General features: G+C 63.9%; 41 protein-coding genes and 2 rRNA genes. 22 read left to right on the top strand and 21 right to left on the bottom strand.

Annotation, left to right across the window (positions count from 1 at the left end; all coding sequences use genetic code 11):
* The 3 genes from DR039_RS03665 to DR039_RS03655 form a co-directional block, all read right to left on the bottom strand.
* On the bottom strand, nt 1-1055 hold a 1055-nt coding region (locus DR039_RS03665), incomplete at its 3' end, for a P-loop NTPase (protein WP_111836066.1).
* A 69-nt stretch (nt 1056-1124) separates the two neighbouring features.
* Nucleotides 1125-1733, bottom strand: coding sequence for a DUF1003 domain-containing protein (locus DR039_RS03660; RefSeq protein ID WP_111836065.1), 609 nt, complete (start codon nt 1731-1733; stop codon nt 1125-1127).
* Nucleotides 1726-3015 carry a magnesium transporter MgtE N-terminal domain-containing protein gene (locus DR039_RS03655; protein WP_111836064.1) on the bottom strand — a complete coding sequence of 430 codons (1290 nt, stop codon included), beginning with the start codon at nt 3013-3015 and terminating at the stop codon, nt 1726-1728. The genes DR039_RS03660 and DR039_RS03655 overlap by 8 nt, the downstream gene beginning before the upstream one ends.
* 66 nt (nt 3016-3081) lie before the next feature.
* Here DR039_RS03655 and DR039_RS03650 point away from each other — a divergent pair, with 66 nt between their 5' ends.
* Both DR039_RS03650 and DR039_RS03645 read left to right on the top strand, forming a co-directional pair.
* Complete coding sequence (locus DR039_RS03650) at nt 3082-3843, top strand: general stress protein (protein WP_229116775.1); 762 nt, start codon at nt 3082-3084, stop codon at nt 3841-3843.
* 35 nt (nt 3844-3878) lie between these two features.
* Complete coding sequence (locus tag DR039_RS03645; protein WP_111836063.1) at nt 3879-4742, top strand: sugar phosphate isomerase/epimerase family protein; 864 nt, start codon at nt 3879-3881, stop codon at nt 4740-4742.
* 23 nt (nt 4743-4765) lie between these two features.
* On the opposite strand, the gene DR039_RS03640 is transcribed toward DR039_RS03645, so the two are convergent.
* The 3 genes from DR039_RS03640 to DR039_RS03630 form a co-directional block, all read right to left on the bottom strand.
* Nucleotides 4766-5677, bottom strand: coding sequence for a cation diffusion facilitator family transporter (locus DR039_RS03640; protein WP_111836062.1), 912 nt, complete (start codon nt 5675-5677; stop codon nt 4766-4768).
* Entirely contained in the window at nt 5674-6042 is a 369-nt protein-coding gene (locus DR039_RS03635; RefSeq protein ID WP_111836061.1) for an ArsR/SmtB family transcription factor, read from the bottom strand. Before DR039_RS03635 ends, DR039_RS03640 begins: the two co-directional genes overlap by 4 nt.
* Nucleotides 6043-6122: 80 nt before the next feature.
* Entirely contained in the window at nt 6123-7796 is a 1674-nt protein-coding gene (locus DR039_RS03630; RefSeq protein ID WP_111836060.1) for an aminopeptidase P family protein, read from the bottom strand.
* 208 nt (nt 7797-8004) lie between these two features.
* On the opposite strand from DR039_RS03630, the gene DR039_RS03625 reads away from it, so the two are divergent.
* Together DR039_RS03625 and DR039_RS03620 are read left to right on the top strand one after the other, a co-directional pair.
* Entirely contained in the window at nt 8005-8913 is a 909-nt protein-coding gene (locus DR039_RS03625; RefSeq protein ID WP_111836059.1) for a PHP domain-containing protein, read from the top strand.
* A gap of 150 nt (nt 8914-9063) precedes the next feature.
* Nucleotides 9064-10842, top strand: coding sequence for an inorganic phosphate transporter (locus tag DR039_RS03620; protein WP_229116774.1), 1779 nt, complete (start codon nt 9064-9066; stop codon nt 10840-10842).
* A 139-nt stretch (nt 10843-10981) separates the two neighbouring features.
* Here DR039_RS03620 and DR039_RS03615 read toward each other — a convergent pair whose 3' ends face one another.
* Both DR039_RS03615 and DR039_RS03610 read right to left on the bottom strand, forming a co-directional pair.
* The gene (locus tag DR039_RS03615) at nt 10982-12040 is read right to left on the bottom strand and encodes a hypothetical protein (protein WP_111836058.1); all 1059 of its coding nucleotides are present in this window, start codon (nt 12038-12040) and stop codon (nt 10982-10984) included.
* Between the two features lie 214 nt (nt 12041-12254).
* Nucleotides 12255-13997 carry a DEAD/DEAH box helicase gene (locus DR039_RS03610; RefSeq protein ID WP_111836070.1) on the bottom strand — a complete coding sequence of 581 codons (1743 nt, stop codon included), beginning with the start codon at nt 13995-13997 and terminating at the stop codon, nt 12255-12257.
* Nucleotides 13998-14384: 387 nt separating this feature from the next.
* Between DR039_RS03610 and DR039_RS03605 the strand changes: the two genes are divergently transcribed.
* The 4 genes from DR039_RS03605 to fumC all read left to right on the top strand — a co-directional run bounded on the left by DR039_RS03605 (nt 14385) and on the right by fumC (nt 17459).
* Nucleotides 14385-15062, top strand: coding sequence for a ferritin-like fold-containing protein (locus tag DR039_RS03605; protein ID WP_111836057.1), 678 nt, complete (start codon nt 14385-14387; stop codon nt 15060-15062).
* A gap of 141 nt (nt 15063-15203) precedes the next feature.
* Complete coding sequence (locus DR039_RS03600) at nt 15204-15428, top strand: hypothetical protein (protein WP_111836056.1); 225 nt, start codon at nt 15204-15206, stop codon at nt 15426-15428.
* A gap of 73 nt (nt 15429-15501) precedes the next feature.
* Nucleotides 15502-15897 carry an MmcQ/YjbR family DNA-binding protein gene (locus DR039_RS03595; RefSeq protein WP_111836055.1) on the top strand — a complete coding sequence of 132 codons (396 nt, stop codon included), beginning with the start codon at nt 15502-15504 and terminating at the stop codon, nt 15895-15897.
* 137 nt (nt 15898-16034) lie between these two features.
* Entirely contained in the window at nt 16035-17459 is a 1425-nt protein-coding gene (gene fumC, locus DR039_RS03590) for a class II fumarate hydratase (protein ID WP_111836054.1), read from the top strand.
* An 86-nt stretch (nt 17460-17545) separates the two neighbouring features.
* Here the strand turns inward: fumC and DR039_RS03585 are convergent, their stop codons facing one another.
* From DR039_RS03585 to DR039_RS03575, 3 genes are all read right to left on the bottom strand, one after another.
* The gene (locus tag DR039_RS03585; protein WP_111836053.1) at nt 17546-17938 is read right to left on the bottom strand and encodes a type II toxin-antitoxin system VapC family toxin; all 393 of its coding nucleotides are present in this window, start codon (nt 17936-17938) and stop codon (nt 17546-17548) included.
* Nucleotides 17938-18180 (bottom strand): type II toxin-antitoxin system Phd/YefM family antitoxin, encoded by a 243-nt coding sequence (locus DR039_RS03580; protein ID WP_111836052.1) that lies wholly within the window; start codon nt 18178-18180, stop codon nt 17938-17940. The genes DR039_RS03585 and DR039_RS03580 overlap by 1 nt, the downstream gene beginning before the upstream one ends.
* 129 nt (nt 18181-18309) lie before the next feature.
* Nucleotides 18310-19368: an NAD(P)-dependent alcohol dehydrogenase gene (locus DR039_RS03575; RefSeq protein WP_111836051.1), complete on the bottom strand. Its 1059-nt coding sequence runs from the start codon at nt 19366-19368 to the stop codon at nt 18310-18312.
* Nucleotides 19369-19861: 493 nt separating this feature from the next.
* Here DR039_RS03575 and aspA point away from each other — a divergent pair, with 493 nt between their 5' ends.
* Nucleotides 19862-21322, top strand: a complete 1461-nt coding sequence (gene aspA / locus DR039_RS03570) for an aspartate ammonia-lyase (RefSeq protein ID WP_111836050.1) — start codon at nt 19862-19864, stop codon at nt 21320-21322.
* A gap of 45 nt (nt 21323-21367) precedes the next feature.
* On the opposite strand, the gene DR039_RS03565 is transcribed toward aspA, so the two are convergent.
* On the bottom strand, nt 21368-21892 hold the full coding sequence (locus DR039_RS03565; protein WP_111836049.1) for a PadR family transcriptional regulator: 525 nt from the start codon (nt 21890-21892) through the stop codon (nt 21368-21370).
* A 95-nt stretch (nt 21893-21987) separates the two neighbouring features.
* Between DR039_RS03565 and DR039_RS03560 the strand changes: the two genes are divergently transcribed.
* Genes DR039_RS03560 through DR039_RS03545 form a run of 4 tightly spaced genes read left to right on the top strand, consistent with a single transcriptional unit; the run spans nt 21988 to nt 25188 of the window.
* Complete coding sequence (locus tag DR039_RS03560) at nt 21988-22845, top strand: ABC transporter ATP-binding protein (protein WP_111836048.1); 858 nt, start codon at nt 21988-21990, stop codon at nt 22843-22845.
* Nucleotides 22842-23513 (top strand): ABC transporter permease, encoded by a 672-nt coding sequence (locus tag DR039_RS03555; protein ID WP_111836047.1) that lies wholly within the window; start codon nt 22842-22844, stop codon nt 23511-23513. Before DR039_RS03560 ends, DR039_RS03555 begins: the two co-directional genes overlap by 4 nt.
* Nucleotides 23510-24184, top strand: coding sequence for an ABC transporter permease (locus DR039_RS03550; protein ID WP_111836046.1), 675 nt, complete (start codon nt 23510-23512; stop codon nt 24182-24184). The genes DR039_RS03555 and DR039_RS03550 overlap by 4 nt, the downstream gene beginning before the upstream one ends.
* Nucleotides 24184-25188: an ABC transporter substrate-binding protein gene (locus DR039_RS03545; RefSeq protein WP_111836045.1), complete on the top strand. Its 1005-nt coding sequence runs from the start codon at nt 24184-24186 to the stop codon at nt 25186-25188. The genes DR039_RS03550 and DR039_RS03545 overlap by 1 nt, the downstream gene beginning before the upstream one ends.
* Nucleotides 25189-25208: 20 nt before the next feature.
* On the opposite strand, the gene DR039_RS03540 is transcribed toward DR039_RS03545, so the two are convergent.
* The 6 genes from DR039_RS03540 to DR039_RS03515 all read right to left on the bottom strand — a co-directional run bounded on the left by DR039_RS03540 (nt 25209) and on the right by DR039_RS03515 (nt 30034).
* On the bottom strand, nt 25209-26501 hold the full coding sequence (locus DR039_RS03540) for an MFS transporter (RefSeq protein WP_111836044.1): 1293 nt from the start codon (nt 26499-26501) through the stop codon (nt 25209-25211).
* 91 nt (nt 26502-26592) lie between these two features.
* On the bottom strand, nt 26593-27309 hold the full coding sequence (locus DR039_RS03535) for a dihydrofolate reductase (RefSeq protein ID WP_111836043.1): 717 nt from the start codon (nt 27307-27309) through the stop codon (nt 26593-26595).
* Nucleotides 27306-28166: a thymidylate synthase gene (locus tag DR039_RS03530; protein WP_111836042.1), complete on the bottom strand. Its 861-nt coding sequence runs from the start codon at nt 28164-28166 to the stop codon at nt 27306-27308. The genes DR039_RS03535 and DR039_RS03530 overlap by 4 nt, the downstream gene beginning before the upstream one ends.
* Nucleotides 28167-28271: 105 nt before the next feature.
* Nucleotides 28272-28934, bottom strand: coding sequence for a hypothetical protein (locus tag DR039_RS03525; protein ID WP_111836041.1), 663 nt, complete (start codon nt 28932-28934; stop codon nt 28272-28274).
* Between the two features lie 14 nt (nt 28935-28948).
* Nucleotides 28949-29440 carry an OsmC family protein gene (locus DR039_RS03520; RefSeq protein WP_111836040.1) on the bottom strand — a complete coding sequence of 164 codons (492 nt, stop codon included), beginning with the start codon at nt 29438-29440 and terminating at the stop codon, nt 28949-28951.
* Nucleotides 29441-29536: 96 nt separating this feature from the next.
* On the bottom strand, nt 29537-30034 hold the full coding sequence (locus DR039_RS03515) for a DUF2505 domain-containing protein (RefSeq protein WP_111836069.1): 498 nt from the start codon (nt 30032-30034) through the stop codon (nt 29537-29539).
* 80 nt (nt 30035-30114) lie between these two features.
* On the opposite strand from DR039_RS03515, the gene DR039_RS03510 reads away from it, so the two are divergent.
* Nucleotides 30115-31572: a sensor histidine kinase gene (locus tag DR039_RS03510; RefSeq protein WP_111836039.1), complete on the top strand. Its 1458-nt coding sequence runs from the start codon at nt 30115-30117 to the stop codon at nt 31570-31572.
* A 150-nt stretch (nt 31573-31722) separates the two neighbouring features.
* Here the strand turns inward: DR039_RS03510 and DR039_RS03505 are convergent, their stop codons facing one another.
* Nucleotides 31723-31971, bottom strand: coding sequence for a WhiB family transcriptional regulator (locus DR039_RS03505; protein ID WP_111836038.1), 249 nt, complete (start codon nt 31969-31971; stop codon nt 31723-31725).
* A gap of 282 nt (nt 31972-32253) precedes the next feature.
* Nucleotides 32254-35445, bottom strand: a complete 3192-nt coding sequence (locus DR039_RS03500) for an ATP-binding protein (protein ID WP_170166859.1) — start codon at nt 35443-35445, stop codon at nt 32254-32256.
* Nucleotides 35446-36014: 569 nt separating this feature from the next.
* Between DR039_RS03500 and DR039_RS03495 the strand changes: the two genes are divergently transcribed.
* Entirely contained in the window at nt 36015-36923 is a 909-nt protein-coding gene (locus DR039_RS03495; protein WP_111836068.1) for an SOS response-associated peptidase, read from the top strand.
* Nucleotides 36904-39381, top strand: coding sequence for an NAD-dependent DNA ligase LigA (gene ligA, locus DR039_RS03490; protein ID WP_111836036.1), 2478 nt, complete (start codon nt 36904-36906; stop codon nt 39379-39381). The genes DR039_RS03495 and ligA overlap by 20 nt, the downstream gene beginning before the upstream one ends.
* A gap of 142 nt (nt 39382-39523) precedes the next feature.
* Here ligA and DR039_RS03485 read toward each other — a convergent pair whose 3' ends face one another.
* A complete protein-coding gene (locus DR039_RS03485) occupies nt 39524-41155 on the bottom strand; it encodes a L,D-transpeptidase family protein (RefSeq protein WP_229116773.1) in 1632 nt (543 codons plus the stop codon).
* A gap of 220 nt (nt 41156-41375) precedes the next feature.
* On the opposite strand from DR039_RS03485, the gene gatC reads away from it, so the two are divergent.
* The 6 genes from gatC to DR039_RS03455 all read left to right on the top strand — a co-directional run.
* Entirely contained in the window at nt 41376-41681 is a 306-nt protein-coding gene (gene gatC / locus DR039_RS03480) for an Asp-tRNA(Asn)/Glu-tRNA(Gln) amidotransferase subunit GatC (protein ID WP_111836035.1), read from the top strand.
* Nucleotides 41678-43192 (top strand): Asp-tRNA(Asn)/Glu-tRNA(Gln) amidotransferase subunit GatA, encoded by a 1515-nt coding sequence (gene gatA, locus DR039_RS03475; RefSeq protein WP_111836034.1) that lies wholly within the window; start codon nt 41678-41680, stop codon nt 43190-43192. The genes gatC and gatA overlap by 4 nt, the downstream gene beginning before the upstream one ends.
* Nucleotide 43193: 1 nt before the next feature.
* Nucleotides 43194-44690 carry an Asp-tRNA(Asn)/Glu-tRNA(Gln) amidotransferase subunit GatB gene (gatB, locus tag DR039_RS03470; RefSeq protein ID WP_111836033.1) on the top strand — a complete coding sequence of 499 codons (1497 nt, stop codon included), beginning with the start codon at nt 43194-43196 and terminating at the stop codon, nt 44688-44690.
* A 153-nt stretch (nt 44691-44843) separates the two neighbouring features.
* The gene (locus DR039_RS03465; RefSeq protein ID WP_111836032.1) at nt 44844-46232 is read left to right on the top strand and encodes an NAD-dependent malic enzyme; all 1389 of its coding nucleotides are present in this window, start codon (nt 44844-44846) and stop codon (nt 46230-46232) included.
* Between the two features lie 627 nt (nt 46233-46859).
* Nucleotides 46860-48395, top strand: a 16S ribosomal RNA gene (locus tag DR039_RS03460).
* Between the two features lie 405 nt (nt 48396-48800).
* Nucleotides 48801-51562, top strand: a 23S ribosomal RNA gene (locus tag DR039_RS03455); the annotation flags it as partial.

Raw genomic sequence — 51562 nt, 5'->3', positions numbered from 1 at the left:
GCCGTCGAGCCCTCAGTCGGAGCGCCCTCAGCGCCAATGCTGGCCGGGACCCCGGCGTCAGCACCCTCACGCAAACGAATATCCAGTGGCAGCTGGGCCAGCAGCGGTACCTCATAACCCAGGGTGCGCGTCAAGGACTCGCTGACCGCCTGCCCACCGCCAGCGCCAAAAACCTCCAGGCGTGAGCCATCGGGCTGCTCCATCCAGGACATGTTCTCAATCACGCCCACCACGCGCTGCTGGGTCTGCGTGGCGATCAGACCGGTGCGCTCAGCTACCTCTGCAGCAGCCGTCTGCGGGGTAGTAATCACCAAGATCTCCGCATTGGGCAACAGCTGCGCCACCGAGATCGTCACGTCACCGGTGCCAGGTGGCAGATCCAGCAGCAACACATCCAGGTCACCCCAGAACACATCCGAGAGGAACTGCTGTACGGCCCGGTGCAGCATAGGGCCACGCCACACCACCGGCTGCTTGTCCTCCACGAACATGCCAATGGAGATGACCTTCACGCCGTGAGCGATGGGCGGCACAATCATGCCGTCCAGCTGGGTCGGCACATGCTCCACGCCCAACATCCGAGGGATAGAGAAGCCGTAAATATCCGCGTCCACCACGCCGACGTTCAGCCCCTGAGCAGCCATTGCAGCCGCCAGATTAGCCGTCACGGAGGACTTACCCACCCCGCCCTTGCCGGAGGTCACCGCGTAGACGCGCGTGAGATTGCCCGGCTTAGTGAAAGGAATCACCGGCTCGGCGGCCCCGCCCCGGAGGCGACGGCGCAGCTCCGCCCTGTCTTCATCGTTCATAGCGCCCAACTCCACCTGGACCGCCGTAACACCGTCCAGGGAACTGACCTCGCGCTCGACGTCGGCGCGAATGGTGTCCTTCAGGGGACAGCCAGCCACCGTCAACAGCACGTGGACTGTGACGGTGCCGTCCTCAGACACCTCCACGGATTTGACCATGTTCAGGTCGGTGATAGGGCGGCGGATCTCTGGGTCGATTACACGGGACAGAGCCTCGTGCACGGCTTCCTGCGTGGGGATAGACATGACGTCATCTTAGGGCGTGGTGAATCGACGCCGTGCACAGCCTCTGCCGCCAGGCCGCTTGGGTGCGGCTCAGGGCCGCGGATCAGCAGGCCGGGCGCCGTCCGGCCCGAGGTCTGCTGCAGATTCGCCGTCTTCCGGCTCCTCCAACTCCTGGATGTCTTCGTGCAGCTCCGCGCGGGTACGCCGTTCCTCCATCAGAATCTCCTCCAGCATGTCCCGCAGCTCTGAGCGCACAAAGTCACGGGTGGCCACCTCGTTGATAGCAAGGCGCAAGGCGGCAATCTCCCGGGTTAGGTACTCGGTGTCCTCCAGGTTGCGCTGGGCGCGCTGGCGGTCCTGCTCCGCCAGCACGCGGTCACGGTCATCCTGCCGATTCTGAGCCAACAAGATCAGGGGAGCCGAATAGGAGGCCTGTGTGGAGAAAGCCAGATTCAGCAAGATGAAGGGGTAAGGGTCCCAGGCCTTGTCCGCCGTGGCTTGGGCCAACACCACATTTGCTGTGATCCAGGCGATCACGAACACTGTCATGTACAGGAGGAACTTTGGTGAGCCCATAAAACGGGCCGTGGTCTCCGCGAAGCGCCCAAAACCATCCGAATTGGTGGCCCGGCGGGGGCGCAACCAGCGCAACCAGCGGGCGCGCGCCTCAGACAGCGGCTGGTCTAGCTGCTCAGCCATTCGCGCTCCTCTCAATCATCTGGTCAGTGACCGCCTCATCTGCCTCACGCCAGTCATCCGGCATCAGGTGGTCCAACACGTCATCCACCGACACTGCACCCAGCAGGCGCCCCGCCTCATCCAACACGGGCAGGGCTGTGAGGTTGTAGGTGGCCAGTAGACGGGTGACCGTGCCAATGGAATCCTCCGCCAGCACCTCATCCAAGCCCTTGTCCAGCAGTGAACCTACCGGTGCCTGCGGGCGCTCACGCAAAGCTCGCTGCAGGTGCACCATGCCCAGGTACTTACCGGTGGGGGTTTCCAGTGGCGGACGGCAGACAAAGGCCACCGTGGCCAAAGCCGGAGAGACCTCTGCTTTGCGCGCCCGCGCCAGGAAGGTAGCCACCGTGGCCTCCGGCGGCAAAATAATCGGCTCAGTAGTCATCAACCCACCGGCGGTGTATTCGTCGTAGGTGAGCAGACGGCGCACATCCTCCGCCTCTGCGGGCTGCATTAACTCCAGCAGCTCGTCGGCCTTGGTCTGTGGCAGCTCAGCCACCAAGTCAGCGGCGTCGTCGGGCTGCATATTGTCTAGGACGTCAGCGGCGCGGGCCGCGTCTAGGCCCGAAAGCAGGGCGACGGCATCGTCATCAGAAAGCTCCTCCACCGCGTCCGCCAAACGCGCGTCAGTGAGCTCCGCCGCCACCTCGATCTGGCGGGGCAGGGGCAGGTCGGAGAGCACGTCGGCCAGGTCCGCGGCCTTAAGGTCTTCCATGGTGGCCAGCAGCGCGGTGGCCCCCTGTTGCTCGGCTGAGCCGGCCAGACCCGTAACCTCCTCCGGGCGCACATTCATGGTCTCCCCTCGGCGTAGACCCAGTGGACCAGAGGAGGCGCGCTGCACGAACAGGCGGGTGACTTTCCAATCCAGACCCCGGTCCTTCTCCATAGCCACGTCACGGATCGTCACGGTGCCGGAGCCATCGCGCATGGTGACCATCCGGTCAAAGAGCTCAGCCATCACCAGGGTCTCCACCGCCCGTTGTTCAAAACGGCGAATATTCATAAGCCCGGTGGTAATCACCGCACCCGGCTCAATGGCCGTCACCCGGGACAGGGGCATGAACACTCGGCGGCGCCCGGCTACCTCAATGACCAGGCCCACCGCGCGCGGATTACCGCGCAGCTGGATAAGCACGACGACGTCGTGGACCCGACCGATCGCATCCCCAATTGGGTCGAAGACGGTGGTGCCCACGAGACGAGCCACAAACACGCGGTTGGAGCGTGACCTGGAGTTTTCCACTGTTCCAGACTAAGCGCCCGGCGTACTGACAGGTAACCGCCCGGGCCAGCATGGGACGATAGCGCCATGAGCCAACTCCCTAACCACCTTGCCCCAAACGGCCCGACCAACCGCCTCGCTAGCGGAATGCCCGTAGGGGAGGAGGTAGCCTCATTCGCCACCTACGCGGAAGCCCAGTTTGCTGTGGACTCCCTGTCAGACAGTGGTTTTCCCGTGCAACACCTGACCATTGTGGGCACCGACCTGCGGCAAGTGGAGCGCATCACCGGGCGCATGAGCTGGGGACGTGCCGCCGCTGCCGGCGCCGGCTCAGGCCTGTGGATCGGCATGTTCTTTGCCGCAATGATGGCCCTGTTCAACCCCAATGGCGCCACCAGCAACCTGTTCTTCGCCTGCGTGCTCCTAGGGGTCGTTTGGGGAATGCTCTTCCAGCTGGCCGCCTACGCCTTGTCTCGCGGCAAACGAGACTTCACCTCCATCAGCCAAGTGGTGGCCTCCCGCTACTCAATCCTGGCCGCAGAGCGGGCTCGCGAGGCAGCTCAGGGCCTCACCCAGGTGCCCGGCAACCTGCTGCGTGGCGGCCTAGCCGCCAAACGCGCCGAGGAACGCCGTCAAGCCCGGGCCACCAACGGCGAGGCCGCCCCCACTGCCTTCGGTTCACGCCCAGACGAGAAGCCTCGCTTCGGTGTGCGCCTAGATGAGGCCACCCCTGGCAACTCCACCGCAGAAACCACCCCCGCCGGGTCGCCAGAAACCACCCCCAGCGCGGCCTCCGAACCGCCAAAGCCAAACCACCCAGACCTGGACGACCCCTACCTGAGACACTAAGAGCCCAGCACAGGCAGCGGCAAAGGAGCTGAGCCATGAGTATCCCCGTGGGGCTGTCCACCTCCTCCGTGCTGCCCGGCGACTGCGCGGAGACCTTCCGCCTGTCCGCCGAGTTGGGCTACGACGGTGTGGAGGTCATGGTCTGGTCTGAGCGCCTCACCCAGGACGCCGAAAGGCTAAGCGCCCTCAGTCAGCAGTACCAGCAGCCAGTGCTGGCAATTCACGCCCCCACCCTGATCCTGACGCGCTCCGTATTCGGGGTGGATCCGTGGGACAAGATCGACCGCTCTATCGAGTTAGCCCAGGCTGTGGGCGCCCCTGCCGTCGTCATTCACCCGCCTTTCTTCTGGCAGACCCGCTACGCCAAAGAGTTCGTGCGGGGAATCCGCTGGCGCGAGAACGAGTGTGGCTTGGCGCTCGCGGTAGAGAACATGTTCACCTGGCGCACCCGCAAAGCCCGCTCCACCCGCGAATTCCAGGCCTACTCACCGACCTGGGATCCGGTGGGACAGGGATACCGCTCAGTCACTCTAGACATTTCCCACGCCGCCACCTCGGGCGCCGACGCCCTAGCCATGGCGCGCGCCCTAGGTCCCACCCTTAAGCATCTGCACCTAACAGACGGCGTGCCTGGCCCCCTGGATGACCACCTGCTGCCTGGTCAAGGAAACCAGGACTGTGCTGGAGTACTCCGCCACCTGCAAGCCACCGGCTTTGAGGCGCGTGGGGGCAATGTGGTGGTAGAGGTAGCCACCCGCTCTATGACGCCGCAGCAGCGGCGGGAGGGCCTAGCCAGTGCTCTAGCTTTTGCGCGGGAGCATCTGGAGGGGGAGGGTCGCACAGAGTCTGTACACATTCCCCAGCCCACTCGTAAACGCTATCGAGACTCCAACCGCTGAACTCCGCCACTAAGACAGGTGACTTAGGAGCAGAGGGCTGCCTCGTGCGTCTGGTGGAAGGGCGGCTCAAGCTGAAAGGTTGTGTGCCTGACCTTGAGCGGGAAGTGCTCCGCCACGCAGTTTTGCAGGGCGTCCAGCACCTCCTCCCCGCTGCCTTGAGTCGCTGCCTCCTCGCTGATGACCACATGGGCGGTCAACACCGGCAGATCGGTGGAAACGCTCCACGCATGCAGATCATGGACGCTGAGGACGTCATCTAGGCCTAGCAAATGCTGGCGCACCTGGCCCAGGTCCAGGCCGGCGGGGGACAGGTCTAGGAGGACGGCCCCAGCTGCTCGCAGCAGCACCACAGCCCGCGGCACTATTAGTGCGGCGATCAGCAGGGAGGCGACGGCGTCGGCCCGCTGCCAGCCGGTTAGCGCAGTGGTGATGGCGGCACCGATCACTGCTACCGAGCCGAGTGCGTCTCCCAGGACTTCCAGGAAGGCAGCTCGCAAATTCAGGTTTTCCTCGCGTTTCCCTGCCAGCACTGCCAGGGAGGCCATATTGGCTGCCAGCCCCACCACCCCCATGGCGAGCACTCCTGCGGGGCGAAGTTCTGGCGGTGAGAACAGATGCATAACGGCATGCACTGACACGCTTATGCCCACAAGTACCAGAGCTGAGGCCTGGAGTGCGGCGCCGATAACTTCTGCGCGCCGCAAGCCCCAAGTGCAGGTGTCGGTGGCGGGGCGGGTGGAGAGATGGGCGGCGAGCAGCGCTACCACTAGGCCGATGGAGTCGGTGGCCATGTGTCCGGCGTCGGCCAGCAGGGCCAAAGAGCCGGTTAGCAGTCCAACGACCACCTCGCCAAGAAGTACCAGGCTGGTAAGACCTAAGGCGATGGCCAGTCTGGAGGTGGGGGCAGCTGCGCCGTGGTGGTGGGAGTGGCTCATAGTGACCTCTCCGCGGGAGCGGCCTGGGTGCTGACGGCTCGGCGCAGTGCCTCTGCGGTGACTAGCAGGGCGGTTAGCTCATCACTGTGTTCTAGGCGGCTGACGCGGGCCCGTCCGTGTGAGTGTGTAGAGATCAGTCCGGCGTCGCGCAGGACCCCAAGGTGTTGGGAAACGGTGGACTGTGCGAGTCCTAGGTGGGCGGCTAGCTCGCCAACCTGGTGCTCGCCCCCACGCAGATGCGCGAGCATTGCCAGACGGGTTGGGTCGCTCAGTGCTGTGAGCAGCGTGGCGAGGGCGCGGGAGTTGTCGACGGCGTCGGCGTCGTCGGAAAGGTCAGTTGGAAGCAGATCATGAAATGTCGGCATACACCGATTATATCGGTGCATGCCGACGCTTCCAGTGGTGTCAGAAAGGCGTCAGCGAGACGCCCGCAGCAGCGTGGCCCTCAGGCCTTGGCCTCAATTAGGCCGCTGACCCAAGCCTCCACCTCGTCAGGGCGGCGTGGAATAGCCGCTGTCAGGTACTCCGGGCGGCCATCGGGCCGAATCACGACGTCGTCCTCAATGCGCACCGCCATGCCCCGCAGCTCCTCTGGCACCAGCAGGTCATCCTCACGGAAGTACAGGCCCGGCTCAATCGTGAAAACCATGCCCGGCAACAACAGTGTCTCCATACTCATCTCCCGGCGGGCCTGCGCACAGTCGTGCACATCCAGGCCCAGGTGGTGACTGGTGCCGTGCACCATCCAACGTCGATGGAACTGCCCATCAGCAGCCAGGGAGTCTGCCGCCGTCACGCCCTCAGGCAGCATGCCCCACTCCTCCAGGCGGGCAGCCAGCACCTCCATAGCGGCAGCGTGCAGATCCCGGAAACGACAGCCCGGCGTCGCTGCCCGGGCGAAGGAAGCGTCAGCCGCCTCCAGCACCGCCTCATATACGCGCCGCTGCGCCGCAGTAAAACGCCCGTCCACCGGGATCGTGCGGGTCACATCCGCCGTGTACAATGAGTCCACCTCCACACCGGCGTCTACCAGCACCATCTCTCCCGGACGCACCGGCCCGTCATTGCAGATCCAGTGCAGCGTGTTGGCGTGATTGCCGGCTGCGGCAATGGTCTCGTAGCCCAGGCCGTTGCCCTCCTCCCTAGCCTTGGCGCCAAAGGCGCCTTCTAGCACCCGCTCGCCGCGCCAGTGCCCCTTGGCCCGGGGAATGGAGCGGATCAGGTCATCAAAACCAGCCTTGGTGGCATCCACCGCTGCCTGCAGCTGGGCTACCTCCCACTCGTCCTTGCACAGGCGTAGCTCGCTAGCCGCCTCAGCCAGAGCATCATCCAGGGCCGTGGTGGCCAACTGGGACTCCTCAGTGGCCTCCAACAGTCCGGCGGCCTGGCGCACGCTGGCCACCAGGGCGGTGACGGCCGGGTCAGCTTGAGCCATCACGCGCAACTGCACGGCGTCAGGGCCCGCGTCCTTGGCCAGGGCATCTGGCAGGGTGTCAATATGTGCGCAACGGATGCCGGTGCGAGACTCCACCTCCGCAATGGAGGGGCGCACTCCCACCCACAGCTCGCCATAGCGCGGGTCGCCGTAGAACTCCTCTGAACCCCGGGAGGCGCGCGGCCGGAAGTACAGCACGGTCTCATGGGTGGGCTCCCCAGCGGGTACCTCAGCACCCGGCACGGTTAGCGGGTCCAGCACCAGCACGGCATCGGGTTCGAAATCCGTGCCCGTGCCCGCCAGGTGCGCGAAGGCCGAGAAAGGCCGGAAGCGGTAGTCGCAGTCATTGTTGCGGGTGACCAGTGGGCCAGCCGGAATCACCAGGCGCTCACCCGCGAAAAGCGCCCCCAGTCGTGCCCGACGGCGCTGCGCCCACTCGGCGGAGTCTGAGCGCTCCGGCAGACCGGCCGGACGCGGCCCCCAACCAGAGGCAATGAAGTCGCGGAAAGCCTGGTTATTGGGCTTGTGAGAGCGGTTGTTGCCGCGCTGGGCCAGGGACTGCGGGGCCTGGGCGGCGGTGGCCTGAGACTGCGGGGCCTGAGCGGGAGGCTCTGGCGTGCGGTTGTTTGCGGGCTGGGCGGATGCGGCGGGCTTGCTGGTGCGCGGGTCGGTCTGGTCAGTCATAGGGCTATGGTGGCACCGCCGCCGCCGCAGACCGAATCCGCACCTTGCCTAGAGGCAGGGCAGGGGGCGGTCTGGGTGCCGGGGGCCGCCCTGATGCTGCGCCTGGTTGAAGGCGGGCAGACGGGCGGCCTGAGCGCAGTGGGGGAGCGACGTCAAGGCGATGCAGGCGCAGGCAGTTTGTGTCAGAGGCGCTCCCTACACTGGGCTGGTGCGCATCGATCCTCACACTCACTCCGCCTGCTCAGACGGAACCGACAGCCCAACCGCCCTCATGGTTGCCGCAGTGCAAGCTGACCTGGACGTCGTCGGCCTAACTGACCATGACACCACCGCCGGCTGGGAAGAGGCGGAGGCCGCCGTCGCCACCAGTGGTGTGGCCCTGTTGCGCGGAACGGAGATCTCCTGCGCCGCTGACGGCGTCACCCTCCATCTGCTGTCTTACCTGCACAATCCTGCAGACCCAGCCCTTCAAGCCGCCTTCGCCCGCTCCCGCGACACCCGCGACACCCGCGCCCAGCGCATGGTGGAACTCCTGGCGGAGGACTACCCCATCACCTGGGAGGACGTGCTCACCCAGGCCGCCGACTCCCACACCATCGGCCGTCCCCATATTGCTGATGCCTTGGTGGCCGCAGGATCCTTCCCGGACCGCAGCGCTGCTTTTGCCGAGCCCCTAGCTACCGATTCGCCCTACTACGTGCGCCACTGGGCCCTGGACCCGGTGGAAGCCTGTGCACTGGTGCGGGCGGCTGGGGGAGTGCCAGTGGCCGCCCACCCGCGCGCCTCCAAACGCCAGCGGCGTCTAGTGCCAGACCAGACCTTCGCCGCCATGGCAGAGGCAGGCCTGGCCGCCCTGGAAGTGGATCACCGCGATCACGACGCCGCCGCCCGCCGCGCTGCCCGCGAGCTGGCGGAGAGCCTGGGGCTGGCTCAATCCGGTTCCTCCGACTACCACGGCACCGGCAAACCCAACTGTTTGGGGGAAAACCTGATGCCGGAGGCGCTGCTGCGCCAGATCGTTGCAGAAGGCGCCCTGCCATTGGTGGTGCCTGAGGGATGGGCGCAGCGTCACGGCTGGGAGCGATCACAGGTGCAGGAGACCGAGGTCCTGCGTTAAGGCAGCCCGAATCGGAGGCGGCCCAGTTAGGTGACCGAAATCGCGAGCTGAGGTGCCTGTGGGCGCCATTCCTTTACCTGGTGTTTACCTGGCGACGGCACGCTCTACCCACAACCGTCCCACCTTCCCCGGACATCCCAGGAGGCCCCCGTGCCAGAAGGCATGAACTCCAGCAAGGCCAACGCCAAGAGCGAGACCAGCTCCGACGGCGCGAGCCCCTCCAAATCCCTTACCGCCGCCACCGCCGCTGAGAACCTGGCTGTGGCCAAGGGAGTGATCCACCCTGATATTGACCCTACGGAGGAAACGACTGCTGCCTCCAGCCCGGAGGAGGATGAAGAGCCCACCGGACTGTCCAAAGGTTTCCTGGGGGTGGACCGCAACTGGCACTTGATCTTCGGTGCCATCCTGATTGGCACGGTCATCTGGTTCACCGGCTGGGCCCTGGGTTACATCGGTGGGGCCGGTGACCACCTGGTGCTGTTCACTACCGTGCTAGTGGGCGTCTTCATGGCATTCAACATTGGCGGTAACGACGTCGCCAACTCCTTCGGCACCTCAGTGGGGGCCGGAACCCTGACCATGAAGCAGGCCTTGCTGGTAGCAGCAATCTTTGAAGTCTCTGGTGCCGTCCTCGCCGGAAGCTCCGTAACCGAAACGGTGCGTTCCGGCATCGTGGACCTAGCTCAGGTGGGCTTGCAGCCCCAAGACTTCGTCTTCATCATGCTCGCCGCCCTGTTGGGTGCAGCCGTCTGGCTACTGGTGGCCACCAAGATGGGCTGGCCCGTCTCCACCACCCATGCCATCGTCGGCGGCATCGTGGGTGCAGCTGTGACCCTGGGATACGTCACCGGCACCGGTGGCTTTGAGATGGTCCAGTGGATGGAGATCGGCAAGATCGCAATCTCTTGGGTGTTGTCCCCACTCCTTGGGGCCCTGGCCGCCTACACCCTCTTCCACCAGATCAAGAAGCACATCCTGATCTACGGCGAGGAGGCTGACGCCCGCATGCGCGCCATCCACGCCGAGCGAATCGCTCACCGCGACCGCCACCGCGCCTCCTTCGAGCGCCTCACCGAACTTCAGCAGTTGGCTTACACCAACAAGATGACCCGTGACGCTGCCGCGATGAGCCTGCCGGACTTTGAAGAGGACGAGCTTGAGTCCGAATACTTCAAAGAGCTACTCAAGATTGAACGCAAGGCAGACAAGGTGCAGTCCCACAAGGCTCTAGAGACTTGGGTGCCGCTGCTGGCCGCCGTGGGAGCGGTTGTCATCACCTCGATGCTCCTGTTCAAGGGGTTGCAGAACCTTGACTTGGGCTTGGACCTGCTCCAGGACGTGCTCATCATGGGCATGGTCGGTATGGGTGTGTGGTTCTCCATCTTTATCTTTGCCCGCTCCATGAAGAAGAAGAGCCTGTCCAAGGCCACCTTCACCCTGTTCTCCTGGATGCAGGTATTCACCGCCGCTGCCTTCGCTTTCTCTCACGGCTCTAACGACATCGCCAACGCCGTCGGCCCCTTCGCAGCGATCTTGGACGTGCTTAAGACTGACACGATTAGCGCCAAGGCCGCTGTGCCTGCCACCATCACCATTGCCTGTGGTCTGGCCTTGGTTTCGGGCCTGTGGTTCATTGGCCGCAACGTCATCATGACGGTTGGCTCGGGCTTGACCAAGATGCACCCGGCTTCCGGCTTTGCCGCTGAGCTCAGTGCTGCTGCGGTTGTTATGGGGGCCTCCGTGTTGGGGCTGCCTGTTTCCTCCACCCACATTCTGATCGGTGCGGTGCTTGGAGTTGGCATGGTCAACAAGGCCGCTAACTGGCGGCTTATGCGGCCCATTGGCTTGGCTTGGATCATCACCCTGCCGGCTGCGGCGGGTATCGGGGCCACCGGGATGCTGCTGCTCCGTGCCCTTTTGGGCTGAGCCTGGAGCGTAGCGGCCGTCTCGGCTTTCCACCAGAACGCCTGTTTGTGACGTAAACGCCTGTACGGCGGGCGTTTACGTCACAAACGGGCGAACTCGTCAGAATTGGGTGCTTTGTGTCCCTCTTCCTACCCGCTCCTCAGCTCCACAGGGCGGCCACGGGGCGGGCTACTCGCACCACCTGCGCTGGCAGGCAAGCACATAACTCTTCATCTAAGGAGGAACAGTCCCGCAGGTGCTCCCCGGTCAGTCTCAGCACCTTCCAACCTGCATTTGTCAGAGCGTCCTGCCGCGACTTCTCATCCCACAGGTCCTGTGCGGAGCCGTACTTGCTGCGCCCATCGAACTCCAGTGCAACCCCGGCACCAGGGCCAAGCCCAGGCCAAGCCAGGTCTATGAAGAACCGCCTGACTTGCCCTCTGACCCGGATACGCAATTCATGCTGCGAGACCAGCGGCGGCAGTCCAAGGGCCACCGCGCGCAGGCGCACCTGGCTTTCCCCAGGTGATTCAGACCAGGGATCAGCAGCCTGGGCCACCGCCCGGGCACGCCGGCTCCCCTTCCGCGGCCCTCGGGCCAGCACGCGTTTCAGTAGCTCTGCGCGCAATGCAGTCCAGGTCTGCTCTTCGCTGCGCAGCCGAGTTCGGCTTGGACGCAGGAGTGCTCGTAGCGCCGAGTCCACCACTGTCACTGCTGCCTGTGGCGGCAGGTCAAAGCAGCAGTCCACCGCGGTGCGTAGCCAGGAGGTGACGCGCAGGCCGCTCACGGTGACCAGCTCGTCCTCAGTCAGTTGCATGAACCGACGCCGGAGCTGGGGGCCGCTTCGGCTGGGAGCACTTGGGATGGGCGGCTGCACTTCACTGAGCTGGAAGGCGGGCAGGGATATGCGCGAATGACCCGGATGGGCGTCAAAGGCCAGGTGCACGTCTGGTTCAGGGCTGCGCACCCAAAGTCCGTGCACGAGGGCTGCAGACTCATGCGTCAGCGCGATCGCATGGCGGTTTCGAGCGGCAGCCGCTACACAGCGGGCGAGGCTTAGCTGCTGCTGCTGTTGCCACACGGGGCCTGGCTGCGGTTGGTAGTAGCACCCTGGTAGCAGGCGCAGGATTCCAGGGGTTTTGGCACGTATGGTCTGGGCGCTGCTTGCCTGGAGCAGGATTTTCGGCAGGGGCGACGGCGTCGGGTAGGTGCTGCTCATACAAGCAGGATCGCGCGCGCCGGGCGCTGCAAAGCTAGCAAGTAGGTAACGCGGTGCTTGCAGGGTGCATCAGCGCAGCCTGTGGAGCGCGGCTCAGCGGTAGTGCGGGCGCGCGATCCATAGGCCCAGAACGCCCGTTTGTGACGTAAACGCCCGCAGTACAGGCGTTTACGTCACAAACGGGCGAACTCGTCAGATTCGGGTGCTTTGAGACTCAGTCCTGGGTGTTCTGACCGTCCACCGGCTTACCACCGCGCGTGCGTTTGCGGTTACGCGTCCGGCGCTCACCGCCACGCTTGGAAACTTGCTCACTGCCTTCAGCGGACGACGCCGTCGCCCGCTTGCTTCGGCCAGAGCCTTCGCCGCGAGCACCACGCCCCCCGCGTCCAGCGTGCCTGTTGTCACTGCCGCGCCCGGAGCCAGCTCCGCCGCGACCACCTCGACCACTTCGGCCACTGCGTCCGCCGTCGCGCCGCCCAGTCTCACCCAGGTCTTCAATCTCCTCAGCGTCCAGGCCGGCCAGCACACGCTTTTCCTTGGGGAGCTTGCCAGTGACGCCTTCCGGGATGCACAGGTCTGCGAATAGGTGCTCGCTGGTGTGGTAGGTCTCCACTGGCTCCTCTACGGGCAAGCCCAGGCCCTTGGCAATCAGGCGCCAGCGCGGGGTGTCATCCCAATCCACAAAGGTGACAGCAGTGCCGGAGTTACCGGCCCGGCCTGTGCGCCCGATGCGGTGCACATAGATCTTCTCGTCCTCGGGGCACTGGTAGTTGATGACGTGGGTGACGTCGTCCACGTCAATGCCGCGGGCGGCTACATCAGTGGCCACCAGCACATCCACCTTGCCTTTGCGGAAGGCACGCAGGGCCTGTTCGCGCGCCCCCTGGCCCAGGTCTCCGTGCAGGGCGCCAGTGGCGAAGCCGCGCGCCCCCAAGTCTTCAGCTACCCGGGCGGCAGTCCGCTTGGTGCGGGCGAAAATAATGGTCCGCCCCCGGCCTTCGGCTTGCAGGATCCGCGAGACCACCTCCACCTTGTTGAGTGCATGGGTGCGGTAGACCACCTGCTGCACCGTCTTGACGGTCATGGATTCGTCGCCCGGGTCTTGTGCGCGAATATGGGTGGGTTTGGTCATGTAGCGGCGCGCCAGAGCGACGACGGCGCCGGGCATGGTCGCGGAGAACAACATGGTCTGGCGGTCGGGGCGAGTGCGGGCCAGGATCTTCTCCACATCAGGGAGGAAGCCCAGATCTAGCATCTCGTCGGCTTCGTCCAGCACCACGGTGGTCACGTGGTTCAGGTCCAGCACGCCCCGGTCTAGCAGGTCGATTAGGCGACCCGGCGTGCCGACCACAACCTCCGCGCCCTTCTCCAGGGCTTCGATCTGCGGTTCGTAGGCGCGCCCGCCGTAGACCTGCACGATGCGGACGGTGCGCTTGGCTGCCGCCATCTTGAGTTCTTCAGCCACCTGCTTGGCGAGTTCGCGTGTTGGCAGGACCACCAGGGCTTGCGGGGAGCCGGCAGCGGGGTCCTCATCCCAGCCTTCCTCGCCCGGGCCTAGAGTGTCCATGAGCAGGGGCAGGCCGAAACCCAAGGTCTTGCCGGTGCCGGTTTTGGCCTGGCCAATGATGTCCTGGCCGTCCAGGGCTACCGGCAGGGTGAGGGCCTGGATGGGGAAGGGGTAGGTGATGCCTTTGGCGGCTAGAGCCTGGCAAATCTCTGGCTCTACCCCGTATTGGGCGAAGCTCTTCTGGGTGAGGTCAACCTGCTCACCTTCGTCGGTGATATCCGGGGTGGCTTCATCTAGGACGGGGGCGTGGGCAGAAGCGGTTTCAATGATTCCGGAGCTGGCTGGGCCTTCGGCTGGGCTAGTAGCGGAGGGGGCGTTCGCGCTGCTGGCAGTCTCAGCGCTGGCGGCTGTGCTTGCAGCGGTGGTAGGGCTGACGGTTTCCTCCGGCATGGCAGCGGAGGAGCTGTGCTTGGTCAATGTGTGCCTTGTCTGGTTGTGCGCCAAAGAGCTCAGCCCAAAGTGGGCGGCAGGCGGCGGCCGGGGTGGAGCTGCACTCTGTGAGCGGGGCTCGGCCGTGGCCGCAGTGGCGCGGTCGTTGTGGCAGCCGATCGTGGATTCGTGTCCTGCGCTGGGCCGTTGCTGGCGGGCAGGAGAAGTAGGCATGACGACCGGGCAACCGTGGTCTCCGCCAGGCTAGCGACAAATCCGCGTCATTGGAACGTTAGACAGCCCCAAGCTTCGCCCTCGTGGCGGAAGTCACGGCAGCGCACGCGGCGTCCGGTATGGGTTAGGCAGATTTGCCCAGACTGACCACGGGTCAAGAACTAACCTAGCTTCATGACCGAGCCCAGCCCTGTTAGCACTGAAGCTCCCCTTGAAAGCGCCGCGAAGGCAGCAGCGACCGCTTACCAGCGCGCCGTTGTTGGCGTGGTGGCCTATTCCCGCATCGTTGCCTGCACGCGCTATGCCAAGGATGCGGACAAGGCTCCACTGATGGCCTCCCGCGTGGCCATCATGCGCATGAGTGCGGCCGCCGTCGCCGGATATGGGCGCGTGGCTGAGGCTGCCGCCGCCGCAGGTATTGACATCGACGCCGAGGCGCAGCGCTTCGTCGGTTCGCTTGGTGACTTTGACCAGCGCCTACGGCCCTCTGACTGGTCTGAGCGGCTAGTCAAGACCTACCTAACTTTCGGTCTGCTGATCGACTTCTGCATGGCGCTGGTTGACAGCCTGCCGGAGCCGCTGCGTGGCGCCCTTCTTGATGAGCTTGCTGACGAGCGCCTGGGGTCCCTGGCCTCACGGGAACTGGTGCCCGCTATCGACGGCGACGCCCAGCTTGCGGCCCGCTTGGGCCTGTGGGGGCGGCGTGTGGCGGGTGAAGAGATCGGCACCTTGCAGCGGATGCTGGCCCTTCACCCGGAGTTGGCCTCCGGCACTGCTGGGGCAGAGCTCCTGTACCAGGTGCTCTCTCAGGGAACTATGAGCCGTATGCGTGGCTTAGGCCTGCGCGGCTGAATCAGAGTTGAGCCCTCGGCCTACTGGGAACCGATTGCATTGCTGTGTGGCGGTTTGGGGCACAGCAAGGCTAATGAATGGGTATAAAGGGCAATAAGGTGACCATCGTCACCGGATTGCCGATCTCAATGAGGAGAGAAGATGTTCATTCGCCGCGAGGCCATTGCCGTTCAGTGTGACCACGAAGGATGTGAGCGGATGGTCGCCCACCGGGTGGTGGACACCGTGCACGACCCTGATGGCACCGCCATCGAGCGGGTCCTCGCGCTGAGCTACACCGCTGACGACGCCTTGCGGGCCGCCGAGCGGGACAGTTTCAAGATCGACGGCGAGCACGTCTTCTGCGAGAAGCACCACTGCGTATGAGCCTGGGATTGTCCCGGCTTGGGACCACAGGAGAATCAGCTAGGTCCTGATATCCCGGTGAAAGGAGCCGCCCATGGAGGGTGAGGAACTGCGCGAGAGCGCGCATGAGGTGGCGCAATCCCTGCCCGGCTCCGAGCTGTGCCAGCCATTTGGGCCGGACTGGGAGGTCTACAAGGTGCGCGGAAAGATATTCGCCCTGCTCACCAATTCCCGCGGCCCTCAGATGCTCAACCTCAAAGTCGATCCAGAAGACGGCGAGGTCCTGCGTCGGCAGTACACCTTCATCACGCCCGGCTACCACATGAATAAACGTCACTGGGTGACAGTCAAGCCAGGGGAGGGGTTAGACGCTGCCCTGGTGCGAGAACTCCTCACCATTTCTTATCTGCTGGTGGTGGAGGGCCTGCCGCGGGCCGGGCGGCCGGTGGACCCTGCTGGCTACGCCGTCGCCGTTGGCTTGGTCCAGTGACAGGCGGCAGCGACCTGAGCGCGGACAGGGCAGCAGGGCCACGGCCAGGCGACCAGTGCGCTGCACCTAGCGGCGAGCAAGTTTTGCTGCCCCGGTGTGGGCGTACACGGGTGGCTGCGATTCGTTAGCCTTAGCCCATGGCTGAAATGAGCACCAGCGCGACGACGCGCACAGAGTCCGACTCCATGGGCACCGTTGAGGTTGCCTCCGACCGTTACTGGGGCGCCCAGACGCAGCGCTCCCTAACTAACTTCGACATTGGTCGCCCGACCTTCGTACTGACCTCCCCGCTCATCAAAGCCTTGGGCATCCTCAAGAAGTCCGCGGCCTTGGCCAACGCTGAGCTGGGCGAGCTGCCCCAGGACATCGCCGACTTGATTGCCAAGGCCGGTGACGAGGTCATCTCCGGCAAACTGGACGAGCACTTCCCGCTGGTGGTCTTCCAGACTGGCTCCGGCACCCAGTCCAATATGAACTCCAACGAGGTCATCTCCAACCGCGCCATTGAGCTGGCTGGCGGGCAGATGGGCACCAAAACCCCGGTCCACCCCAATGACCACGTCAACCGCGGCCAGTCCTCCAATGACACCTTCCCCACGGCCATGCACATCGCCGTGGTCAACGAGCTGCAGGTGATGTATCCGCGCGTCATGCAGCTGCGGGACACCCTGGACAAGAAGGCCAAAGAGTTCCAGGACATCGTCATGGTGGGCCGCACGCATCTGCAGGATGCCACCCCCATTACCCTGGGGCAGGTCTTCTCCGGTTGGGTAGCCCAGATCGACTTTGCTCTGGACGGCATCCGCTACGCCGACTCGCGTGCCCGTGAGCTTGCCATCGGCGGCACCGCCGTGGGCACCGGTCTGAACGCCCACCCCAAGTTCGGGGTGCTGGCAGCTCAGAAGATCAGCGAGGAAACCGGCATTGAGTTCAAACAGGCTGACAACCTCTTCGCAGCCCTGGGCGCCCACGACGCCTTGGTGCTGGTCTCTGGCGCCCTGCGCGTGCTCGCTGACGCCTTGATGAAGATCGCCAACGACGTGCGTTGGTACGCCTCTGGCCCGCGCAATGGCATCGGCGAGTTGCTGATTCCGGAGAATGAGCCGGGCTCTTCCATCATGCCTGGCAAGGTCAACCCCACCCAGTGTGAGGCCATGACCATGGTGGCCGTGAAGGTCTTCGGCAATGACGCCACCGTGGGCTTTGCCGGCTCGCAGGGCAATTTCCAGCTCAACGTCTTTAAGCCTGTCATGGCTTGGTGCGTGCTGGAGTCCATCAAGCTGCTGGGTGACGCCTGCGTGTCCTTTGACACGAACTGCGCCTACGGCATCGAGCCCAACACGGACAAGATCAAGGCCAACCTGGACACGAACCTCATGCAGGTCACGGCCCTCAACCGTCACATTGGCTACGACAAGGCCTCCAAGATCGCCAAGAACGCGCACCACAAGGGCCTGTCCTTGCGCGAGTCGGCCCTGGAACTAGGCTTTGTGACTGAGGCAGAGTTCGACAAGTGGGTGGTCCCAATGGATATGACTCACCCCAGCGCTGCTGAGGACTGATCACTTCTATTACGACGACGGCGCCCGCTGCTTCCCTGGCTTCAGGGACCGGCGGGCGCCGCCGTTGCTAACCGGCCTGATTCTGGTTACCAGAGTGTCCGTAGGCCCGGCAGTGTTGAAAAGGCCCTGTCGGTGGTGATGAGGGTGAGAGACTCGAGCATGGCTTGGGCGGCGAGCATACGGTCGAAAGGGTCGCGATGCTCCCAGTCCATGCTGCCAGCCAGGCGTGAGTGCGGCCATGAGATTGGGAGGATGCTGGCCTCTAGGCGAGCGATCTGGTGCTCGAGTGTGCTCAGCCAGGCCTCAGCCCCGGGGAGCTTGCCGAGCCTGGCTTTGGTGTGCATCTCCCAGGCCGATGCCGCTGACACCAAGATCTGGTTCGTGCGGTTGCGCAGCACAGGCAGTGCCTGTTCGCCGAGTCGGTCTGGGTCGTTAATCGCCCAGATAAGGGTGTGAGTGTCTAGTAGGTAGCGCCCCATCACCGCGCCTCCCAGGCAGTGAGCTCCTCCTCCGGGAGGTCCTCGAAGAATGAATCCGGGAGGTGGTAGCCGCCGAAGCCAAGCTCGCGTTCGCAGGTCTGAATCGGTACCAACCGGGCCACCTGTGTGGAACCACGGGCGATGGTGATGGTTGCTCCTGTTTCCACTTTTGCTAGTAGCGAGGACAGATGCGTCTTAGCTTGCTGAACCTTAACTGTCGTATCCGTGAGCTTGGTGTTCATGACTCTAAGCTACCTCGATCGACCGTGGTTGGTCAACTATGTTGACCAACCACGGTGATAGCTGCATTTTCGCTGACTCTAAGGGCTGCCTGTTAGTCGAGGCTGCGCTGGATTAGCACTTGGGCTGCCTCAAAAGGTGCTGGTGTCAATCACGTAGCGGTAGCGGACCTGGGAACCGACCACCTTGTCATAGGCGGCGGTGATGTCCTCGCCGCTGATCAGCTCCACCTGCGGCGCAATTCCGTGCTTGGCACAGAAGTCCAACATCTCTTGAGTCTCGGCAATGCCGCCGATCTGTGAGCCGGCCAGCGCCTTGGAGCCCAAAACCAAGGTGGAAAGGTGCAAAGTGGTCGGGGCCTCGGGCAGGCCTACATCCACAAATGAGCCGAAAGGCCTGAGTGTGGCGATTAGGCCCGCGTAGTCCAGGTCGTCGGCCCCGACGGTGCACAAGATGACATCGAAGGTGCCACGCAGAGCCTCCAGGGTGCCAGGCTCACTGGTGGCGTAGAAGCTGGTGGCACCAAAACGCTTCGCATCAGCCTCCTTGGAACGGCCATGGGAAATGACGGAGATCTCCGCGCCCATAGCGGCGCCGATCTGAACGGCCATATGCCCCAGTCCGCCCATGCCAACGACGGCGACCTTGCGGCCCGGCCCTGCGCCATAGCGCTTCAGCGGCGAATAGGTGGTGATACCGGCACACAGCAGCGGGGCGGCGGCTTCAAAGGGAATCTCATCGGGGATGCGGCAGGCGAAGTCCTCCGAGACGGTGAAACCTTGCGCGTAGCCACCGGCAGTGGGCTTGCCCTCAGCGTCGTCGCCGTAAGTCCACAGGGTGTGGGGTAGGCCGCCCGGGGTGCCCACGCAGAACTGCTCCTGGTCGGCCTGGCAGTACTCACAGCTGCCGCAGGAGTTCACCATGCAGCCCACACCGACCTTGTCGCCGACCTGGTATTTGGTGACCTCGGCGCCAACCTTGGTGACGATTCCGGCGATCTCGTGGCCGGGGGTTAGGGGGTATTTGGCGGGGCCCCATTCGCCGCGGGCGGTGTGGATATCTGAGTGGCAGATCCCGGCGTATTTGACCTCAAAGTAGATCTCTTTGGGGCCGGGCTCGCGCAGAGTGATGGTGGTGCGGTGGAACTTGGTGGTGGCGTCGTCGCAGGCGTAGGCGAGAACCTCGGGCATGGTGTCTCCTTGTGCTGAAGGCGGGGCTTTGGGCTTACCGTTCCGCCTGGCTTGGCTGCCCCGGCACTGACTCAGACCTGAACTAAAGCCCTGGCTGAGGCGGCTGCTGAAACAGTCGGCCAGCGGTATGGCGGCAAGTGGCTGCGGCGGCTGGTGCTTGCCGCAGGTCCCGCGTATGTCAGTCGATTATCAGGCCGTCAGATGCCCAGAGGTGAGGATCTTCTCCCGCAATCGCCGCCGGTGGAATTATGCGCATGAGAACCAGTGTCGGCCGACTTGGCGGTGGCGCAGCGCACGGACCTCACGGGTGCCACCACCAAGCCACTGCGCAAACTCGCCGCGCCAGCGTCCATGGAACCCTGCAGCGGACCCGCCTTTGGTCCTACACTTGTCGGGACATATTGATCGGCCAGGTCTGCTATAGCTCCCCCGGGCCACTCCCGGAAGACGCGCCAGTACAGGGCCTAGGCAGTATCCCGCCAAAGGAGGCGCGGTGAGCACCCGTATCGAGGAAGACCTGCTGGGGACCCGAGAGGTCTCTGACGAGCACTACTACGGCATCCACACCCTGCGCGCACTGGAGAACTTCCAGATCTCCAGAGGCACCATGAATGACGAACCAGAGTTCATCAAGGCCATGGTGCAGGTCAAAAAGGCCACCGCCCTAGCCAACCAAGAACTCCAGGCCCTCCCCGCGGATATCGCCGAGGCCATCTGCGCAGCCTGTGACGAGGTCTTGGAACGCGGCCGCTGTATGGACCAGTTCCCCACGGACTCCTTCCAGGGCGGAGCTGGAACCTCCGTCAATATGAACACCAATGAGGTGATCGCCAACCTCGCCCTGGAGTTGCTCGGCCTGCCCAAGGGGAGCTACGACGTCATTAACCCCAATGATCACGTAAACAAATCCCAGTCCACCAATGACGCTTACCCCACCGGCTTCCGCCTAGCCCTTTACACCCTGTCCCAAGACTTCCTGCGCGCGGTAGAAGAACTTGCTGCCAGCCTGCGGGCCAAGGGCCAACAATTCGAGCAGGTCCTTAAAATGGGGCGCACCCAGTTGCAAGACGCCGTGCCTATGACCCTGGGGCAGACCTTTGAAGCCTACGCGGAGAACATGGCCGAGGAGGTCTCACGCATCACCGTGGCCGCCGACCTCCTGCTAGAGGTGAACCTGGGTGGCACCGCGATCGGCACTGGCCTGAACGCGCCCCCCAACTTCCCTAAAGTAGCCGCCAAGCATCTAGCCGAGATCACCGGCTACCCCGTTAGTTCCTCCCGGAACCTCCTGGAATCCAGCTATGACAACGGGGCCTACATCGCCCTGCACTCCACTGTAAAACGCACCGCCGCCAAGGTCTCCAAGATCTGCAACGACCTGCGCCTCATGTCTTCCGGGCCGCGCGCTGGCCTAAATGAAATCAACCTGCCGCAGATGCAGGCCGGCTCATCCATCATGCCCGCCAAAGTCAATCCCGTGATCCCTGAGGTGGTCAACCAGATCTGCTTCAAGGTCTTTGGCAATGACGTCGCCGTGTGCTTCGCTGCGGAGGCAGGCCAGCTGGAACTCAATGTCATGGAACCAGCCCTATCCCAGTCCATGTTTGAGTCCTTGCACCTGCTCACCCGGGGTCTGGACACTCTGCGCACACGCTGCGTGGATGGCATCACCGCCAACGAGGAAGTCTGTCGGGACGCGGCGCTGCGCTCCATCGGCATAGTCACCTATCTCAATGACGTAATCGGCCACCACCTAGGCGACGTAATCGGCAAGGAGTGTGCTCGCTCGGGCCGCTCCGTGCGGGAAGTGGCCCTAGAGATGGGGGTGCTGGGAGAAGCTGAGCTGGACCAAATCCTGTCCACGGAGAACCTCATCAAACCCCGGTACCACGGTCGGATCTACGCTGCCGGAGAGAAAGGCTTGCCGGAAGGCGTCACCCTGCGGCGTGCCTGATGCGCAAATTAGCCAGGCTGAGGTCGGGCTCTAAAGGGCTGGCGGCTAAGGCGCCTGTGCCAACAGGTCGCGCAGCCAGCTCAGTTCGGCGTTGCGGGAGGCGCGCGCCGTCAGCAGCATGCCGCGGCGGTAGGGGTCATCCTCGCCGCCCAGGCGTTGCGGCCTGCCCTCCGGGCTGGTGAAGAAGGACGGCGGAGTCTTCAATGCGGTCAGGCGCCGCTGCAGCACTGCCCGCTGATCCTTGAGATCTGGCAGTTTGGACAGGAAAGCCAGCACATTGCGGAAGCGGGCAGTGGACTCGACGTCGGGGCCCTCCGCCTCCCGCAAAAGGCGCCGCAGGCGCTCGCGGCCTGCTGGGGTAATAGCTAAGACCTGTTTGGCTCGGCCGCGCGCGCCCTGGGCTAGCGAACGGGTGAGCAAACCGCGGCGCTCCAGGCGGGTGAGTGCCGGGTAGAGGGCCCCTTCACTCAAGGTGGCACCGGGGCCGGAGAGCTGGATTATGCGACGGCGTAGCTCGTAGCCATGCAGCGGTCCGTCGTCTAAGAACCCCAGGATTTGTAGCTCAAGCACAAGCTCATGCTAGCTCATTGATTACATCTATTCGATTTAAAGGTAGCGATGCACGCTATGCTTGACTTGAAGCAAGGTCAGGAGACCCTAATTTTATGAGTAGCAGCATCGAGTTTGAGGCCGTCACTAAGCACTACCCCGGGGTTGCCGCCCCCGCAGTCTCCAGCTTTTCAGCCAAGCTGGCCGCCGGCTCTACCACGGTCCTCCTGGGGTCCTCCGGCTGCGGCAAGACCACCCTGTTGCGCATGGTCAACCGCATGGTGGAACCCACCAGTGGCCGCGTGCTGGTAGACGGGCAGGACGTGCTCAGCCAGAACCCAGTCTGTCTGCGCCGCTCAATCGGCTATGTCCTGCAAAACGCGGGGCTCCTGCTGCACCGCCGCGTCCTGGACAACATCACCCTGGTTCCCCGCCTCAAAGGAGAGAATCGCGCCGTCTCCACCGAACGCGCCTACGAATTAATGGACCTGCTGGGCCTGGATCGCGCCCTAGCCAAGCGGTACCCACATGAGCTTTCCGGCGGCCAAGCCCAACGCGTTGGCGTGGCCCGTGCCTTGGCGGCCGACCCCGGGGTGCTCCTCATGGATGAGCCCTTCGGGGCTGTTGACCCTCTGGTGCGTCGGGAATTGCAGACCGAGCTGATTCGCCTGCAAGCAGAGCTAGCCAAAACCATCATCTTTGTCACTCACGACGTCGGGGAGGCCCTAGCCCTGGGGGACGAGATCATCTTGCTGCGCAAGGGTGCTGAGGTGGCCCAGCGTGGCACCGGCCCCGAGCTGCTGGCCGCCCCTGCTGACGACTTTGTGGCCCGCTTCCTAGGACTAGATGACGCCGACCGCCAGCTCAGCCTGCTAGAGGTGGCCGGGCAACGCGTGGTGGCTGACGCCTCCGGGCGGGCCATCGGTCGAGTAGCGCCTACGAGTTCCAGCCGCCTGCCCGAGGTTGACGCATGACCTGGTTCCTGGCCAACCTCCCGGCAATTGGTGACCTCTTGCTGGCTCACTTGGCCCAGGCGGTGCCTTCGATCGCTGCCACCCTGCTGCTGGCCATCCTCCTGGCCCGCGTGGCCCAGTACCTCCGACCGCTGCGCTCCGTGCTGGTGGCTGGAGCCTCCCTGTTCTACGCGATCCCCTCGCTGGCGCTCTTCGTGGTCCTGCCGATCATCTTGGGCACCGGCATTCGCGACCCACTCAACGTCGTCGTTGCGCTGACCCTCTATGGCCTGGCCCTGCTGCTGCCAGCCACCGTCTCAGCCCTAGAAGCCGTGGACCCACGCATCGTCGACGCCGCCACCGCCATGGGGATGGGCTCAGCCCGCCGCTTTATCACCGTAGAGCTGCCCCTGGCCGGGCCAGCCATTGTTGCCGGGCTGCGCGTGGTGACGGTTTCCACCATCTCTTTGACCACCGTGGGGGCTGTGCTGGGAGTGTCTAGCCTAGGGCGGCTCTTCACCGATGGCTTCCAGCGCGGCTTGGTCGCAGAAATCGCCACCGGCATGGTGACTACCGTGCTGCTCGCGCTGCTATTGGACGGGCTAGTAGTGGCCACCGGCTGGCTGGCACTGCCCTGGACCCGACGGCGTCGGGGTGCTGCCGATGTGGCGGGGGAGGAGCGCTCATGAACTTCCTTGCTGAAGCCCTGGCATACATCACCGATCCGGCCCACTGGCATGGCCCACTAGGCATCGGCCGCCTGCTCACCCAACACCTGGGCTACTCCATGCTGGGCGTGCTGTTGGCCTCCCTGCTGGGTGTCCCACTGGGCTGGTGGGTGGGCCACAGCCGCCGCGGTCGCAGCTTTGTGGTAGCCACTTCGGGGGCGGTGCGGGCCCTGCCCACGCTGGGCCTGGTCACTCTATTCGGTCTGCTCCTCGGCATCGGATTGGCCGCGCCCCTGTTGGCCTTCGTAGTGCTGGCAGTGCCTTCCGTCCTGGCGGGCGCCTACACTGGCGTCGAGGCCGCCGATCCAGTGGCAGTGGACGGGGCGCGGGCCTGCGGCATGAGCGAGTGGCAGGTGCTCACCCATGTGGAGGTGCCGTTAGGGGCGCCACTGCTGGTTGGCGGACTGCGCTCAGCTAGCCTGCAAGTAATCGCGACGGCGACGCTCGCGGCCTACACGGGAGCCGGTGGACTGGGGCGCCTCATGTTCCTGGGCCTTAACACCCAGAACTACGCCATGGTGCTGGCCTCCTCACTGCTAGTAATCGGCCTGGCTCTATTGTCCGAAACCTGCTTTGCCCTGATCCAGCGCGCCGTCACACCGGCGGGCGCCGCCACCCGGAAGGAATCCTGATGACCGCCACGCCAAAGCCTGAGACCTTGACTAATCCCGCCAAGCTACGTAGTCACCAGGCGCTGGCGCAACGCCCAAAGCTGCCCTCCCGCCGCACTGCCCTGCTGGCCGCCGGAGCACTGGGACTAGGCCCCGTGCTAGCTGCTTGCAGTAACACCGATCCTTTTACCGCTGGCCGTTCCACGACAGGCGCCACCACCGGCTCCCTGACCGTTGGCAGCGCCCAGTACTACTCCAACGAGATCATCGCCGAACTCTTCGCCCAGATGCTTGAGAATGCGGGCTTCAAAGTAGACCGCCAATTCCATATTGGCCCACGTGAGGTATTTCTGCCCGAGGTAGAGATGGGCAAGATCGACGTGATGCCGGAGTACGGCGGCAACCTCCTGCAGTACTACGACAAATCCGGCACCGCCAAAGACGCCGCCGCCGTGCACAAAGCACTGCTTGGGGGAGTGTTGCCAAAGGGCCTGACCGTGCTTGATGCCGCCGAGGCCACCGATCAGGACTCCTACACCGTCACACGCGCCACAGCGGAGCAATATGGGCTGAGCTCCTTAGCGGATCTCAGCAAGTTAGGGCGCCGACTGAAGGTGGCCGCCAACGCTGAGTTCGCGACCCGGCCCTACGGACCCGACGGCCTTAAGGGGCTCTACAACGTGGAGGCAGAGGTCACTCCAGTGGAGGACTCAGGTGGCCCACTCACCGTCAAAGCCCTAACTGACGGCACCGTGGATGTGGCCGATATCTACACCTCTTCCCCAGCGATCAAGGAAAACGACCTAGTAGTGCTGGCCGACCCCAAGGCCTTGATTCTGCCGCAGCAGGTCACGCCCCTAGTCAATGAGAAGCTGCCCTTGACGGCAGCCAGCACCATTGCCAAGGTGACGGCGCAGCTCAGCACTGAGGAGCTGCAGGCGCTCAACACCCGCTCCACCAAGGAGCAGCTGGCGGCGGACAAGATCGCCAAAGAATGGCTGACCGCCAAAGGGCTCCTGGCCTGAGCCGCTAGTGCCCGCAGCATTCATCTCAGGTTGGTGGCCGGCCGCCGAGGGTTACTAAGTGCCCGGCTCGTCCAAGCCACCAGCACGCTCAAACTCAGCACCGCCAGCGCCAGCACAAAAGGCGCTAAGGGCCACCAGCCGTAGAGCGCCGTAGCCAACACGGGCGCGAAGATCCAAGTGACAGCGCCGGAGGCGTGCAGCACCCCGGCCACCCCGCCCTGCTCCTCAGGACGCACCGCCAAAGAGCCACCCGCGGTGAAACCTGGCCCTACCAAGCCGCCACCCAAGCCGATCGCGAAGGTGGCGGCAGCCATAAGCCACAGCTGTGATGCCAGGGCCAGGACGCTCAGGGCCACCAGAGTCACCAGACCACCCGCGCGCACGAGCCTGCGCGGGCTCCAGACCAGCCGGGGCACCAGCACCAACTGCGTCAGCATCGCGCCGACGGCGTTGGACAGCAGCATCACCGCCGTCAGTGGCACCGCCTGCTGCGCGCTAAGAGACAGCCGGTCCTGCACTATGAAGCCGGCGATAATTTGCACCACCCCTAAGGTGAAGAACATCCCGAAGGCAGCACCGATCCAGGGCAGCACGCGTCGGTCGGTCCAAGCCACGCGTGGCGGCAGTGCACTGCGGTGCTTGTCCGCGGAGTTAAGCGCCGCCGCGGGCGCGCCGTCGGCATTCTCAACTGGGAGCGGTTCGCTGCTGTCGCGTGGGATCCAGACCAGCCCGATGAGCAGCGCGATGATCAAGAAGCCCGGGGTGGCATAGACCGGCGCATAGATAGACCAGGAACCCAGCAGCGAAGAGACCACCGAGCCCACCACAATCGAGAGTTGTACGGCGCCGGAAAAAGCGGACATGCCGCGTACCCGCGCTGTCTCGTCGGGAGTCATCTCCGCGATTAGCGCCTGCCCGGTGGGTGGGATGGCCGCCACGCCACTGCCAAAAAGCGGGCCCCGAGCCACAACTACCGCCACCGCTGTCGCCAGTCCACCGAGCTGCCCGGCCGCCCGCAGCCACACCGCGGAGGCGAATAGACTCCCGGCCACCAGAGCCAGGCTCAGGGCCAGCAGCAGCACCCGGCGTCGTCCCCAAGACACGGAGCGCCGCCCCCAAAACTGGGAGAGCAGAGCCACCGTAACCGCAGCAGCTGACACCGCCAGCCCCACCACCCATTCGCGCAACTGCAAAGCGCGTGCCAGCGGCGCAATAGAGACATTGAGCATGTTCTGGGCCACGTAGGTGAACAGGCACATTGCCAGCAGCGCCCGCAGGGTCTGCTGAGAACGCGGAGCCTGCCGGGAAGGCATAGCCGCCGGGTCTCCTGGTTCTAGGGGCGTTTTGGGGGCAAAGGAGGCTGCAGGACGGGGCACCCGAGCACCTTAGTACTCGGGCTGAAGCTCAGTGGTTGAGCCAGTGCTCCACCCGCCAGGCGGCATCACCAGAGACTGGCCGCCAGGTGCCTGCCGCATCAGTCATGGGTCCTGGCTGCCAGGAAGCGGCGTCAAACTGCGGCGCCCGCACCACTAAGCCAGCGTCCAGCGCTGCGGTCCTACCACTGACATCCAAATTCAGCTCAGTAACCAGCAATTCATCTACCAGCCCAGTGTTAAGCGCCTGCTTATAGACCGAGCCCCCACCGATTACCCACACGCGCGGCAGCTCGCGGTAAGCGCCCTCCCGTGGGTCAGGCAGCCCCTTGGCGACGACGTCCTGCGCGGCGTATGCGAGGGCTTCTGCAAGGCTGCGCTTGACCTGCACCTGGGGGCTCACTGGCGCGGATCTTGATGGCACAACCGCGCCGCTAGCTGCTCCTTCTACCAGTTGCGGCTGCCAATCTGGGCGTCGAGAAAGCACCAGATTCAAGCGCCCGGGCAGAGGGCGCCCCCCTAGTGACTCCCAGGTGGTGCGGCCCATCACCACTGCGCCCCCCAGGGTCGCCGCTTTGAAATGCTTAAAGTCGGCGGGCACACGCCACAGCATTGCGCCGTCGGCGCCGAGCACTCCACTGCGGTCCTGGGCCCAGATCGCGCCCACACGCAGTTCGCGAGCCTCACGCTCCACGGACTCCCACACCGCCTCCTGCACGGACTGCTGCGCTGCCTTGGTCCCGCTCATACGGCCACCGGAGCCTTAATCGTGGGGTGGTGCTGGTAGCCCTGGGAGGCATCAATGTCATCCATGCTGTAGGCGTCGATGGACTTAGCCTGCTCCAGCCGCAGCACCGGGAAGGGGTAGGCGGCGGGCACGCGCGCGAGCTGCTCCCGCACCTGCTCCACATGGTTGACGTAGATATGGCAGTCCCCACCGGTCCAGATCAGCTCACCCACCTCCAGGTCTGCCTGCTGGGCAAGCATATGGGTGAGCAGCGCATAGGAAGCCAGGTTGAAGGGCACTCCCAGGAACAGGTCCGCGCTGCGCTGGTAGATCTGCAAACTAAGGCGTCCCTGTGCCACATAACACTGGAAGAAAGCGTGACAAGGCGCCAGCGCCATCCGGTCAAGTTCGCTGACATTCCAGGCAGACACCAGCATCCGACGTGAGTCTGGATCACGCCGCAGCATCTGCACTAATCCGGTGATCTGGTCGATCGCCCCGCCGTCCCGACTGGGCCAGGAGCGCCACTGCGCGCCGTAGACCGGGCCGAGTTCGCCGTCGGCATCCGCCCACTCATCCCAGATAGTGATGCCTCGCTCCTGCAACCAGCGCACATTGGTGGCGCCCTGCAAGAACCACAGCAGTTCACCCTTGACGGCCTTCATAGCCACGAATTTAGTGGTGATACGGGGGAAGCCTGCGGACAGGTCATAGCGCAGCTGGCGGGCAAATAGGGAGCGGGTGCCGGTGCCGGTGCGATCCCCTTTGGCAGTGCCTTGGGTGAGGACCTCCGCCAGCAGCTCCTCATAGGCGACGTCGACGCCGTCGGGTGGGTTCAGGCCTAGGGAAGCCAGGGCAGGGTAGTGCTGTGTGCTCACAGGGCCACGCTATCGCTTCCGCCTGGCCGCAGCCGCCAGCCTTCCAGCTGAGTCGCCTGTGGCCTGGCGGCCCCACCTCCAGCGCAGGCACGGGGCCTGGCTAACTCAGATGGTGAGGACCTCATGCTCGTCCTCAAGCAGCAGGGCCGGTCCAAGTGCCGCCATCGTCCCTTCGATCACCTGATTGGCTAGAGCCCGCCCGCCACTCCAGCCAATAGCCGCACCAATACCAAAGGGCAGCAGGCGGCCCAGGGCCAGCGCACCGGTTTTGGCAGCCTGCCGTTTGGCTAGACGCTTGGCCAGATCCTTGTTCACGGAACGCACCGTGGGCATGGGCATCTGGGCGAGCATCTGCGCGGCCCAGAACAGGGTGGACAAGCCCAACTGCCCCTGCACGGCCTCAGCACCCTGTTCCCCCAGCAGGGAGGACATGACCAGGGCGCGGCGCCGCTCCGGGTCCACCACACGTAACCCGTGCAACTCCGCCACAGTGAGCACGTAGGTGACTGCGGAGGCTAAAAACATACCGGTCTGCCCCACAGTCAGGGCGGTGGCAGTGCCGGTGCCAACCGCAGGCAGGGCAGCGGAGGCGCCCACTGCGCCGGAGGCCAGGCCGGCGTCGCGCCGAAAACGACTGGCAGCCAGGTCAACGAGTTCAGCGGTGGTGGCCCAGGGGCGTTCGGCGCGCATGCGCGCCACTCGGTCGGCGACGCGATTTGCGGGGATGGCTAAGGCCTTGTCCAGGGCGGCATCCAGGTTGCTTGCCATTGCGGTCTCCAGGTTCAGGCGTCCGGGTCGTCTAGGAGCGCGAAGGTGAAGGGGGCACCCTGTTCGAGAGTGTGGCCCACGGTGCAATTGCGGTCAATGGCGCCCTCCGCATTGGCGATGAGTTGGCGAAGTGCCGCGGTATCCAGGGCGGAGAGGTCAGTAATCAGCTCGACAGCCAAGGATTCATAGCGCTCCTCAGTCTCATGCTTGACGGAGGTGCACACCACATTCGCGTCAAAATCAGCACCAAGGGTGCGGGCCAAGCGGTGGTCAGCTGACAGGGAGTTGCAGGTGGCCAGGGCTAGCTTAAGTAGCTCACCAGGGGAGAACTCTCCTGGCCCCATGCCGATGCGCACGGTGGCACCCCGGTCGTTGTGGCCCTGGTACTGGCGGGTGCCGGTGCGCTCCGCCCAGACGGCGTTTGCTGGCAGGGCGGCCGAGGCCACGTGGCGTGAACTAGTGGACCGGGTCGTTCCGGCTGCGGGTTGGGTCTCTTCATGACTCATGGGCTGATCGTGCCATGTTCCTGTAGGAAGCGGCGACCGCGCCCGCCTGCAGCTGGGCGCGGTCGCGCGATTGGGTGTGGATGCGTGGAGCTGAACTCAGGCCTGGGCAGCCAGGTACTCCGTGGCGCGGCGCTCTTCGTCCCGTACGACGCGCGCGGCCTGCCCCATCGCCTTCTCTTCAATGCTCTTGCCCACCAGCGGCACGGTTACCCGCAGGTCCAGGTTGAGCTCGACCGTGGTGCTGCCCGCGCCGGGGACCATGCGCATGGTCCCGGCTACCTTAACCGGGGCGCCCTTCACGTTGACCGCGAGCTGGCCAGTGCGGCTTCCGTCAGAGGCAGGCCCGGACCAGGTCTCGGTGACGGAGAAGTTGACGGCGGAGCGCACGAAGCGGCTGGCTGCCGAAGGCAGGCGGGATGGGGGGACGGCACCGCTGAGGGTGGCGGAGAAACCATCACCTTGGGGGCTGACCTGGCAGTCCAGGTTCTCAGGGCCAAACCGCTCGATGCGACCGCGCTGGTAGGCGGGGTCGGCGAGCATTGTCATGACGGCGTCGGCGTCGGCAGGGTACGTAATCGTTTGGGTTGACTGCATGGGCATGATCTTGCCATGTCCACCCCCCGCGATGCACTCGAAAAGGGCCGGGGCTAAGCGATGGCGGCTAGGCTGCCTCCGTGCCGATTTTCCTGCCTGCTGCCGTACGTGGAGCCATCGACCTGACTGACGAGCAGATGGACTGGCTGCACCGGCTCTTCGCTGACTGGCAGCTGATTTCCGACTTGTCTGTGGCCGACCTGGTCATGTGGGTGCCCTCGCGTGCCCGGCGTTTTATCGCCATTGGTCACTGCCGTCCCTCCACGGGAGGCACGGTGCATCTGGACGACGTCGTCGGCCGTAAGCTCCCAGCCGCCCGTGAAAATGCGGTGCTGGAGGCTCTAACTACCGGCGAGATCCAGATGTCTGCGGAACCCTTCTGGACGGGGCAGGCCTCAGTGCTGGAGGAGTACGTGCCGGTGCGCATGGGGGACGAGGTCATCGCGGTGATGACCCGTGAAAGCTCAGTGGGGGTAATCCGCGCTGGGCGCCTGCTGGATGAGTCACAGGAGACGCTGGCCGCCGATCTGTGCCGCATGGTTTCCCAAGGCACCTTCCCGATCGCTGGCGCTGGCACTACCTTGCGGCATGGCACGCCGCGCGTTTCAGATGGTTTCCTGCGCCTGGACGCTGATGGGCGCGTGGTCACCTCCAGCCCCAATGCCACCTCTTGTTTTCGCCGCCTAGGCGTGTGCGGTGCGATCGAGGGTTTGGTGTTGGCTGAGGCGGTCACCACGATCATCCCGCAGCGGACCCAGGTGGACGAGACGCTGGCCGTGGTCCTGATGGGGCGCCAGGCCTGGCTTACTGAGGTGGAGGCGGGGGGAGTGTTCTTGGCGGTCCGCGCGGTCCCCCTGATGACGGGCCAACAGCGCTCCGGAGCCCTGCTGTTGGTGCGCGACGTAACCGAATTGCGTCAGCGTGAACAGGTCCTGTTGAACAAGGACGCCACCATCCGCGAGATTCACCACCGGGTCAAGAACAATCTGCAGACGGTGTCGGCACTGCTGCGGATGCAGGGGCGCCGGGCCACCAATGATGAGACCCGCGAGGCTCTGGCAGAGGCGGAACGGCGCGTAGCCACCATTGCCACGGTGCACCAGGCCCTGAGTCAGAACGTGGACGAAAAGGTGGATTTTGACGAGGTCTTCGGCCAAGTGTTGCGCATGGCTGCCTCCGTGGCCACGCCCACCGGGCAAGTCTCCACTTCGATTGAAGGCTCCTTTGGGACTGTAGATGCCGACACCGCGCAGGCCCTGGCGACCGTGCTGGCTGAGCTGGTGACCAATGCCGTGGAGCATGGCTTTGGGGGCCGAGACGGCAAGGTGACGGTGAAGGCGCAGCGCGATCAGGACGGCAACCTGGTGGTGCATGTGGTTGACGACGGCGACGGCGTGCAGGAAGGGCGCATTATGAGTGGCCTAGGCACGCAGATCGTCAAGACCTTAGTGCGTGGTGAGTTGCGCGGCACCATTGACTGGCAGCCTGCCGCAGGCGGGGGCACCGACGTCGTCATCCACGCGCGGCTGCGGGCCTGAGTTCAAAGCAACGGGCCCAGCCATGGTGGCTGGGCCCGGCTTGTAACTGCTGTGTTACGAAGTCCTTTTGCTGTGCGGTTCAGGTTTGCGACTGCGCTTGGCAACCGGTCCTGGACGTTGAAGCTCTTGGGGGAGCTGCTTGCGGTGGAGTCAGGAAGACCGGCGGGCGCGGGCCGCACGGCGCTTGAGGGACCGGCGCTCGTCTTCGCTCATGCCGCCCCATACGCCGGCGTCCTGGCCGTTCTCTAGGGCCCATTTGAGACAGGTCTCAGCTACCTCACAGGTAGCGCAGACAGCCTTGGCCTGAGCGATCTGGGCGATGGCCGGACCTGTATTACCGATTGGGAAGAAGATCTCGGGGTCGACGTTGAGACATGCAGCCTTGCTACGCCAGTCCATGGCAATCCCTTCAGTTCGGCTAAACAGGAATCGCGTCGACAGGACGTCCTAGGGTTGAAGGTCCTGAGCGCGCCTAGACAACTTTCACACGCGCTTTCTGGCTTAACAAGGGGTCAAGCCTGAGAGGTCTGACGATCCCTCAGTGTTCCTCCTCACAGGAGCTGCGGTGTGTCGCCGAGGGCGCTTCCGGCTGGCGTTGGAATTACGGCGAAAACCCTGCTCTCCGAAGCGATTGAAGCGAATCTTAGCTCCTCCGAATGATCGGTTGACTTGACCAAATTGTTATGCACTCAAGTGGCTAGATTCCCGCCTACCCTCGATGCTGGACGATATCGGCAAGGCTGTTTGCACGGGCGTCACAGAGCCCCTAGAAACCAGCGCACCACGGCCTGGCAGAGTGGGCCGCCGTGCGTCGCCAGCCGCCCGCAGATTGACCCCCGCCAACTGGGAAGCCGGACCAAGCAAGGGCCACAGCACCACCAGATCCGCTCGTTCGCGCAACAGATGCACGGGCCCCCGGTAGGAACCGAAAGCGCGTTCGGTGGTCGCCGAAGCCAGAACCTGCACCCCCTGACTGACTGCGGTCTCAACCTGCTGGGCAGTGACCGGGTCAGCTAAGTCCAAGTCATCACAAACCAGCGCCTGCGGCCCAGCAGCCCAGGCCAGCGAGGCTAGCGTCGTGCTGCGCCCCGAACCCGGAGGACCAACCACCAGCACACAGCGCCCAACTGGAACCGCCAGCGGCTCTCCCAAGTCACCACCCACAGCCCAGGAGCCAGCCGGAAGACTTGCCTGCAACAACTGCTCGGGCAGCGGCAGAAGCCGCAGAGGCGGGCGCTGGCTCTCAAAGACTTCCGACCCACTGGCAGCCTCCAACTCCCAGGCTGCAGGTAGCAACACTTGACAGGCCAGCACATCGTCGCCATCTAGGAGCACACCTCGCCCCGCCCCTTTGCCTGTCAGCACGCCCCGCGGCAGACCAGCTGTTGCCGCGTGGAAGGGCTGGCTGGCACCCAGCACCAGCCGCAGACCCAAGGCACCGGCCCAACGTGCGGTAGCGGCGCTCAGCGGCGCAGCAAGGGCCAGGGAAGTGCCGAAAGCTGGTGCGGCGCGCAGTAAGGAGCTAAGTAGGTTGGTACCTTCGCCGCCGCCCAGTTGTTCATCTACGATGCCCAGCACATGGTCGACGTCGTCTATCAGCAGCAAGGCATGCCCCAGAGCGCCGTTTGCCGCCAGTTGCAACAAGCGCGTGATGCGCCGGGGGTCATCAAGCCCGGCCACCGTACCCAGGCCAGGAAGCCCGCCTACCTCCGGCTGACCGCTGGGTTCCGGCCTGGCGCCTGCCTGCTGCCCAGGCCACGGCTCAGGCCCCCTCATGGGTGGTAGCTCAGCATTCAGACCCCAGGTCGCGTAGAGACCTGTCGGCTCGCCAATGACATGCACCTGCCAGCCTCGGGCTAGGGCCGCTGCGGCCGCAGACCACAAGGTTGTGGAGCGCCCCGAACCTGGGCTGCCAAGCACCAGCAACGGCCGGTCTTGATCCCAGGCCCACCAGCCCAGGGACTGCTGCTCCGGCAGGTCCGTGCGCGCCAACAGCAGCCCATACTCTGGCCCTGCAAACAGATCGGCTGGCAGCTCCGCTAAGCCCCCGGCCACCGGTTCCTCAAGTTGCGCTACCTCAGGCCCGTCCCCAAGCCGCTTTTCGGCCTGCAGCGCGGGCCGCTCCAGCGCCTGCGGCAGGGGTTCCGCCCAAGGGCGCCACGGCGTCGCTAATCCGACAGCCGCCTGGCAGATCCCTGCAACCAAGGCATTGAGCTCTGCCTCAGGGCCACACCACGCTGCCCGCAGCACCTGCGGCACCCCGGCCAGCATGAAGACCCCCGGCTCAGTCGGCAGCCGGTGCGCGCCATCGTGCCCCAACAGGTCACGGGAGTCCTGCGGCTCCAGCACCCGCAGGCATACGCGCAAACTCGTATTAGCCCGAATCGTGGGGCTTAAACCCTCCCCAGGCCGCTGCGAAGCCAGCACCAGGTGGATGCCCAGACTGCGGCCTTGTGAGGCCAACCGCACCAAGGTGGAGAGCACCTCCTGGTGCTGCGCCGCCATAGTCGCGAATTCATCGACCACCACCACCAGCCGCGCTGGCATCTCAGCCACCGGCAAACCAGCCAGATCCTTTGCCCCAAAACTAGCCAGCAACCGCTCCCGACGGCGTACCTCCGCCTGCATGGAAGCCAAAGCCCGGATGGTTCCCGCTCCATCTAGGTCCGTGAGCACACCCGCGGTATGCGGCAGGCGAGCTAATGGCCCAAAGGCCGCCCCACCCTTGTAGTCGACCAGCACGAAGGACAGCGCACTCGGAGGAGTTGCCAAGGCCAACTGTGCAATCCAGGACAACAACAGCTCAGACTTGCCCGAGCCGGTGGTGCCCGCCACCAATGCATGCGGCCCCTCAACCACTAGGTCAACCTGACCGGCCTCAGCCTCGCCCACGGCCAGCCCCAGCTGCGCAGGCAGTGACATGCAACCGGGAGACCATTGCTCCCACCGCTGCCGGATACTGGCTGAATCGGTGCCGTCAACCACCTCCTCCAGACGCCGGGGCGGGGAGACCTCCGCCTCGCCGGGCGCTGCAACAATCTCCTGGTGCTCACTGGGCAGCCGCCACTCGGAGGGCGCCAGGCCTGCCAGGCGCGCCAATGCAGGCCACCAGTCAGGACCTGGGCAAGGCGGGGGTGCTTGCAGGTCGACGATGCTCATGGCCAGCTCAGGCAGATGCCCGCGGTCAGTAAGCAACAGCAACGCCTGGCAAGACCTCACCGAAGCCTCCAAGCCCCGGTCCGGCCCGCTGCCTCCCAGACGCTGGCCGGGGTTAGTGCCTGGTCGAAGGCCACGGTTTTCTCTGGCCCAGCACAGCCGAAAGCCTCCCGGCACCGGCGCAAGCTGCACCTTCCCAGAAGCTAGAACCTGTCCCAGCCACCACACCAGTGCATCCTCAGCACGGTCGCCGCGCAGGGCCACCTGGTCGCCGTCGGCCACACACAGCACCTGCGTGCCGCCGGCATCCAACCAGGCGGCGAGTTCGCTCTGCTCTGCACGCTCAGCCGCGCTCTCAGCGTGCACCAGGCTCCGATCCCGGGACGCCACGGCCAACAGCAACTGGCACAGATCCGGCACTAACCGCCGTTCCTTGCGGCGGGGACGGCGCCGAGCGCCCCGAGGACCCCGGGCTGGCTCCTTCTTTCCCAGCCTCCTTGACGTAGGTAGCAGCCGCAGCAACATCATCAGCATGATTGGCGCGCTCGTGACCAGGCCTAGCCAAGGTCGGCCTCCCTGGGGACGCAACAGCATCAGCAACAGGCTCCCACCCATAGCACCCACCAACAGCAGCGGCAGCAACAGACCACCCCAGCCCCGACGTCGACTTGAAGTAGGTGAGTTCAGGTGCAGATCAGTTGGTCGCTTACGCAACACCAGTCGACTGCTTCCAAGCATTAGCTCGTCGCCAGCCCGCAGCAGCCGCTCACCTCGCAAGCTCTTATACCGCCAGCTGCACCACTGCTTTCCTCGCCGCGCTCCTGAGGCTGCCCCGGCTGCCCGGCGGCCTACGCGCCTGAACCGGACCCCGTTAGTTGAGCCAACATCAGTGCAACTCACGCCCCCTGCCAGCGCTTTTACACTCAGATGCCGCCGGGAGACCAGCGGGTCATGCGGCAGTGCAGCCCGGCCCACCCGGTCCCGCAGCCGACTGCCCACCGCAAGCACCCCACCAGCGTCAGCACCCTCCAGGACCGCCAGATGCCAAGGACTACGCAGCGCTGCCCTGGCCTGCGCCGCCAGTTCCGCCCCCGCACTATCCATACCGCCTCCCTGAACTTGCTCGGCTCCTCGGCGCCCACGCCTTGGTTCAAGCTTGGGTACTCCAAGACAGGCCGCTGCTGGCAATACCGGTGATCTGATGACGCCGCCGCCACCGGCAGTACCTGTGGAGCGCAGCCAACAAAGCCGTTCCCGCCCCCGCCAAGCCATGCGACCCTTAAAACATGTGCGGACGCTACGGCTCATGGACCCCAGGGGCAGACCTGGCCATCTGGTACAGCGCCGCCCTCACCCCAGAAGCCCAAGCCATACCCGCCTCCTGGAACCACGCCCCCGGAGCGGATATCCGCGTCCTCATAGAACGCCTCGAAGCCCAGCCAGCCCCCAGCAGCAGCCAAACACCCAAACAAGGCACCGTCCCGCGGCCGATAATCGATCCCGACGGAGACGCCGCCGTCGCCCGCGAACTTCGCACCGCCCGCTGGGGCCTCTTGCCACCCTGGGCCAAAGAGCCAGCAGAAGGCTTCCGGGCCTTTAACGCCCGCCGTGAAACTGTCGCCAACAAACCCACCTTCCGCACCGCCCTGCGCTCCTTCCGCTGCATCTTGCCCGCCGACTGCTGGTACGAGTGGCCCCAAGCACCAACCGTCTCCAGCAAACAGCCCTACGCGGTGCGCTCCGCCGATGGCAGCCCGCTGGCGCTCGCGGGCCTGTGCTCTTGGTGGCGGCTGCCGGAAGCCCCAACCCCGGACGGCAGTCGGCCTGTTCGCCCCGGCCCAGCCCTGCACGGCAACTGGCTGCTGACCGCCACGATCTTGACCAGACCCGCCGCACCAGACCTCGCCTGGCTGCATGAACGTGAACCAGTGACGCTGCACAAAAGTGCTGCCCTGCGCTGGATCGACCCCCGCATTACGAACCCGGCGCACGCCCTAGCCATCCTTGACGGCAGCCGCGCCGAACTCACCTGCCACCCGGTGGGCCCAGAGGTGGGCAACAGCCGCGTGGATCACCCAGGCTTGGTCCTGCCGTGCCCCGAGCTTGCCATCCCCGAGCCCACCGAGCTGGAGTTCATTAACCCGCAGCCCACTAGCCCTGCGCCACAATTGCGCCATGAGCGCCCTCCCGCCTGAGCCACAGGACACCCCCACCGGCACTCCGGCAGCATCAGCTACTTCTCCGGAGCCATCGGACAAGGCTCGCGCCCGCTGGCGCGAACTCGCCAAACTGGTCTCTCAGGCGCGGCGCGCCTACTACGAGGACACCGAGGCCCAGAGCCCGTGGTCTGACGCGGAATACGACGCCGCCTACCGCGAACTTGAGGCCCTAGAGGCCGCTTATCCCGCTTTGGCGGCCGATTCCTCACCTACTCGTGCCGTAGGTGGAAGGCGGGTCCAAGACTTTGCTGAGGCCCGGCACCATGAACGCATGTATTCCCTGCAGGATGTTTTCAGCCTGGAGGAGGTGGATGAGTGGGCGGCGCGCGTGGCGGCAGACACCGGCATCCCAGACGCCGAGCAGCCACTGACCGCCGAGGTCAAAATCGACGGCCTCGCGGTGGCTCTCACTTATGAAAACGGAGTTCTTACCCGCGCCGCTACCCGAGGCAATGGTGACGTCGGCGAGGACGTGACGGCTAATATCCGCACCATCGCATCGGTGCCTCAGGTGCTGGTGGGGCAAGGACACCCGGCACTGCTGGAGGTCCGGGGTGAGGTCTACTTTCCCACCGCCGAGTTCAAGGCCTTTAATGAGGCCCGCCGTAAGGAAAACGCCGCCCGCGAGGCGCGCAACGCCGCCCTGGAGGCGGAGGCCTCCGGCAAACGTCCACGCAAAGAAGCGCCGCTGCAGGTATTCGCCAACCCGCGCAACGCCGCCGCGGGCTCTCTGCGGCAAAAAGACCCCCAAATCACCGCTTCCCGGCCGCTCGCCATGATTGCCCACGGCGTCGGTGCGATCCGCCCCGCTGTGGGTCAGGAATTCCCCCTGCCCACCGCACAGCACCAATGGTATGCGCTGCTGGACTCCTGGGGCTTGCCGGTATCTCCGTATAACGCAGTGGTGCGCGGCGCCCAGGAACGGCGGGATTTCATCACCCGCTACGCGGAGCACCGCCATGATCTGATCCACGAGATCGACGGCATTGTCTTCAAAGTTGACTCGCGTGAATTGCAGACCGCTATGGGCTTTACTTCCCGAGTGCCCCGCTGGGCTAGTGCCTATAAGTACCCGCCCGAGGAGGTACACACCCGCCTGTTGGACATCGATGTGCAGGTGGGGCGCACCGGCCGCGTCACCCCCTTCGGCATCATGGAACCGGTGCTTGTGGCGGGCTCCACGGTATCCCGCGCCACCCTGCACAACGCCACCGAGGTGGCCCGTAAAGGGGTGCGCATTGGTGACCTAGTGCTGCTGCGCAAGGCCGGAGACGTGATCCCAGAGATCGTCGGCCCAGTTCTGGAGGCCCGCGACGGCTCCGAACGCCCCTTCGTCATGCCAACCCAGTGCCCTTCCTGTGGCACCACCCTGGCTCCCGCCAAAGAAGGCGATGTAGACCTGCGCTGTCCCAACACCCGCTCCTGCCCCGCCCAGCTGACTGAACGCGTGGCCCATATCGGCTCCCGAGGTGCCTTAGATGTGGAGGGTCTGGGGGATGAGGCCGCCGCCGCCCTCACGCAGCCAGACTCCGGGCGGGCCGACGCCGTCGCCGCTATGGCCGCCGGGCATAGCCTGGAGACCGAGCGCGGCAAGCTGCGCCTCAAGCCGAAAGCCCTGGAGGCATTGCATCCCTCTGAGCGGGTGGAGGCCGTGGAGGCGCTGCTGGCTGAGCACGGGCTGGGGGAGCAAGCACCGGTGCTAACCGGGGAGGCCGCTCTCTTTGAACTGAGCGCAGCTGACTTGCGGGATGTGCAGGTTTGGCGCCCAATCTCCCGCAGTGGCCAGGAGACTGGCGACTGGCGCCGCATGCGTTTCTTCTGGACCAAAGCCACCTATGCCCCAGACGGCAGCGTCAAGAAGGAAACTGTCCCCGGCAAGAACGCCACGGCAGTGTTGGCGCAGTTGGAGGCTGCCCGTCACCAACCCCTGTGGCGCGTGCTGGTAGCACTGTCTGTGCGCCATGTGGGGCCAACGGCTGCCAGGGCTCTGGCAGCTCGTTTTGGATCCCTGTCTGCGCTGCGGCAGGCACCGGCGGAGGAGCTGGCACAGGTCGACGGCGTCGGTCCGGTGATTGCGGAGTCCTGGGTGCGGTGGCGGGAGGTGGACTGGCACCAGGAGATCCTGGAGCGCTGGGAGGCCGCCGGGGTGCGCAGTGCGGACGAAAGCGCGGGGGAGGCACCTGCCCAGGTATTGGCTGGGCTGACGGTGGTGGTCACCGGCACCTTGGCAGGCTTTACGCGGGACAGTGCCAAGGAGGCGATCGTCTCGCGGGGCGGTAAGGCGGCCGGTTCGGTGTCCAAGCGCACCAGCGTGGTGGTCGTGGGGGAGAACGCGGGTTCTAAGGAGACCAAGGCCCGTGAGCTGGGCGTTCCCGTGCTGGATGAAACTGGTTTCCTACGGCTGCTGGAGGAGGGGGCGGCCGCTATTCCGTGAGGCGATGGCGGGCTCGCCCGGATGGTGGGGCAAAGCCGCGCCACACTAGTTGGTCCAGGGGATGCCGGGGTACCGGCTGCCAGAGCATTAACCGCCAGGTGAGGGTGCTGAGGCCTAGCTGCCTTGGTCTATCCGCCGTGGCTCACCAGTGGCTGACTACGACGGTGCCCATCTCGGTCCAGTCGTAGTACCACTTGGCGGTGGATACGGGCAGGTTCACACAGCCGTGTGAGCCGGAGTAACCAAAGTTAGCGCGCCAAGGTGCGCCATGCAGGGCGTAGGAACCATTCCAATAGGTGACCCAGGGGACGTCCTTGGTCTCGTAGGGGGTGCCGTCCGCGTTCTTGCCCTTCATGGTCTGCGTCTCGTATTTGAGATAGACGTTGTAGACGCCGGTGATGGTGGGGGTTTTGTCCTCGCCATCAACCATCGACTCTGGGCCACGGACCACAGTGGCGCCGGAGTAGGCGGTGACTGTTTTGCTGGAGAGGTTGATATCAACCCATTTCTCGCCAGGAGCCGCCTGGTAAGCCAGGTTTTCCGCACCAGAGGCGACGGTGCGTTGCTTCCACTCCGCCTTCTCTTCCTTCATGACGAAGGCGCCGGAGTAAGCCTGGTTACCGCTGAGGGCCTCACCAATGCCCTTGGCCAGATCAGCACCATTGGAGACCTTGCGTCCATCGATGGCCTCCTGCGAAATGGAGACGACCTGCCCTGCAGCGTTGACATTGCGTTTGCCGGTGATCGGTTCGGTATTGACTTCTTCAGCCTGCTTATCCACCCAGTTGGTGATGGCAGTGCTGTCAACGTTGACGGCGAGTTTGCCGTCCTCTCCAGGCTTCACACTGAGCCAAGTGGCCTTGGTGGCTACGTCGGCGGTGAAGGAGTAGTCGCCGTCGGCGCTGGTGATGGTGACGTCTTGCTTGAGCCGCGTATTTGCGTCATTTGCAGCAGTGGTGGCGTCTGCGTCCGTGATGTCGGGGGTCTTCTCGGTGAAGGTCATGGAGACCTCTGAAGAGGTCAGGGTGGCGCCAGCTTGCTTAGCTGCTTCGGCCAAATCAGCGGCGTCGAGGGTCTTGCCGGCTGAGCCTGCCACGGCCTTGAAGGATAGGCCGTCATCAGCCAAGGCAACCGAGGCATTCTTGGCAACCACTGCCTCCCCAGGGATAAGACCATTGGCGTAAGTAGTGGCTTTGTCCGGGTCACTGGTGGCGACCACTGGGACTGCCCGCTGTGAAAGCAGGGCCTTGAAACGATTTAGCACGGAACTGTTGGGCTGCAGCACCGCGTCGGCGGTGGCTTCGGCGTCAACGCTGGTGCCCAGGTCGGCCAGCTTTGCGGAGCCAGTTACGTCGCCTGTGACGGTGATTGTCACGTTTTCAGCGCGAGAATTGACCAGGTTGACGATCTGCTCACGGCTCATGCCGGCGACGTCGCTGCCAGAGACGGTAGTTCTGGGCAGGGCCACGCTGGAGTAGTAGTTCGCATAGGCGGCGCCGCCAATGCCTCCAGTCAGCAGGAGCAGGGCTGCCGCTCCGCCGATCCAGAACAAGAGCTTGCGGCGACGGCGGGGCTTGTCATATGCGTCAGCGGCCTCACCGGGGGCGGCAATGGGAGCGAACGTGGGGGACAGGTCGGAGGTCGTACCACCCAGTACAGGCGCACTCAAGGGCTCATTCCGCTCAGGCGTGGCGCGGACCGGAAAGGGCGCCGTTGCCACTGCCGCGCCGCCTGAGGCGGTGAGGCTGGGCTGGTTCAGGTCCTGTTCTGGCACTGCTCGATCCTGTTCATGAGGCCTGGGTGCACCGGCTCGGGCACAACTACCTTGTGGTCTATGACAGTGGCCATAGTGCGATCTGTCAATCGTTCTAACTCCCCATCTCGCTGTGAGATCATGCATGACGGTTTCAAGGAATTATAGATAGGTGCAACGCATCATCCCTTTGAGACAGCACCGGAGACCTGTGACAGTCCAGGGCGGTTAGACTCGCTGCATGTCCGCTATCTCCAAAGACGAGGTCGCCCGCGTTGCGGCGCTCGCAAGGGTGGCGTTGAGCGATGCGGAGGTGACGCGCCTAGCCGGTGAGCTCGACGCCGTCGCCTCCTCCTTCGCCCGGGTCACCAGCGTCGTCACGCCTGAGCTGCCTGCCACCTCCCACCCTGTCCCCTTAAGCAACGTCCTGCGTGAGGACGTCCCCGGCCCCACCCTCGATGTGGAGGAGCTGCTAGCCGGCGCTCCTGCCGCCGAGGACTCCATGTTCTTGGTGCCGCAGATTCTGGGGGAGGACGACGCCTCATGACCGTTTCCATCAAGTCCACTGCCGCCGAGCAGGCCGCCGCCCTCGCCGCTGGCGAAGTCTCCTCGCGCGAACTCACCCAGGCCCACCTGGAGCGCGTAACTGCAGTCGACGGTGCCGTGGGCGCCTTCCTGGACGTGGATGCTGCTAAGGCTTTGGCTGCCGCCGATGCTGCGGATACTGCCCGCCGTGAAGGCCGCGCCACCCATGAGTTGACCGGTGTGCCGGTGGCGGTGAAGGACCTCTTTGTCACCCGTGGCCAGGTCACCACCGCCGCCTCCAAGATCCTTGAGGGCTGGGTGCCGCCCTACGACGCCACCGCCGTCGCCAATCTGCGTGCCGCGCACCTGCCCATCTTGGGCAAGACCAACCTGGACGAGTTCGCCATGGGCGGCTCCACCGAGCACTCCGCCTACAAGCGCACCGCGAACCCCTGGGACCTGGCGCGCATTCCCGGCGGCTCCTCCGGCGGCTCCGCAGCGGCGGTGGGGGCCTTCGAGGCGCCACTGGCCCTGGGCACGGACACGGGCGGCTCCATCCGTCAGCCGGCCGCGGTCACCGGCACCGTCGGCGTAAAACCCACCTATGGCACCGTGTCCCGCTTTGGCGTGATCGCTATGGCCTCCTCCTTGGACACCCCCGGACCGATGGCCCGCACTGTCCTGGACACCGCCCTGCTGCACGACGTCATTGCCTCCCATGACCCGCTGGACTCCACCAGCTTGGCTGACGCCCCTCGCGGCATGGCCGAGGTTGTGCGCGCTGCCCAGGCCGGGCGTGACCTGACGGGCCTGCGCGTTGGTGTCATTAAGGAGCTCGACGGTGGCGAGGGCTATCACGACGGCGTCGTCTCCTCCTTCCACGCGGCCCTAAAGCTGCTGGAGGCCGCGGGTGCACAGCTTGAGACTGTCTCCTTGCCGCACCTGGAGTATGCGCTGGACGCCTACTACCTGATTATGCCGGCAGAGGCCTCCTCCAACCTGGCTCGCTACGACGGCATGCGTTACGGCCTGCGAGTGGAACCCACTTCCGGACCGGTAACCGCGGAGACCGTTATGGCCGCCACCCGAGGCGCGGGCTTTGGTGATGAGGTCAAGCGCCGCATCATCCTGGGCACGCATGTGCTGTCCGCTGGTTACTACGACGCCTACTACGGCAGCGCCCAGAAGGTGCGCACCCTTATCCAGCGTGACTTTGTGGCCGCTTGGGAGGGTTTTGACGTACTGGTTTCACCCACCGCGCCGGTTACCGCCTACAAATTTGGGGAGAAGGACGATCCGCTGGCCATGTACAAGCTGGACGTCACCACCATCCCTGCGAACTTGGCGGGCGTGCCAGGCATGAGCCTGCCTTCGGGCCTGAGCGACGACGGCTTGCCCGTCGGCTTCCAGGTCCTGGCGCCGCAGCGCGCCGATGATCGCCTCTACCGCGTAGGGGCGGTGCTTGAGGCCGCACTGGAGGAGCGTTGGGGCGGTCACTTGCTGGCCCAGGCGCCCGAGTTGGAGGTGAACTGAGATGAGCGACGAGCTGATGGACTTCGATGAGGCGGTGCGCCGCTACGACCCGGTCATTGGGCTGGAGGTGCACGTCGAACTGGGCACCGCCACCAAGATGTTCGACGCTGCGCCTAACGTCTTTGGGGCGCAGCCCAACACTATGGTCACGCCTACCTCAGTGGGCCTGCCGGGTGCCTTGCCGGTAGCTAACGCCAAGGGCGTGGAGTATGCGATCCGCATTGGCTTGGCTCTGGGCTGCAAGATCGCTGAATCCTGCCGTTTTGCGCGCAAGAACTACTTCTACCCGGATCTTTCTAAGGACTTCCAGACCTCCCAGTCTGATGAGCCCATCGCCTACGACGGTGCTCTGGAGGTCGAATTGGAGGACGGCAGCCTGTTTACGGTGCCTATTGAGCGGGCACACATGGAGGAGGACGCTGGGAAGAACACCCACATTGGTGGGGCTGACGGCCGCATCGAGGGTGCCTCCCACTCGCTGGTGGATTACAACCGCGCCGGTGTACCGCTGGTAGAGATCGTCTCGCGCCCGGTGTTAGGCGCTGGAGCTAGGGCTCCGGAGGTTGCCGCCGCCTATGTGCGCACTCTGCGTGACATCTTCCGGGCCCTGGGCGTCTCGGAAGCACGTATGGAGCGCGGCAATGTGCGCGCGGATGTGAATGTTTCGCTGCGGCAGTCCCCGGAGGCACCGTTGGGAACCCGCACGGAGACCAAGAACGTCAACACTTTCAAGGGTATTGACGCCGTGATCCGCTACGAGATTAGCCGCCAGGCTGCGATCCTGGCTGCGGGCGGGGAGGTGCTGCAGGAGACCCGTCACGGGCAGGCTGACGGCACCACCCGGGCGGGACGCGTGAAGTCTGACGCTGACGACTACCGCTACTTCCCGGAGCCGGACCTGGTGCCGGTAGCTCCCAGCCGGGAGTGGGTGGAAGAGATTCGTGCGGCTCTGCCTGAGCTGCCGGCCGCCAAGCGCCGTCGTCTCAAGGCCGAGTGGGGCCTGGCAGATGACGAGATGCGGGATGTAGTCAACGCTGGCGCCCTGGACCTGATTGAGGCCACGGCCTTGGCTGGCACCACCGGTCAGGCGGCTCGCAAGTGGTGGATGGGTGAGTTGGCTCGCCATGCCAAGGATCGTGAGGTGGCGCTGGAGGAGTTGGCGATTACGCCGGCTCAGGTGGCGCAGCTGCAGGGGTTGGTTGACTCCGGCAAGCTAACCGACAAGCTGGCCCGCCAGGTGCTTGAAGGAGTTCTGGCTGGTGAGGGTGACCCCGCTGCTGTGGTTGAGGCCCGGGGGCTGGAGGTCGTCTCGGATGACTCTGCGCTCCTAGCTGCAGTTGATGAGGCACTGGCCGCCAACCCTGATGTGGCGGAGAAGATCCGGGGCGGCAAAGTGCAGGCTGCGGGCGCGATCGTGGGAGCTGTGATGAAGGCGACCAAGGGGCAAGCAGATGCCAAACGCGTGCGTGAACTGGTGATGGAGCGCGTCGGCGCCTGAGCTTCTGGCTTGGGATTGCACCTGTTGGTGGGGTGTGGGAGAAGTTATTCCCACACCCCACCTAGCTATCTCAGTGAGAGAACGCGTTCAGATCAGCTGGTGGCAGGCAATTAGGCTGAGGCTGTTCTAACAGGCCACATCTCAGGAGAGCTCATGGCTCAGCCCAGTCCCAGCTACACCGTTGCCCTGCACCTAGAGGTGCCAGCGAGCCAGAGTGCCGTCGCCGGCCTGGTGGAGACCGCCAGCAAAACTGGCGCCATTGTCACCGGTGTAGACGTTGCCGACGCCGACGGCGAGCACTTGGTGGTGGACCTGACCGCTGACACTCGCGACTCTGTACACCGCAGCCAGCTCGTTGAAGCGATTAAGGCCCTCGACGGCGTGGTAGTTCGCAATGTCGGTGACTCCACCTTCTTAGCTCACGTGGGCGGCAAGCTGGAGATCGCAGCGCGCACGCCAATCCGCAACCGCCGCGACCTGGCCCGGGTTTACACCCCGGGGGTGGCTCGTGTCTGCAAGGCGATTCACGACCACCCTGAGCGGGCGCGCATGCTCACCATCAAGAAGAACACTGTGGCTGTGGTCACTGACGGCACCGCGGTGCTGGGCCTGGGCGACATTGGTCCCGCTGCCGCCATGCCCGTTATGGAGGGCAAGGCTGTGCTCTTCAAACAGTTTGGCGACGTCGACGCCTGGCCGGTGGCCCTGGACACTAAGGATCCTGAGGAGATCATTGCGATCTGCAAGGCGATCGCCCCCGCTTACGGCGGCATCAACCTGGAGGATATCGCCGCCCCCAAGTGTTTTGACATCGAGGCCCGGCTGCGCGAAGAGCTGGATATCCCGGTCTTCCACGATGACCAGCACGGCACCGCAGTGGTGACCTTGGCTGCCCTTATCAACGCCCTAAAGGTGGTGGGCAAGAAGATTGAGGATGTGCGCATCGTCCTGTCTGGGGTGGGTGCGGCTGGCACGGCGATCGCCAAGCTGCTCATGGCTCACGGCGCCAAGGACATTGTTGGTTATGGACGCACCGGTGCGCTGGACGGCGCCCACACCGAGGGCATGAACGAGCACCGCCGGTGGCTTGCGGAGAACACCAACCCGCGTCACGTCACCGGCAGCCTCAAGGAGGGCCTGGTGGGGGCCGATGTGTTCATCGGTGTTTCTTCTGGTGATTTGCTGCAGCCTGAGGACCTCAAGGTCATGAATGAGGGGGCGATTGTCTTCGCGATGGCCAACCCCACTCCGGAGGTAGACCCGATTGGGGCAGCTGACATTGCCGCCGTGGTGGCCACTGGCCGCTCCGACTTCCCGAACCAGATCAACAATGTGCTGGTCTTCCCCGGCCTGTTTCGAGGGCTGCTGGACACGGGCATCGTGGACATCTCCATGGACCTGTTGCGTGCTGCCGCAGAAGGTGTGGCCAGCGTGATCAGGAGCGAGGAGCTCAGTCCCGTCTACATCATCCCCAATGCCTTCGACACCCGCGTTGCCGACGCCGTGGCCGGCGCGGTGCGGCGCTTCGCTCATGAGGCCTGAGGCTGCTGGGCGGTGGTTGGGTTCTATGCCTGTCGGCTGACTGCACTGGAGTGAGTAGCTGAAGCGCAGTTGATGAGTGCTGACTAGGGGCGCTCGGAGGTACCTGAGAAGGTGTCTCCGAGCGCCCTTTTGCATGCCGGTGAACGGGGCTGCCGGAGCTCCAGACGGAGTGTGTCTTGGATCATGGGTTACGAGTTTGACGAGGTGGGGGAGTGCTTGCTTAAAGTACTGCCCGTTGCGAACGCAGCGGCCGAAAAGCCAAGCGTTTTCAGCATCGGTCAATTGGGCCGGAGCTACGGATCACAGAACTTCGTTTTGACTCCGGATGCTCTAGCCGCTAAAGTTGATCGAGTCGCCTTGAGGCAGTCACCGGATTACGGTTCGGTGCTGTTTTGTGGGTGTGTTGTTTGAGAACTCGATAGTGTGTCATGTTTTTTATGTCATTTGTTGGGATGGGGTGGCTGGTTGGCTCTGTTTTTGGGGTTGGTTGGTTGTCTTGTTCTTGTTTTTTGGTTTTGCCTGCTCTGGTTTTGGGGTGGGTTGAGCTTGGGTTTTGTTTTCTGTTTCTGATTGGCTTCTTGCTGGCTGAGGGCTTTTGTTTTTGGTTGGTGGGTTGTTTTTTGGTTTCTTTTGGAGAGTTTGATCCTGGCTCAGGACGAACGCTGGCGGCGTGCTTAACACATGCAAGTCGAACGGTGAAGCCCAGCTTGCTGGGTGGATGAGTGGCGAACGGGTGAGTAACACGTGAGTAACCTGCCCCTGACTTCTGGATAACCGCTTGAAAGGGTGGCTAATACGGGATATTTTGGCCTGCTCGCATGGGTGGGTTTGGAAAGGTTCTTTTTCTGGTTGGGGATGGGCTCGCGGCCTATCAGCTTGTTGGTGGGGTGATGGCCTACCAAGGCTTTGACGGGTAGCCGGCCTGAGAGGGTGGACGGCCACACTGGGACTGAGACACGGCCCAGACTCCTACGGGAGGCAGCAGTGGGGAATATTGCACAATGGGCGCAAGCCTGATGCAGCGACGCCGCGTGAGGGATGTAGGCCTTCGGGTTGTGAACCTCTTTCGCCAGTGAAGCAGGCCGCCTTCTTTGTGGGGTGGTTGACGGTAGCTGGATAAGAAGCGCCGGCTAACTACGTGCCAGCAGCCGCGGTAATACGTAGGGCGCGAGCGTTGTCCGGAATTATTGGGCGTAAAGAGCTCGTAGGCGGCTGGTCGCGTCTGTCGTGAAATCCTCTGGCTTAACTGGAGGCTTGCGGTGGGTACGGGCCGGCTTGAGTGCGGTAGGGGAGACTGGAATTCCTGGTGTAGCGGTGGAATGCGCAGATATCAGGAGGAACACCGGTGGCGAAGGCGGGTCTCTGGGCCGTTACTGACGCTGAGGAGCGAAAGCGTGGGGAGCGAACAGGATTAGATACCCTGGTAGTCCACGCCGTAAACGTTGGGCACTAGGTGTGGGGGCTCTTTCCGGGGTTTCCGCGCCGTAGCTAACGCATTAAGTGCCCCGCCTGGGGAGTACGGCCGCAAGGCTAAAACTCAAAGGAATTGACGGGGGCCCGCACAAGCGGCGGAGCATGCGGATTAATTCGATGCAACGCGAAGAACCTTACCAAGGCTTGACATGTGGGTGTTGATCACGGAGACGTGGTTTCTCTTCGGAGCGCCTTCACAGGTGGTGCATGGTTGTCGTCAGCTCGTGTCGTGAGATGTTGGGTTAAGTCCCGCAACGAGCGCAACCCTTGTCCCGTGTTGCCAGCACGTTGTGGTGGGGACTCGCGGGAGACTGCCGGGGTTAACTCGGAGGAAGGTGGGGATGACGTCAAATCATCATGCCCCTTATGTCTTGGGCTTCACGCATGCTACAATGGCTGGTACAGAGGGTTGCGATGTCGTGAGGCGGAGCGAATCCCTTAAAGCCAGTCTCAGTTCGGATCGGTGTCTGCAACTCGACACCGTGAAGTTGGAGTCGCTAGTAATCGCAGATCAGCAACGCTGCGGTGAATACGTTCTCGGGCCTTGTACACACCGCCCGTCACGTCATGAAAGCTGGCAACACCCGAAGCCCGTGGCCTTATGGGGAGCGGTCGAAGGTGGGGCTGGTGATTGGGACGAAGTCGTAACAAGGTAGCCGTACCGGAAGGTGCGGCTGGATCACCTCCTTTCTAAGGAGCACTATTGTTTGCCTGACCTTGGCTGGGCCTGTCTTTTTGTTTTTACTGCCCGTTTTGGGTGGTGGGGGGTTTGGTGCTATGGGGTTGGGTGCTGTGTTTTTCGGAACTTTTGGTATAGAAAACCACCCGAATACCAGTTAGTTAAATACTGGTTGGTTTGGGTGCCCTGACCTGATCCTCGTGCTTTTGGTGTGGGGGTTGGGTTGGGGGTGGCATGCTGTCGGGGCCTGGGGTAATACGCCCTGTTTGGTGCCTGGCTCCTTCTTGGTTGTCTGCCTCCCTTGTTTTGGGGGTGGGTGGTTTTGGGGGGTGTGGGTGGGTTGGTTGTGAACTGTATAGTGGACGCGAGCATCTTTGTTCTTTGCTGCCATCAACGTTTGTTGGTGGTGTTTTGTTTTGTTTGTTTTTATGAGCGTTCGGTGGATGCCTTGGCATCAGGGGCCGATGAAGGACGTGGTGGCCTGCGATAAGCCTCGGGGAGCTGGCTAGCGGGCTGTGATCCGAGGGTGTCCGAATGGGGGGACCCGGCACGAGTTATGTCGTGTCACCTGCACTTGAATTCATAGGGTGTGGGGGGTGACGCGGGGAAGTGAAACATCTCAGTACCCGCAGGAGAAGATATTCCGTTAGTAGTGGCGAGCGAAAGCGGATGATGGTTAAACCATGATCGTGTGATTACTCGGCAGGGGTTGCGGTTGTGGGGTTGTGGGGCATGCTTTTCTGCCATCTGCCGGTGGTAGGCGCGGTGATAAACCTGGTTGGTAGCCGAATCTCCTGGGAAGGGGAGCCGTAGTGGGTGAGAGCCCCGTAGGTTAAACTGTCTGGGCCGTGTGGGTGTGTTCCCGAGTAGCACGGGGCTCGTGGAATCCTGTGTGAATCTGCCAAGACCACTTGGTTGCCTGAATACTTCCTGATGACCGATAGCGGATTAGTACCGTGAGGGAATGGTGAAAAGTACCCCGGGAGGGGAGTGAAATAGTACCTGAAACCGGGCGCTTACAAGCCGTCAGGGCCCTTCGGGGTGATGGCGTGCCTTTTGAAGAATGAGCCTGCGAGTCAGTGCTGTGTCGCGAGGTTAACCCGTGTTGGGGGAGTCGTAGCGAAAGCGAGTCTGAAAGGGCGTTTTAGTGGCACGGTCTGGACCCGAAGCGGGGTGATCTACCCATGGCCAGGTTGAAGCACGTGTAAGAGCGTGTGGAGGACCGAACCCACTTCAGTTGAAAATGGAGGGGATGAGCTGTGGGTAGGGGTGAAAGGCCAATCAAACTCCGTGATAGCTGGTCTCCCCGAAATGCATTTAGGTGCAGCGTCTCGTGTTGCCCGGCGGAGGTAGAGCTACTGGGTGGCTGATGGGCCCCACAGGGTTACTGACGTCAACCAAACTCCGAATGCCGTCGGGTTGTAGCGGGGCAGTGAGACCGCGGGGGATAAGCTCCGTGGTCGAGAGGGAAACAGCCCAGATCGCCGGCTAAGGCCCCCTAAGCGTGTGCTAAGTGGGAAAGGATGTGCGGTCGCGCAGACAACCAGGAGGTTGGCTTAGAAGCAGCCATCCTTGAAAGAGTGCGTAATAGCTCACTGGTCAAGTGATCGTGCGCCGACAATGTAGCGGGGCTCAAGCACACCGCCGAAGCCGCGGACCCACCACAATTTTTTTCTTCCTTACCCCCTATTTTTTGAGGGGTTTGGCAGGGGGTGGTGGGTGGTAGGGGAGCGGTCCTGCACCGGGTGAAGCCTCGGGGTGACCTAGGGGTGGATGGTGTGGGAGTGAGAATGCAGGCATGAGTAGCGATACTAGGGTGAGAAACCCTAGCGCCGAATGACCAAGGGTTCCAGGGCTAGGCTAGTCCGCCCTGGGTGAGTCGGGTCCTAAAGGCGAGGCCGACAGGCGTAGTCGATGGGCAACGGGTTGATATTCCCGTACCGGCGAAGCACCGCCCATGCTGACGCGCGGGTGCTAACCCACGCCTGGGCTCACAGTCATGCCCTGGTGTCTCTTTCGGGGGACACTTGTGGTGTGGTGGGTTTGGGTCTGGGGATCCTCCGTGCAGGTAGGCAAGCGTATTAACAGGGGTGACGCACAGTGGTAGCCCGGCGGTCCTAATGGCTTGGACTGTTCAAGCGCGCGGCCCGTCCTCCAGGTAAATCCGGGGGCTGTCTTCGATGACGGGGGTGAGGCGTGATGGTGGCCCTGCTTTTTCAGTGGGGGATATCAGGGTGATCCTGTGGTGCCTAGAAAAGCCTCGACGCGATGGTGCCAGCCGCCCGTACCCTAAACCGACACAGGTGGTCGGGCAGAGTATGCCTAGGCGCACGAGATAATCATGGTGAAGGAACTCGGCAAAATGCCCCGTAACTTCGGGAGAAGGGGGGCCCGAGCCTTGAAGCCCCACGCGGGCTAGGGGTGAGGGCCGCAGAGACCAGGGAGAAGCGACTGTTTACTAAAAACACAGGTCCGTGCGAAGCCGCAAGGCGATGTATACGGACTGACGCCTGCCCGGTGCTGGAAGGTTAAGAGGAGCTGTCAACCCCATTGGGGGTGAAGCGGTGAATTTAAGCCCCAGTAAACGGCGGTGGTAACTATAACCATCCTAAGGTAGCGAAATTCCTTGTCGGGTAAGTTCCGACCTGCACGAATGGCGTAACGACTTCTCTACTGTCTCCACCATGAACTCGGCGAAATTGCATTACGAGTAAAGATGCTCGTTACGCGCAGAAGGACGGAAAGACCCCGGGACCTTTACTATAGCTTGGTATTGGCGCCCGCTGTGGCTTGTGCAGGATAGGTGGGAGACCGTGAAGCAGTCACGCCAGTGATTGTGGAGTCATCGTTGAAATACCACTCTGGCCATAGCGTGCGCCTGAACCTCGGCCCGTGATCCGGGTTAGGGACAGTGCCTGGTGGGTAGTTTAACTGGGGCGGTTGCCTCCTAAAAAGTAACGGAGGCGCTCAAAGGTTCCCTCAGCCTGGTCGGGCAACCAGGTGTTGAGTGCAAGTGCACAAGGGAGCTTGACTGCGAGACCGACAGGTCAAGCAGGTGCGAAAGCAGGAACTAGTGATCCGGCGATCCCGAGTGGGTGGGTCGTCGCTCAACGGATAAAAGGTACCCCGGGGATAACAGGCTGATCCTGCCCAAGAGTCCATATCGACGGCATGGTTT

This window comes from Actinomyces bovis, assembly GCF_900444995.1.
GTDB classification, from domain to species: Bacteria; Actinomycetota; Actinomycetes; order Actinomycetales; family Actinomycetaceae; genus Actinomyces; species Actinomyces bovis.
This window is presented reverse-complemented; position numbering and strand designations above follow the sequence as displayed.

What these genes read in the sequence shown, in the direction of transcription:
- DR039_RS03660 (WP_111836065.1), bottom strand. Translation starts at nt 1,733, where the DNA reads ATGGCTGAGCAGCTAGACCAGCCGCTGTCTGAGGCGCGCGCCCGCTGG.
- DR039_RS03650 (WP_229116775.1), top strand. Translation starts at nt 3,082, where the DNA reads ATGAGCCAACTCCCTAACCACCTTGCCCCAAACGGCCCGACCAACCGC.
- DR039_RS03645 (WP_111836063.1), top strand. Translation starts at nt 3,879, where the DNA reads ATGAGTATCCCCGTGGGGCTGTCCACCTCCTCCGTGCTGCCCGGCGAC.
- DR039_RS03640 (WP_111836062.1), bottom strand. Translation starts at nt 5,677, where the DNA reads ATGAGCCACTCCCACCACCACGGCGCAGCTGCCCCCACCTCCAGACTG.
- DR039_RS03635 (WP_111836061.1), bottom strand. Translation starts at nt 6,042, where the DNA reads ATGCCGACATTTCATGATCTGCTTCCAACTGACCTTTCCGACGACGCC.
- DR039_RS03630 (WP_111836060.1), bottom strand. Translation starts at nt 7,796, where the DNA reads ATGACTGACCAGACCGACCCGCGCACCAGCAAGCCCGCCGCATCCGCC.
- DR039_RS03615 (WP_111836058.1), bottom strand. Translation starts at nt 12,040, where the DNA reads ATGAGCAGCACCTACCCGACGCCGTCGCCCCTGCCGAAAATCCTGCTC.
- DR039_RS03610 (WP_111836070.1), bottom strand. Translation starts at nt 13,997, where the DNA reads ATGCCGGAGGAAACCGTCAGCCCTACCACCGCTGCAAGCACAGCCGCC.
- DR039_RS03605 (WP_111836057.1), top strand. Translation starts at nt 14,385, where the DNA reads ATGACCGAGCCCAGCCCTGTTAGCACTGAAGCTCCCCTTGAAAGCGCC.
- DR039_RS03600 (WP_111836056.1), top strand. Translation starts at nt 15,204, where the DNA reads ATGTTCATTCGCCGCGAGGCCATTGCCGTTCAGTGTGACCACGAAGGA.
- DR039_RS03595 (WP_111836055.1), top strand. Translation starts at nt 15,502, where the DNA reads ATGGAGGGTGAGGAACTGCGCGAGAGCGCGCATGAGGTGGCGCAATCC.
- fumC (WP_111836054.1), top strand. Translation starts at nt 16,035, where the DNA reads ATGGCTGAAATGAGCACCAGCGCGACGACGCGCACAGAGTCCGACTCC.
- DR039_RS03585 (WP_111836053.1), bottom strand. Translation starts at nt 17,938, where the DNA reads ATGGGGCGCTACCTACTAGACACTCACACCCTTATCTGGGCGATTAAC.
- DR039_RS03580 (WP_111836052.1), bottom strand. Translation starts at nt 18,180, where the DNA reads ATGAACACCAAGCTCACGGATACGACAGTTAAGGTTCAGCAAGCTAAG.
- DR039_RS03575 (WP_111836051.1), bottom strand. Translation starts at nt 19,368, where the DNA reads ATGCCCGAGGTTCTCGCCTACGCCTGCGACGACGCCACCACCAAGTTC.
- DR039_RS03560 (WP_111836048.1), top strand. Translation starts at nt 21,988, where the DNA reads ATGAGTAGCAGCATCGAGTTTGAGGCCGTCACTAAGCACTACCCCGGG.
- DR039_RS03555 (WP_111836047.1), top strand. Translation starts at nt 22,842, where the DNA reads ATGACCTGGTTCCTGGCCAACCTCCCGGCAATTGGTGACCTCTTGCTG.
- DR039_RS03550 (WP_111836046.1), top strand. Translation starts at nt 23,510, where the DNA reads ATGAACTTCCTTGCTGAAGCCCTGGCATACATCACCGATCCGGCCCAC.
- DR039_RS03545 (WP_111836045.1), top strand. Translation starts at nt 24,184, where the DNA reads ATGACCGCCACGCCAAAGCCTGAGACCTTGACTAATCCCGCCAAGCTA.
- DR039_RS03540 (WP_111836044.1), bottom strand. Translation starts at nt 26,501, where the DNA reads ATGCCTTCCCGGCAGGCTCCGCGTTCTCAGCAGACCCTGCGGGCGCTG.
- DR039_RS03535 (WP_111836043.1), bottom strand. Translation starts at nt 27,309, where the DNA reads ATGAGCGGGACCAAGGCAGCGCAGCAGTCCGTGCAGGAGGCGGTGTGG.
- DR039_RS03525 (WP_111836041.1), bottom strand. Translation starts at nt 28,934, where the DNA reads ATGGCAAGCAACCTGGATGCCGCCCTGGACAAGGCCTTAGCCATCCCC.
- DR039_RS03520 (WP_111836040.1), bottom strand. Translation starts at nt 29,440, where the DNA reads ATGAGTCATGAAGAGACCCAACCCGCAGCCGGAACGACCCGGTCCACT.
- DR039_RS03515 (WP_111836069.1), bottom strand. Translation starts at nt 30,034, where the DNA reads ATGCAGTCAACCCAAACGATTACGTACCCTGCCGACGCCGACGCCGTC.
- DR039_RS03505 (WP_111836038.1), bottom strand. Translation starts at nt 31,971, where the DNA reads ATGGACTGGCGTAGCAAGGCTGCATGTCTCAACGTCGACCCCGAGATC.
- DR039_RS03495 (WP_111836068.1), top strand. Translation starts at nt 36,015, where the DNA reads ATGTGCGGACGCTACGGCTCATGGACCCCAGGGGCAGACCTGGCCATC.
- ligA (WP_111836036.1), top strand. Translation starts at nt 36,904, where the DNA reads ATGAGCGCCCTCCCGCCTGAGCCACAGGACACCCCCACCGGCACTCCG.
- gatC (WP_111836035.1), top strand. Translation starts at nt 41,376, where the DNA reads ATGTCCGCTATCTCCAAAGACGAGGTCGCCCGCGTTGCGGCGCTCGCA.
- gatA (WP_111836034.1), top strand. Translation starts at nt 41,678, where the DNA reads ATGACCGTTTCCATCAAGTCCACTGCCGCCGAGCAGGCCGCCGCCCTC.
- gatB (WP_111836033.1), top strand. Translation starts at nt 43,194, where the DNA reads ATGAGCGACGAGCTGATGGACTTCGATGAGGCGGTGCGCCGCTACGAC.
- DR039_RS03465 (WP_111836032.1), top strand. Translation starts at nt 44,844, where the DNA reads ATGGCTCAGCCCAGTCCCAGCTACACCGTTGCCCTGCACCTAGAGGTG.